General features: G+C 68.4%; 47 protein-coding genes and 3 pseudogenes (1 of these 50 cut by a window edge). 20 read left to right on the forward strand and 30 right to left on the reverse strand.

The annotated features are described in order from the left end of the window. The 4 genes and pseudogenes from DAT35_RS42835 to DAT35_RS42850 form a co-directional block, all read right to left on the reverse strand. Positions 1-505 (reverse strand): annotated as a pseudogene (locus tag DAT35_RS42835) (hypothetical protein); the annotation flags it as partial. Further along, a pseudogene (locus DAT35_RS61355) lies at positions 495-698 on the reverse strand (hypothetical protein); the annotation flags it as partial. The pseudogenes DAT35_RS42835 and DAT35_RS61355, both read right to left, overlap by 11 nt. A 352-nt stretch (positions 699-1,050) precedes the next feature. After that, the gene (locus DAT35_RS42845) at positions 1,051-2,142 is read right to left on the reverse strand and encodes a hypothetical protein (RefSeq protein WP_108075107.1); all 1,092 of its coding nucleotides are present in this window, start codon (positions 2,140-2,142) and stop codon (positions 1,051-1,053) included. A gap of 33 nt (positions 2,143-2,175) precedes the next feature. Further along, positions 2,176-2,643 carry an MAPEG family protein gene (locus DAT35_RS42850; protein WP_158502119.1) on the reverse strand — a complete coding sequence of 156 codons (468 nt, stop codon included), beginning with the start codon at positions 2,641-2,643 and terminating at the stop codon, positions 2,176-2,178. Between the two features lie 161 nt (positions 2,644-2,804). On the opposite strand from DAT35_RS42850, the gene rdgC reads away from it, so the two are divergent. From rdgC to DAT35_RS42865, 3 genes are read left to right on the forward strand one after another with little or no spacing between them, the layout of a single operon-like run. Beyond that, positions 2,805-3,464, forward strand: coding sequence for a recombination-associated protein RdgC (gene rdgC, locus DAT35_RS42855; protein ID WP_108075109.1), 660 nt, complete (start codon positions 2,805-2,807; stop codon positions 3,462-3,464). Then, positions 3,451-4,128: a hypothetical protein gene (locus DAT35_RS42860; protein WP_108075110.1), complete on the forward strand. Its 678-nt coding sequence runs from the start codon at positions 3,451-3,453 to the stop codon at positions 4,126-4,128. The genes rdgC and DAT35_RS42860 overlap by 14 nt, the downstream gene beginning before the upstream one ends. 17 nt (positions 4,129-4,145) lie before the next feature. After that, positions 4,146-5,132, forward strand: coding sequence for a hypothetical protein (locus tag DAT35_RS42865; RefSeq protein ID WP_108075111.1), 987 nt, complete (start codon positions 4,146-4,148; stop codon positions 5,130-5,132). A 74-nt stretch (positions 5,133-5,206) separates the two neighbouring features. Here DAT35_RS42865 and DAT35_RS42870 read toward each other — a convergent pair whose 3' ends face one another. Further along, a complete protein-coding gene (locus DAT35_RS42870; protein ID WP_108075112.1) occupies positions 5,207-7,045 on the reverse strand; it encodes a VWA domain-containing protein in 1,839 nt (612 codons plus the stop codon). Between the two features lie 116 nt (positions 7,046-7,161). On the opposite strand from DAT35_RS42870, the gene DAT35_RS42875 reads away from it, so the two are divergent. Then, positions 7,162-12,216 (forward strand): hypothetical protein, encoded by a 5,055-nt coding sequence (locus DAT35_RS42875; RefSeq protein ID WP_108075113.1) that lies wholly within the window; start codon positions 7,162-7,164, stop codon positions 12,214-12,216. 12 nt (positions 12,217-12,228) lie between these two features. On the opposite strand, the gene DAT35_RS42880 is transcribed toward DAT35_RS42875, so the two are convergent. Beyond that, a complete protein-coding gene (locus DAT35_RS42880; RefSeq protein ID WP_108075285.1) occupies positions 12,229-12,921 on the reverse strand; it encodes an RNA polymerase sigma factor in 693 nt (230 codons plus the stop codon). Between the two features lie 120 nt (positions 12,922-13,041). Here DAT35_RS42880 and DAT35_RS42885 point away from each other — a divergent pair, with 120 nt between their 5' ends. After that, complete coding sequence (locus tag DAT35_RS42885; RefSeq protein WP_108075114.1) at positions 13,042-13,461, forward strand: DoxX family protein; 420 nt, start codon at positions 13,042-13,044, stop codon at positions 13,459-13,461. Here DAT35_RS42885 and DAT35_RS42890 read toward each other — a convergent pair. Next, positions 13,452-13,907 carry a hypothetical protein gene (locus tag DAT35_RS42890; protein ID WP_108075115.1) on the reverse strand — a complete coding sequence of 152 codons (456 nt, stop codon included), beginning with the start codon at positions 13,905-13,907 and terminating at the stop codon, positions 13,452-13,454. The genes DAT35_RS42885 and DAT35_RS42890 overlap by 10 nt on opposite strands. Positions 13,908-14,150: 243 nt before the next feature. Between DAT35_RS42890 and hemG the strand changes: the two genes are divergently transcribed. From hemG to DAT35_RS42915, 5 genes are all read left to right on the forward strand, one after another. After that, the gene (hemG, locus tag DAT35_RS42895; RefSeq protein WP_108075116.1) at positions 14,151-15,425 is read left to right on the forward strand and encodes a protoporphyrinogen oxidase; all 1,275 of its coding nucleotides are present in this window, start codon (positions 14,151-14,153) and stop codon (positions 15,423-15,425) included. Positions 15,426-15,494: 69 nt separating this feature from the next. After that, on the forward strand, positions 15,495-17,066 hold the full coding sequence (locus tag DAT35_RS42900; RefSeq protein WP_108075117.1) for a hypothetical protein: 1,572 nt from the start codon (positions 15,495-15,497) through the stop codon (positions 17,064-17,066). A gap of 16 nt (positions 17,067-17,082) precedes the next feature. Beyond that, positions 17,083-17,886 (forward strand): hypothetical protein, encoded by an 804-nt coding sequence (locus DAT35_RS42905; RefSeq protein WP_146210113.1) that lies wholly within the window; start codon positions 17,083-17,085, stop codon positions 17,884-17,886. Beyond that, positions 17,883-18,641, forward strand: a complete 759-nt coding sequence (locus DAT35_RS42910) for a hypothetical protein (RefSeq protein WP_108075119.1) — start codon at positions 17,883-17,885, stop codon at positions 18,639-18,641. Before DAT35_RS42905 ends, DAT35_RS42910 begins: the two co-directional genes overlap by 4 nt. Before the next feature lie 141 nt (positions 18,642-18,782). Beyond that, a complete protein-coding gene (locus tag DAT35_RS42915; protein WP_146210114.1) occupies positions 18,783-19,790 on the forward strand; it encodes a hypothetical protein in 1,008 nt (335 codons plus the stop codon). Positions 19,791-19,800: 10 nt separating this feature from the next. Here the strand turns inward: DAT35_RS42915 and DAT35_RS42920 are convergent, their stop codons facing one another. The 8 genes from DAT35_RS42920 to DAT35_RS42955 all read right to left on the reverse strand — a co-directional run bounded on the left by DAT35_RS42920 (position 19,801) and on the right by DAT35_RS42955 (position 29,029). After that, positions 19,801-20,388: a hemerythrin domain-containing protein gene (locus DAT35_RS42920; RefSeq protein WP_108075121.1), complete on the reverse strand. Its 588-nt coding sequence runs from the start codon at positions 20,386-20,388 to the stop codon at positions 19,801-19,803. A gap of 2 nt (positions 20,389-20,390) precedes the next feature. After that, positions 20,391-21,749: an oxygen-independent coproporphyrinogen III oxidase gene (hemN, locus tag DAT35_RS42925; protein WP_233262042.1), complete on the reverse strand. Its 1,359-nt coding sequence runs from the start codon at positions 21,747-21,749 to the stop codon at positions 20,391-20,393. Between the two features lie 139 nt (positions 21,750-21,888). After that, entirely contained in the window at positions 21,889-23,301 is a 1,413-nt protein-coding gene (gene ccoG, locus DAT35_RS42930) for a cytochrome c oxidase accessory protein CcoG (protein WP_108075123.1), read from the reverse strand. A 12-nt stretch (positions 23,302-23,313) separates the two neighbouring features. Next, positions 23,314-23,871, reverse strand: a complete 558-nt coding sequence (locus DAT35_RS42935) for a cbb3-type cytochrome c oxidase N-terminal domain-containing protein (RefSeq protein WP_108075124.1) — start codon at positions 23,869-23,871, stop codon at positions 23,314-23,316. Then, positions 23,858-24,070, reverse strand: a complete 213-nt coding sequence (locus DAT35_RS42940; RefSeq protein WP_108075125.1) for a CcoQ/FixQ family Cbb3-type cytochrome c oxidase assembly chaperone — start codon at positions 24,068-24,070, stop codon at positions 23,858-23,860. Before DAT35_RS42940 ends, DAT35_RS42935 begins: the two co-directional genes overlap by 14 nt. Beyond that, positions 24,070-26,415 carry a cytochrome-c oxidase, cbb3-type subunit I gene (ccoN, locus tag DAT35_RS42945; RefSeq protein WP_108075126.1) on the reverse strand — a complete coding sequence of 782 codons (2,346 nt, stop codon included), beginning with the start codon at positions 26,413-26,415 and terminating at the stop codon, positions 24,070-24,072. Before ccoN ends, DAT35_RS42940 begins: the two co-directional genes overlap by 1 nt. A gap of 17 nt (positions 26,416-26,432) precedes the next feature. Further along, the gene (locus DAT35_RS42950; RefSeq protein WP_108075127.1) at positions 26,433-26,618 is read right to left on the reverse strand and encodes a cytochrome oxidase; all 186 of its coding nucleotides are present in this window, start codon (positions 26,616-26,618) and stop codon (positions 26,433-26,435) included. Beyond that, complete coding sequence (locus DAT35_RS42955; RefSeq protein ID WP_108075128.1) at positions 26,615-29,029, reverse strand: heavy metal translocating P-type ATPase metal-binding domain-containing protein; 2,415 nt, start codon at positions 29,027-29,029, stop codon at positions 26,615-26,617. Before DAT35_RS42955 ends, DAT35_RS42950 begins: the two co-directional genes overlap by 4 nt. Before the next feature lie 48 nt (positions 29,030-29,077). Here DAT35_RS42955 and DAT35_RS42960 point away from each other — a divergent pair, with 48 nt between their 5' ends. The 3 genes from DAT35_RS42960 (at position 29,078) to DAT35_RS42970 (ending at position 32,543) form a co-directional block, all read left to right on the forward strand. Further along, the gene (locus tag DAT35_RS42960) at positions 29,078-29,797 is read left to right on the forward strand and encodes a sulfite exporter TauE/SafE family protein (RefSeq protein WP_108075286.1); all 720 of its coding nucleotides are present in this window, start codon (positions 29,078-29,080) and stop codon (positions 29,795-29,797) included. Between the two features lie 436 nt (positions 29,798-30,233). Continuing rightward, entirely contained in the window at positions 30,234-32,090 is a 1,857-nt protein-coding gene (locus tag DAT35_RS42965; protein ID WP_108075129.1) for an invertase recombinase-like protein, read from the forward strand. 39 nt (positions 32,091-32,129) lie between these two features. Next, positions 32,130-32,543, forward strand: coding sequence for an SDR family NAD(P)-dependent oxidoreductase (locus tag DAT35_RS42970; protein WP_255415249.1), 414 nt, complete (start codon positions 32,130-32,132; stop codon positions 32,541-32,543). Positions 32,544-32,632: 89 nt separating this feature from the next. On the opposite strand, the gene DAT35_RS42975 is transcribed toward DAT35_RS42970, so the two are convergent. Beyond that, on the reverse strand, positions 32,633-32,989 hold the full coding sequence (locus DAT35_RS42975) for a hypothetical protein (protein WP_108075130.1): 357 nt from the start codon (positions 32,987-32,989) through the stop codon (positions 32,633-32,635). Between the two features lie 320 nt (positions 32,990-33,309). Then, positions 33,310-33,579 carry a hypothetical protein gene (locus DAT35_RS42980; protein WP_108075131.1) on the reverse strand — a complete coding sequence of 90 codons (270 nt, stop codon included), beginning with the start codon at positions 33,577-33,579 and terminating at the stop codon, positions 33,310-33,312. 118 nt (positions 33,580-33,697) lie between these two features. Between DAT35_RS42980 and DAT35_RS42985 the strand changes: the two genes are divergently transcribed. Both DAT35_RS42985 and DAT35_RS42990 read left to right on the forward strand, forming a co-directional pair. Next, a complete protein-coding gene (locus DAT35_RS42985; RefSeq protein ID WP_108075132.1) occupies positions 33,698-34,489 on the forward strand; it encodes an SIMPL domain-containing protein in 792 nt (263 codons plus the stop codon). A 218-nt stretch (positions 34,490-34,707) separates the two neighbouring features. Then, a complete protein-coding gene (locus tag DAT35_RS42990) occupies positions 34,708-34,890 on the forward strand; it encodes a hypothetical protein (protein WP_108075133.1) in 183 nt (60 codons plus the stop codon). Positions 34,891-34,944: 54 nt separating this feature from the next. Here DAT35_RS42990 and DAT35_RS42995 read toward each other — a convergent pair whose 3' ends face one another. Further along, positions 34,945-35,526, reverse strand: a complete 582-nt coding sequence (locus DAT35_RS42995) for a TetR/AcrR family transcriptional regulator (RefSeq protein WP_108075134.1) — start codon at positions 35,524-35,526, stop codon at positions 34,945-34,947. 113 nt (positions 35,527-35,639) lie between these two features. Here DAT35_RS42995 and DAT35_RS43000 point away from each other — a divergent pair, with 113 nt between their 5' ends. Next, positions 35,640-36,509: an alpha/beta fold hydrolase gene (locus DAT35_RS43000; RefSeq protein ID WP_108075135.1), complete on the forward strand. Its 870-nt coding sequence runs from the start codon at positions 35,640-35,642 to the stop codon at positions 36,507-36,509. A 48-nt stretch (positions 36,510-36,557) separates the two neighbouring features. Here the strand turns inward: DAT35_RS43000 and DAT35_RS43005 are convergent, their stop codons facing one another. From DAT35_RS43005 to solA, 4 genes are all read right to left on the reverse strand, one after another. Then, positions 36,558-36,986: a hypothetical protein gene (locus DAT35_RS43005; protein ID WP_108075136.1), complete on the reverse strand. Its 429-nt coding sequence runs from the start codon at positions 36,984-36,986 to the stop codon at positions 36,558-36,560. A 279-nt stretch (positions 36,987-37,265) separates the two neighbouring features. Next, on the reverse strand, positions 37,266-37,733 hold the full coding sequence (locus DAT35_RS43010) for a lipocalin-like domain-containing protein (RefSeq protein WP_158502120.1): 468 nt from the start codon (positions 37,731-37,733) through the stop codon (positions 37,266-37,268). Positions 37,734-37,774: 41 nt separating this feature from the next. Then, on the reverse strand, positions 37,775-38,614 hold the full coding sequence (locus tag DAT35_RS43015; RefSeq protein WP_108075138.1) for a hypothetical protein: 840 nt from the start codon (positions 38,612-38,614) through the stop codon (positions 37,775-37,777). A 470-nt stretch (positions 38,615-39,084) separates the two neighbouring features. Beyond that, positions 39,085-40,206 carry an N-methyl-L-tryptophan oxidase gene (gene solA, locus DAT35_RS43020; RefSeq protein WP_108075287.1) on the reverse strand — a complete coding sequence of 374 codons (1,122 nt, stop codon included), beginning with the start codon at positions 40,204-40,206 and terminating at the stop codon, positions 39,085-39,087. A gap of 102 nt (positions 40,207-40,308) precedes the next feature. On the opposite strand from solA, the gene DAT35_RS43025 reads away from it, so the two are divergent. Then, a complete protein-coding gene (locus DAT35_RS43025) occupies positions 40,309-40,686 on the forward strand; it encodes a hypothetical protein (RefSeq protein WP_108075139.1) in 378 nt (125 codons plus the stop codon). 113 nt (positions 40,687-40,799) lie between these two features. On the opposite strand, the gene DAT35_RS43030 is transcribed toward DAT35_RS43025, so the two are convergent. The 3 genes from DAT35_RS43030 to DAT35_RS43040 all read right to left on the reverse strand — a co-directional run bounded on the left by DAT35_RS43030 (position 40,800) and on the right by DAT35_RS43040 (position 44,334). Next, a complete protein-coding gene (locus DAT35_RS43030; RefSeq protein WP_108075140.1) occupies positions 40,800-41,624 on the reverse strand; it encodes a hypothetical protein in 825 nt (274 codons plus the stop codon). Next, positions 41,621-41,962, reverse strand: coding sequence for a hypothetical protein (locus DAT35_RS43035; protein WP_108075141.1), 342 nt, complete (start codon positions 41,960-41,962; stop codon positions 41,621-41,623). The genes DAT35_RS43030 and DAT35_RS43035 overlap by 4 nt, the downstream gene beginning before the upstream one ends. A 989-nt stretch (positions 41,963-42,951) precedes the next feature. Continuing rightward, positions 42,952-44,334, reverse strand: a complete 1,383-nt coding sequence (locus tag DAT35_RS43040; RefSeq protein ID WP_158502121.1) for a CotH kinase family protein — start codon at positions 44,332-44,334, stop codon at positions 42,952-42,954. Positions 44,335-44,537: 203 nt separating this feature from the next. On the opposite strand from DAT35_RS43040, the gene DAT35_RS43045 reads away from it, so the two are divergent. After that, on the forward strand, positions 44,538-45,494 hold the full coding sequence (locus tag DAT35_RS43045; protein ID WP_108075288.1) for a TIGR02206 family membrane protein: 957 nt from the start codon (positions 44,538-44,540) through the stop codon (positions 45,492-45,494). 29 nt (positions 45,495-45,523) lie between these two features. Here the strand turns inward: DAT35_RS43045 and DAT35_RS43050 are convergent, their stop codons facing one another. Beyond that, positions 45,524-46,879: an MFS transporter gene (locus tag DAT35_RS43050; protein ID WP_255415250.1), complete on the reverse strand. Its 1,356-nt coding sequence runs from the start codon at positions 46,877-46,879 to the stop codon at positions 45,524-45,526. Between the two features lie 213 nt (positions 46,880-47,092). Between DAT35_RS43050 and DAT35_RS43055 the strand changes: the two genes are divergently transcribed. Then, a complete protein-coding gene (locus DAT35_RS43055) occupies positions 47,093-48,025 on the forward strand; it encodes a glutathione S-transferase family protein (RefSeq protein WP_108075290.1) in 933 nt (310 codons plus the stop codon). A 12-nt stretch (positions 48,026-48,037) separates the two neighbouring features. Here DAT35_RS43055 and DAT35_RS61360 read toward each other — a convergent pair whose 3' ends face one another. The 4 genes and pseudogenes from DAT35_RS61360 to DAT35_RS43070 form a co-directional block, all read right to left on the reverse strand. Next, on the reverse strand, positions 48,038-50,092 hold the full coding sequence (locus DAT35_RS61360; RefSeq protein WP_233262044.1) for a tetratricopeptide repeat protein: 2,055 nt from the start codon (positions 50,090-50,092) through the stop codon (positions 48,038-48,040). A gap of 342 nt (positions 50,093-50,434) precedes the next feature. Beyond that, positions 50,435-51,319 (reverse strand): annotated as a pseudogene (locus tag DAT35_RS62525) (serine/threonine-protein kinase); the annotation flags it as partial. A gap of 126 nt (positions 51,320-51,445) precedes the next feature. Continuing rightward, positions 51,446-52,024 carry a DUF642 domain-containing protein gene (locus tag DAT35_RS43065; RefSeq protein WP_108075144.1) on the reverse strand — a complete coding sequence of 193 codons (579 nt, stop codon included), beginning with the start codon at positions 52,022-52,024 and terminating at the stop codon, positions 51,446-51,448. 101 nt (positions 52,025-52,125) lie between these two features. Beyond that, a complete protein-coding gene (locus tag DAT35_RS43070; RefSeq protein WP_108075145.1) occupies positions 52,126-54,495 on the reverse strand; it encodes an RTX toxin in 2,370 nt (789 codons plus the stop codon). A 331-nt stretch (positions 54,496-54,826) separates the two neighbouring features. Here DAT35_RS43070 and DAT35_RS43075 point away from each other — a divergent pair, with 331 nt between their 5' ends. Then, positions 54,827-57,310, forward strand: the 5' portion of a protein-coding gene (locus tag DAT35_RS43075; RefSeq protein ID WP_158502123.1) for a serine/threonine-protein kinase. The gene runs 852 nt beyond the window's last position; 2,484 of the gene's 3,336 nt are visible here — the first part of the coding sequence; it begins with the start codon at positions 54,827-54,829; its stop codon lies off the right edge, out of view.

The raw sequence follows: 57,310 nt of genomic DNA on the forward strand, positions 1-57,310 counted from the left end.
AGGCCTCCACCAGCCGGGGCATGTCCACGCGCTCCTGCAGGGCGAGGACTTCCCCAGGAGAGGTGCACGAGAGGAAGGGGGCGAGCAGTGCCTCCTTGTCACTGGAGGAGAAGTCGGGCCAGCCCGGAGGCACGGCCTGGCCTCCGCACGAGGGCGGCTCCTGGTGGGCAGGCCTGGCGCTGGCCACCTCGTACGCGGGCACCTCGCCCGAGCTCGCCAGGGCTGCATCCGGGCCCAGTCCGCGGGCGCTGCGGCGGCGGTGCAGCCGCTCCTGCTCGCCCGGCTTGGCGGAGAGGGCGTGTTCGCCCGCCTCCGTGGATGCAAGAGGAGGGGGCGCCTCGAGCGGGGGCGCAGTCGCCGCCGTGTCTCGCAACGTGGAGAGGGTGTGGGAGCCTTCCGCGGGGCTGCCACCCTGTCGCGGCGCCAGCGTGACGCAGCCGGTAGAGAGCAGCACGGCTCCCAGCAGCAGCGCCGCCCACCTGAGTGCCAGGGCCTCAGCGCGCATTGTCCACCCCCAGGCCCAGCGAGGCGTAGGCACCCGGGCGCAGCGTCCCGTCCGGCTTCGGGTGCAGCAGGGTGCCGCCCTCGGCCAGCGCGGACAGCTTGTGGCCGAAGCGCCAGCGCACCTGGCCCGAGTTCAGGTGGCGTGCCCCTGGTTGGCCCAGCCCCAGCGCCCGCCCATTCAGAGCCACCCCCAGAACCGGGGCGCCCAGGTTGAGACCGAAGGCCTCGCCGCCGTCCACCACCAGCATGGGCGTGAGTTGGGCGTAGCGCTCCGCTCCGCCCACCCCGCTGTTCGGCAGCAGCGCCAGCCCGGTGGCCTCCAGGCGCGTCAGGTAGCGCCACGTGGCGAACGAGGCCGGCGGGGGAGACTCGCCGTCGGGCGAGGGAGGCTCCATTGCCCCTCCCAGTGCCGGCCAGAGCCACAACAGCAGCACGGCCAATGGGTGAGCCCTCATCGTGTGCGCCCTCTAAAAGCGCCCCCAGGCGGTGACGCGCAAATATGAGGCAGCGGAGCCTCACGTCCGGCCCGGTCCATGACGCCGTGGCTCAGGCCTCCGTCAGGATACGGTGCCGGTAGAGCTCCAACAGAATGTCTTCGTGCAGGTCCGCCTGCTTCTCCTTGCGCAGGCGCTGGCGGACGGCGGCCACCGGCTCCCGGCCCGTGAACTCCACCAGGAGCGAATACGCCACGCCCGGCAGCGCGACGGCGTCGTACTCGCTGTAGGCCCCCAGCGCCACGCTTCCGTCCGCGAGCCACTTCACGGTGGCCTCGGGATTGAGCTTGAGCACCCCCGGCAGCTCGGGCGCGACCGCGTCCCGGTGGCTCTTCTCCAGCACCTTCAGCTCGATGACTCCATCCAGGCCGAGGATCTTCTCCACCTGCTCCGGCGACAGCACCCGGACGGCGTCGAAGCAGGCCCGGTAGAACTCGGGCTCACGGCCCGCCCACCGGCGCCACAGCGCGGCGTACTCCTTGTCCGGCAGGGGCTTGTCGTCGAGGTCCTCGACGGTCGGCGTCTCCGCCAGGTCCGGCTTGTCCTTCCCGGCCAGGATGTACTCGGGCAGCAACTGGAGCACCGCGTAGCGCGAGAGCTGGATCTCCGCGAGCGCCAGGTACGTCTTGAACGTCATCCAGAGCTTCCGCCCGTCGGCGCCCGCCACGTACTTGCAGAAGAACGTGGAGCACACGGCCTCGCGGTAGGGCCAGATGGTACAGCCACCATGCTCCAGCTCGTAGTACGGACAGCGCATGGAGGCGGCCCGGCCGAAGAACTGGCGCGAGTTGCGGTAGAGCAGGTTGTACCGGGCCGAGGGCCGGACCCACTGGGGCGTCACCCCCATGCGGCTGGCGATCTTCTCGCCCATGCGCCGCCGCCCCTCGCCCAGCTCGTCGCGCGTGTCGGACAGGAGCGCTCCCACCAGATAGTTCGGCAGCTTGGGGTAGTAGGTGCAGCACTTGGTGTCCGGCCGGAAGAGGCGGCTCACTCCGTCCACGGACTCCACGGACCCCGAGGCCGAGGACGGGCACATGGCGCACGAGTCACATGTGGCCTTCGTCTCGGCGGGAATCTCCTTCCGGAAGAAGTCGGGGAGGATGTCCCGGTAGAGGACCGGCAGGCTGTCGAGCATCTGGGGCATGGGCGCGAACTCCGCTCGTGTGTGGGCTCGGGCTCAGGAGACGAGCCGGAGGATGATCATCACGCTCAGGGCCAGCGAGCAGAGCCCGCCGATTCCAAAGCTCAGCGAGCGCCACGGCTGCATGGCCTTGACGTAGGCGATGCTGTGCACCACCCGCGCGGCGGTGAAGGCGATGAGGCAGATCTGCAGACCCAGCGGCGGCGCCCCGGCCAGCACGGCGATGAAACCGAGGATGAGGAAGACCGGGATGTTCTCCAGGTCATTGCGGTGGGCGCGCAGCACGCGCTCCACCTCGGGGTGCTCGGCGTTGACGAGCTGGGCGCCGAAGCGGGCCGCGTCCTCGGCGTTCAACGCCACCTTGAGGCGGGCGCGCGTCCGGGCGGTGGCGATGCCCACCGCCTGCATCTTGATGACGAGGACAATGGCGCACAGGGCATAGAGACGGAAGCCCGGCAGGGACAGCAGGAGATTGGAGGACAGCTCGGGGAAGAGGTTGTTCATGGCGTGGGGAGTGGGCGCTCTGGGGAGGGCCCTTGCTCCCGCCATCTACCAGCAGCACGGGCGTTTGGACAGCGACGCCCCCGGCCGCAAGTCCCCGAACTTCCAGGCATACCAGCAGTGCCTTGACGGCGGGGCCCGGCTTGTCCAATTTGCCCCGCCTCATGCCAGTCCTCAGTGGTGCAGTGACCTTCTCGCGCTTCCGATCCGAACCGGCCGGAGACGCCCCTTCCGATACGAAACGCTGGCTCGCCAAGGGCCTGAAGTCCGGAGCCTTCGAGCCCATCGATCTCAAGAAGACCGAGGACGAGCGCGCGGTGGGCTTCGTGGAGCTGGAGAACCAGGACTCCACGAACTTCGCCACCGGCAGCGTCCTCTATGGCGAGTACGCGCTGTTCGGCTTCCGCGTGGACACCGTCAAGATTCCCGCGGCCGTGCTCAAGGCCGAGCTGGGCAAGTGGGCCACCGCCTTCGAGAAGCAGAACGGCCGGGCGCCCACCCGGGGTGAGAAGGCCGAGAACCGCGCCTCCATCCGCCACATGCTGCGCCAGCGCGCCGTGCCGGTCACCAAGGTGCACGACGTGAGCTGGAACCTGAAGACGAACCAGGTGCAGCTCTGGGCCGCCTCGCGCAAGGTGGTGGACGAGATCCTCCTGGCCATGGAGACGGCCTTCGAGGTGAAGCTCCAGGCGCTGGTGCCCGCGACCCTGGCGGCGAGCGCTGGCATCGCCGACGACGCGCTCCTGCCCACACCGGAGCTCATCGGCATGGAGATTTCCAAGGGAGAGATTCCCAGCAGCGAGGTGACCCATGGGGAAGCGTGAGCAGGCCATGGCCGAGGCGGCCTTCATGCGGCGCGACACCGGTATCGACGGTGCCGCCACCGAGGAGGACACGCGAGACGAGGCCGAAATCGAACGCGACAAAGCGCGCGAGCAGTTGCTGCGCGGCCGGGCCTACCTGGGCCGCGAGTTCCTCACCTGGCTCCTGTGGCGCTCGGAGTCGGGCGACGCGCTGGTGGACTTCGAGGGCACCGGGCTCGTCGTCCTCTACACCGGCCGCTGCATCCTCCGGGGCGTCAACGGCGACGTCACCGAGCTGTCCGCCCGGGGCGCGCTCGCCCCCTACTCGGAGAACGTGAGGCACTCGCTGGATCGCGGCCTGCTCATCCACCAGGCGCGGCTGAAGCTCACCCACGGAGAGAAGGTGTACGAAGTGACGCTGGACGCCGAGTTCCTCGACATCCGCGCGGCGAAGCTGCCGGAGCTGATGGCCGAGGAGGAGGATGACCGGCTGCTGGAGCGGCTCTACCTCACCGAGCAGCTCTCCGCGATGGTGGACACGCTGGTGAAGGCCTTCCTCGAGGTGCGCGCGAGCCGCAACTGGGGCAAGAAGGTCGTCCCGACGATGAAGAGCTGGATGAAGGGCGAGGACGACGACGCCCCCAAAGCCAGCAAGGTGCAGCTGGCGCGCGCCGCCCGCGGCTGAGCTGACTCGAGGCTTCCATGGCCCCCTCCCCTGCCCGCCTCACCTTCTTCTGTGAGCTGGGAGCGGGGCCGCTGGAGGCCCTCTTCGCCCACCCGGCCGTCGTCGAGCACCTCCTGGCGCTGCGAGCCAGCGTCAGCCTCGGGGTGCTCGACCTCGGCCCGGAGCGGGCCGGCGTGGTGCGCCGGTTGAACGAGGCCGGTGTGCCTGTCGTCGCCTGGCTGCTGCTGCCCGAGGCGGAGGGCTACTGGTTCCACCAGGGCAACGCGCCCCAGGCCACGGCCCGCTACGAGGCCTTCCGCGCCTGGACGGCCGCGCAAGGCCTGCGGTGGGACGGCGTGGGCCTGGACATCGAGCCGGACATCCACGACCTGCGGCGTGCGCTGGAGAGCCGGTGGCGCATGCTGCCCGCCCTGCTGCCCCGGCTGAGGCGCGGCGGGGCGCTGCGCGAGGCCCGGGCCGGGTATGGCGCCCTGATGGCCCGCATCCGCGAGGACGGCTACCGGGTGGACAGCTACCAACTCCCCTTCATCGTGGACGAGCGCCGGGCGGGCTCCACCCTGCTCCAGCGCCTCAGCGGCGTGCTGGATGTGCCCGCTGACCGCGAGGTGCTGATGCTCTACACCAGCCTGGTGCGGCCCCACGGACCCGGGATGCTGTGGAGCTACGGGCCGGACGCGCGCTCCGTGGGGGTGGGCGTCACCGGTGGCGGCGTGGACGTGCCGGGCCTCATCGACGTGCCCCCACTGGACTGGGAGGAGCTCGCCCGGGACCTGCGACTGGCGCGGCGGTGGACGGAGGACATCCACGTCTTCAGCCTGGAGGGCTGTGTGCGGCAGGACTTCCTCGCACGGCTCCGGGACTTCGACTGGCTGGGAGCAGTGGAAACACCCCCACCGTCAGCCCGACGCGTGAACTGGCTGCGCCGGGCGGTGGGCCCGGTGCTGCGGCTCGGAACGGAAAGAGGAGCGGCGGGCCACGCGCGGCAGGAACAGGATGAAGCATGAGCCCTTTCCGGGCGCACTCTCCACTTCGATGTGACCGCCCTGCCCGGTGAGCTTGTGCTCGCCCCCCACTGCCGCTACTGGACGAGCCGGCGGATGTCGCCGCAGGCGATGTACGAGCTGCCGTTGCCGGTGGTGATGATCTCGTCCACCACGTACAGCACGTTCTCCTCGCGGATGTCGCGCGGGAAGCGGATGTTGAGGTCGGGGTCGTAGCCATCCGAGACGACGCGGGCGCGCAGCTTGCTGCCCTCTTTGATGCACTGGACGATGACGCCGGTGCCCACGGTGTTGGTGGTGGGCAGGTCCGCCGCCGAGCCCGCCGTCACCTTCGAGGCCGTGGGCTTGGCCTTCTTCACGGGGGCCGCACCGGCCGCACGCGCCGCGCGCTCCTGCCCGGGGAGCACCAGCCGCTTGATGGTGCCCACCACGCGGTAGAAGGAGCCATCCCCCGAGGGCTCCAGCTTGTCCACCACGTACGAGACCCCCTCCTCGCGCGCGCTCCGGGGGAACTGCACGTTGAAACTCGAGTCATAACCCTCCGAGGTGGCGTGGATGCGCAACTTGCCGCCCTCACGCACGCACTGGAGAACGACGCCCGCGCCCGCGCTGGACACCGCCTCCAGGCTGTCCGCCGAACCGCCCGCCGTCCCGCGCAGCGCCAGGTCTCCACGGCTGCGCGTGCCCGCCTGGTAGGACTGGTCCCTCAGCTCCTTGCGGATGACGGAGTCATACTTCCTCGACTCCAGGCGCTGCGCGTAGTGCGCGAGCTGCTCTACCTCCTCGGCGATGTCATAGGAGGCCTTGTCCAGATGGGCGGAGAGATCGGCGATGACCTGGCGCAGCCGCTGCGAGGCCATGGTGAAGTCGCCCTTGTCGGCGAGCTCGACGGCCTGGTCCTTGACGCGGGCGATGCGCAGGCGGTTCGTCTGGGCCAGCACGTTCTTGTCCGCGGACACCGCCGCCGACTCCGAGGCCGCCGCCAGCTGGGCGACGATGGGAACCTCGCCGGAGATCTCCCGGACGGCCCCGTCCACCACCGCCTGAGCGCGATACACCAGCGTGGCCAGCGTCACCGGACCTGCCGCCGCGCCCGCGTCCACGGACAGCTCCGCTGCCAGCTGCCGCTCCTCGGTGGCATACACATCCCCCAACCCCACCGCGACCTCCTGGCCCCGGGACTCGAAGCGGTAGCGGTTGAGCACGCTCGCGACCTTCACCGTGGCCGCCGGCTTGATGGTCACCTCGAGGTTCTGCGCGACGATGGAGCCGAGTCCCTCCATCTCGATGCGGAATACGCCCTCGGCATCCTCGGGCGTCTGGATGTAATAGAAGTGCCCCTCACCGGCGTTGGCCATGCCGATGAGCAGGTCCTCGTTGAAGTTGGAGCCAAAGCCGAGCGTGGTGGTGATGACGCCGGCGTCGGACTTCTGGCGGGCCGTGGAGATGAGCGCCTGGTGATCCGTGATACCCGCGTTCGCCTGGCCGTCCGTGAGCAGCAGCACGCGGTTGATGCGCTCGCTGGCCTTGTTGGCTTCCACGTGCTCGATGCCCTTCAACCAGCCGCCGCTGAGGTTGGTGCACCCGCCCGCGCGCACCTGGGAGAGCACCGAGCCGATGGCCGCCTTGTCCGTGACGCGCGTGGGCTTGAGCACCGAGTGCACCGCGTCGTCATAGGTGACGATGGAGAGCCAGTCCTCGGGCCGCATCCGCTCCACGAGCTGCCGCGAGGCCTGGAGGGCGTGCTTCAGCGGAACGCCCGCCATGGAGCCCGAGCGGTCGATGACGAGGCTGAGGTTGAGCGAGCGCTGGGTGGAGGCCTCTGGAGCCTCCGCCTTGAAGGACACCAGCAGGTCGACCTTGGACGACGTACCGACGGGGAGCACCGGACGGCTGAGCGTATAGGAAGCCTTCATGAACAGGCCCTTTCGTGAAGTACGCGAGGCAGCCTAGTCTCACCCTCTGTCATGCGTCACCTCTGGCCGACCCGCCCTACTACGTTGGCCTGCACGGATAAGGAGATGGGGGCTCCATGATCTGTCTGGCCTGTGCCGAGCTACGCGATGGGAATGGCGACGAGACCTGTCCGAGCTGCGGCGTCAGACTCCTCCCCGCGACGGCGGAGCACCTGGACATGCTCGTCCAGGAGAAGCTGAAGCGGAGGATCGCCGACTGGCACGCCACGCGGCTGCTCGACCAGCGAACCGCGTCCCGGCTCACCGAGTCCCTCGAAGGCGCGCTCGCGGCGAGCGTCGTCGCGGTGCCGCTGCTCGAGGATGCGAGTGCCCTGGAGCAGCGGGCAGATGCGATCGCCGGGAAGCTCGAGGAGCTCGAGGACTGGCGCCCCGGCTGGGGCCAGGCGTTCTTCCGGGCGCTGGAGGACGCGGCCCGGGAGGAGCGCGAGTCCGAGGCGCGGCGCACGCGGAGCCCGGAGGACGACGAGGACGGCATCGGGCTGGCGACGGACTCGGGGCAGGCGCTGTTCAGCCGCGTGGACGCGGGCGCGCTCGGGGGCGGGCTGGATGCCATGGTGGCACTCGATGACTCCGAGGACGGTGCGCGCGGTGTCGCGCCGAAGCTGCAGGAGTACGTCTGGTGGTTTCTCGGCGCGGTGCTGGTGCTCGGCGGCTCTCTCATGGGCGTGCGCGAGGCGTGGCGGGCGCTCGGAGGCGTGCCACGGCAACTGCTCGTCACGGGCGCCCTCTTCGCCTACCACGCGGCCTTCATCGGGCTCGGGGTGTTCCTCGCCCGGCGCTCGGCGTCCGCGGGGAGGGTGCTCGCGAGCATCGGCCTCGCGCTGCTGCCCGTGGTCTTCGTCGCGCTGTCCGCCCTCGTGGGCCTGCACCCGGCGATCGGCTGGCCCGTATCGGCCGGAATCGCCGCCCTCGCCCTGCTCACGCTGAAGCCCACGGGACGCCTGTTGTATGGGGCCTCCACGGTGTCGCTCGGGGTGGCGCTGCTGCCCTCTCTGCTGGCGGGGCTCCCCTTGATGGCGCTGGAGGATGCGCCCTGGCCACGCACCCTCTGTGCCTTCGCGGGTGTGGCGGCGCTCGGAGCTTCCGCGTGGAGGGCCGGGCGTGAAAAGTCGAGCCAGGCCGGGCTCTCCGTCCTCTCCTCCAGCCTCTATGGAGCGGCCGCCCTGGCGGTCTTCTCGGTCGCGAGCGCGCCGGCGGGCTTCGATGCGCTCTCACCGGGCGACCCGCTCTTCGCCGGGATGACGCTCTGGGCGATGGCGCTCGCCGCGGTGCTCGCGGGTGTGGCGGCACGACCGGCGGTGCGCGAGGCACATCCCCAGGCAGCCCCCGCGGTGGAGACGATCGCGCACGCGGTGGTGGCCTGCGGAGCGCTCGCCGGAGCGGTCTCGGCCTTCGCTGTGTCACCTGGAGCGGGCCCGTGGGACGCCGCCAGCGTCGTCTCGGCCTTCACACCAGGGGCCGCGGCGCTGATCTTCTTCATGCACGAACCCCGGCGCCGGGCACTGGCCCATCCGGCGGTGCTCACCCTGGCGCTGACCGGCGTGCTGCTCGCGCGTCTGGAGCGGCCCGCCGAGCCGGGCTGGTGGATGGTGGGGCTCGCCGCCGTGGGAGCGGGCCTGATGGCCGTGGCCCGGGTGAGCAAGCAGGGCCCGCTGCGGCCCTGGCTCCTGACCTGGGGCGTGGTGCTCTCGGTGGCCTCGCTGCCACTGACCTCGTGGGCGACGTCGGCGTGGAGCTCGGAGACGCGATGGCCGGAGGCGGCGGCGGGCGCGCTGGTGGCCCTGGCCGCGCACCTCACGGGCGGCTACCGCTGGAGGGGCCTGCACTACCTGGGAGGCATCGCGCTCTTCTTCGGGACCCAGGGAGCCATCGCCGCCACCGGTGTGGACGCGATGACCTGGACGCTGCTGGCCCTGCTCACGCTGGCGTCGGGTCTCTACGCCGTGACGGGGTTGCTCCAGGAAGCGTGGATGCGACGGACCGGGAAGACGGACGACCTCCTCCCGCTGGATGACCTCTCCCTCGCCGCTGCCACGCTGGGAGTCCTGCTCGCCATTCCCAGGGCGCAGCTCGGCTTCGACGGCGGGGAAGACTTCATGCCGCGCAGCCTCCTCACGGGCGTGCTCGCCGTGGATCTCGCGCTCTGCTGCGCGCCCACCCTCCTCGCCTCGGTGCTCCTGCTACTGCGCGTGAGACGGGAGCGCAGCCGGCTCGTCAGCACCCTGGCCGCATGGGGGCTCGCGCACTCGGCCGTGTTCTTCGTCCTGCAATCGAACGCGAACACGAGCCTGGCCGGCCGAGCCTTGCTCTTCTCGAGCCTGGCGCTCGGCCTCTCCGGCATCGCGGCGCTGCGTGGACGAGGAGACGGAGATTCCGCTCCAGCCCCTCGAGGCCGGCGGCTGCTCGGGTGGCTCCGGTTGCCATTCCCCGAGCAGGGCCGCCCGCTCTACACGGACGGTTTCGCCGCCGTGGCGTTCATGGCGGCCGTGCTCGTCCTCGTGGTCTTCGCGAACTGGATGTCATCCCCCGTGGAGGCCGAGCGTCCGGATGCCGTGCTCGCGGGCGCACTCCTCATCGGGAGCGCGGTGCTGGCGTTCGTGTCCCGAGGCTTCGTCACGTGGCGCCTGCGCGGGTCCGTGGGAACGCTCGCCGCCGCGGGGCTCTTCATCGCCCTCACCGCGGTGCTCAACCGGCTGGGACGTCCGCTGCCGCCCGACGTGGTCGCCCTGCGCCTGCCCTTCATCGGCGTGGGAATCTGGCTGCTGGCACTGGCCACCCGGCGCTTCGGGCCCTGGATCGGACGGCTCCTGGAGAACGAGCCCCATGGCCGGCTGTACCACCTCGTCCCGCACGCTGGCGTTGCCGCGCTGGGCGTGCTGCTCGCGGCCGAGGGCTGGATTGTCGGAGGACCCGTCCTGACCCGCGCGTTGACGGTGGTGCCTCCGCTCATGTTCCTGGGTGCCGCGCTCCTGGCGCTGCTGCTCGCGTTCTCCTTCCGGGCTCCGGGGCTCGCGAGCCTGGGCCTGTTGCTGGGGATTCCGGGGGCCGCGTTGTGGGCCGTCCATCGCACGGTGCTCGGACATGCGCTGGTGGCACTGGTGCCTCCGGGTGGACAGTGGGTGCGCGCGGAGTCCCTCGAGCTGGCCCGGAGCATCGGCTGGCTCGCGTCCGATGCGTGGCTGGCCCCCGGAGAGACCGTCGCCACGCCATGGTACAGGGCCTTCGCCGGCATCGCCGCCGCGGGGCTCGTCTATGCCGGCGCGGGACTGGTGCTGACCCGAGTCCAAGAGAAGTTCAACATCCTCCGAGCCCTCCTGTCCGGTGAGTCCAGCTCCTTCGGCCAACAGCTCACACGGGCCCTGCACCGGTGGTCGGGTATCGCGGCGGGACTCGTCTTCCTGGCGGCGTTCTTCCAGCCCGGGCTGGAGGCCGCCGTGCTCACCCTCGGGTCCGGACTCCTGCTGCTCGCCGGTCGGGCGCGCCCCCAGGGGCGCATGGTTCCGGGATTGGGCCTGCTCCTGGTCATCCACGCGCTGGCGCAGCGCGAGCCCACGGTGGGTGCCTGGCCCGGTCCCGTGCTCGCCCTCGTGGGGCTGTGCGTGGTGGCACTGAGCCCATGGGTGGCCCGCTGGCGGGGAATCGACGAGGGCAAGGCCCGCGCACGAGCCCAGCTGGGCGCCCTCTTCTACGCCCTGAACGCGGCGGTGTACGCCCTGGCGAGTGGCGGCAACACGCACCCGGTGCTCGCCGTTCCCATGCTCCTCCTGAATGTGCTCGATGGCCTCGGGGGAGCCTGGATGCAGTCCAGCGCCCTGCCGGTGACCACGGCGCTCCTCGCGGCCACGCTGTACGTGGGCGCATTCCAGTGGAAGGGCGCGCTCGCGAGGCTGGGCGCCTCATGGGCCACGACGCTGGCGGGAATCGCCGCGGTGACGGGCCTCGCGGTGGCGCTCAAGACGGGCGCGGCTGGCTCCGGGGAGCGGCTGACGTACGCGGCGCTCCTCGCGCTGCTCGGAACGGCGCTGGCGCTCTGCGTGTCGGGAGTCGCGGCGCTCGCGCACACCGCCAACCGGCTGCTCCGCACCCGGCGCGAGGACATCGCCCGGGGGCTCGCATGGGGCAGGGATCTGTGGCTGCTCGCGACGGGAGGACTGCTGGCGCTGGCGGCGGCGCAGATGGCGGTACCGGATGAGCGGGCACTCCCCCTGGCGAACGCGGCCATCGGCCTGGCGGTGGCGGTGTCGCTGCACTGCGCGTGGCGCGAGCGGACCGGCCGGCACGTGTACTTCGTGCAGGTGGCGGTGGTGGGCGTGTACGCGCTCGTGCGAGCCCTGTACGCCCGGGGCCTGCGTCCCGAGCACGATGCCCTCTTCGCCCTGGCACTCGGCTTCGTGCTGGTGGGCGTGACGGTGCTGGCGAAGCGGGCGGGCATTCCCCCGGTGGAACAGGCGACACGGCGGTTCGCGGCGCTGCTGCCCGTGGGCATGGCCCTGGTGCTCCCTGGCGAGGCCTCGGGCGAGGCCGCGCTGCTGGCGGGTGGCTCGGGCCTCCTGTACGCGGCCCTGGGCGCGGTGGAGCACAGCCGGCTGTTCGGCTCGCTCGCGGCCGCCGCCTGCAACGTGGCGCTCCTCATCGGCGCGCTCTCCCTGGACATGGATGGGCTCGAGGTGTACCTGGCGCCGCTCGGCCTGCTGCTGCTGATGCTGGGCCAGCTCTTCACGAGCAGCCTGCCGCGAGCGGCGAGGAACGCGGTGCGCATCGTGGGCGGCCTGCTGTTGTACGTGCCCGCGGCGGCGAAGCTGACGCTGCAGATAGGGCAGGCCTCGGACGGGACGTATGCCTTCGTGTTCGGCGCGGTGAGCCTGCTGGGCGTGGCGGCCGGAATGGCCCTGCACATCCGCGCCTACCTGGCGCTCGGGACGCTCTTCCTCACGCTGGACGTGGCGGCCACGCTCGTCCACGCGGGGTTGAGGGACCACCGCATCGGCTTCATGGTGATGACCCTCACGGGCCTCAGCATCGTGGGCGGCCGCGTGTTCGCCACCCTGCGCCGCAAGGAACTGGACCTGATGGTGCGGCGCGTGAGCGTCGCGCTCAGGGGCTGGGATTGAGCCCTCGCGCCGTCAGTGCATCCCGATACGGGAAAACACGGCGGCCACCACCCGGTCGCAACGCGGAGCCTGGAAGGAGAACACCTCCTCGAGCTGTCCACCGAGCCGGGCATCCAGCGCATCCCGGAGCATCGCCCGGGCCCGGTGGAGCCGCGTCCTCACCACCTCCTCGCTGACGGACAGCACCTCGGCAGTCTCCGCCGTCGACAGCCCGTCCACCTCGCGCAGCATGAGCACCATCCGGTAGGCGGCCGGCAGCGCGTCGATGGTGGACTCCAGCAGTTGCACGAGCTCACGCTCGGAGGTCTCCCGCTCGGGATCGGGCGAGTTGCGTTCCACCCACTTCATGGCTGCCTCCTGCTCCTCGTCCGCACCGCCATCGAGGGCGACCAGCCTGCTCCGCTTCCGCAAGCGCAGCAGCGCCTCATTCACCGCGATGCGGATGAGCCACGTCGAGAACTTCGCCATGCCCTTGAACTGCCCCAGGTGCGTGAACGCGAGGACGTAGGCCTGCTGCATCACGTCCTCGACCTCGGCCTCATCGGACAGCAGCGCGCGGACGGCCCGGTACACCCGCGCGTTATGGCGGCGCATCAGCACCTCGAAGAGCGCCGTCTCTCCCTCACGCACCCGGCGGGCGAGCTCCTCATCGGAGGGCGACCCCATGCCCGCCAGCCTGGCGCCCACCTCTTGCATCGTGTCCATGACCATCAGATGCGGCGGGCAGCAGGGACGTGACAACCCCTCGCGGTGTCACCACCTGCCACCCTCGCGACTCCCATCCCTGGCAGCCCTGGTGCTGCCGACCGATGGGAGGTCATCGACATGGATCGCCGTCTGAACCAATCCTGGTGGGCCCTGAAACTCGCGCTCGGCGTGGTGCCAATCGTCGCGGGGCTCGACAAGTTCTTCAATCTGCTGACGGACTGGCAGCAGTACCTCAGTCCCCTCGTCTCCCGAGTCATTCCCGCCAGCACCTTCATGCACGCAGTGGGAGTCATCGAGATCGTCGCGGGCCTGCTGGTGCTCTCGAGATGGACCCGCGTGGGCGCCTATATCGTCGCGGCATGGCTGGTGGGCATCGCCCTGAACCTGCTCACCACGGGGCACTACTTCGACATCGCGGTGAGGGACCTGGTGATGGCGGTGGGAGCCTTCACCCTCGGACGGCTCTCGGAGGTACGGGCGCCCGCCTCCGAGCAGGAGCGGCAGCGAAGCGAGATGCGGAGGCCCGCTCACGCCTGACGCGCGAAGTCCCCGAGGACGACGCGGGCTCGGCCCTCCATGGGGAGCTCATGCTCCTCCACGGAGGGAAAGCCGAGCTCACGCGCCAGGTCCGCGAGGTACCGCCGCCAGGGGTTGTACGGCATGCTGTTGTCCGAGCAGCACGGCACCACGGCAAAGGGGAGCCGGTGCTTCGCCGCGTACTCGATGATGATGCGCGTCGCCCCGTCCGGGTGCATGCCCACCAGCAGGTCGCACTCGCACGGCTCGTCCAGGGTGAACATACGCTGGGCGTAGCGCACGGGCAGATGCTTGTGGCGCAGGTCGAAGGTGGTGACCGTGCGCCCCAGCCGGGACAGGGCCTCGTTCAAGCGGCCCTGCCCTCCGGCGATGTCGTAGATGCGCGGAGCGGGAAAACGCTCGGTGAGGAACTGGGCGAAGAGGTCGAAACGGCGCTTGTCGGCCATGCCGCCTCTCTACACCAGGTCCGGTGTCTCGGATTCCCAACAGAGACCCTGTCCGCCCGGGTAGTATCAGTCCAGCAGGCAGGCAAGCGGGCTTCCCTGGGGTTCTGGCATTTCGCGGACAGAGATGACGAGGGCCGCCGGGGACAAGTGTTGCTCCTGGTCATCTCGCCCCGAGGGGGATTCCGCGCACCTGCCTCGCGCTGATATCAAGAAGTGAGAAAACCCCCACGGAGAAGCCAACCCATGAGTGTCATCGTCATTGGCGGAGGACTCAGCGGGATGGCGGTCGCCTTCCACATGCAGCAGCGGGGCGTGCCCGTGGTGCTGTTGGAACGGATGCCGCGGTTGGGCGGCAACATCCAGACGTACGTCCGGGATGGCTTCTTCCTGGAGAACGGGCCCAACAGCTTCTTCGATCGCGAGCCCGCCATGCGCGCGCTGGCGCGGGGCCTCGGAGTCGAGGACCTCATCCAGCCCGCGACCGGCGCGGCCCGGAAGCGTTACGTCTACACCCGGGGGCGGCTGCGAGCCTCGACGCGCACCGCGTCCACCATCTTCGGCTCGGAGCTCCTGCCGCTCGGCTCGCGCCTGCTGGGAGAGCTGTTCAGCTTCGGGGGAGAGCGCGAGCCGCTGAGCGTGAGCACCGTCCTGCCGGAGCTGGAGGAGCAGGAGCAGCCCACGCGCACCAGTGAGTCCCGGGCGAACCCGGTGGAGCCCCTCACGGGAGAGCTGTCTTCGTTCCGGGGAGGACTGCAGCGGCTGGTGGACGCGCTCGCCCGGCGCCTGGGGACGAGCGCCCACACGCACGCCCACGTGGAGCGGCTCACCCCGGTGCCGGGCGGAGGCTGGCGCGTGGGGGTGAGAACGAATGGGGAGCACACGGAGCTGGAGGCCTCGCAGGTGGCGGTGTGCACGCCGGCGCACACGGCGGCCCGGATCCTGAGCGAGCTGGACCCTGAGCTGGGAAACCTGCTGGAGGGCATCACCTACGCACCGATGGCGGTGGTGCACATGGGCTTCGCGCCCGAGTCCGTGCCGAGACCGAACGGAGCTGGCTTCCTGGTGCCCTCGAACGAGAAGCGGCGGCTGCTCGGGGCCAGCCACTCCTCCACGCTGTTCCCCTGGCGCGCCGAGGGGGAGCGGGTGCTCTACACGTGCATGGTGGGAGGGACGAGACAGCCGGAGCTGGCCTCGCTGCCGGCGGAGGAGCTCATCGCCCTGGTGAGGGAAGAGCTCGCGGACATCGCCGGAGTGCGCGCCGAGCCCGTGGTCACGGATGTGGTGCGCTGGCCGTGCGCCCTGCCGCTGTACACCGCGGACCATGCGGAGCGGCTGGCCGCCCTCGACCAGGCGGTGGCGCGCTGGCCGGGCCTGCACCTCACCGGCAATGCCTACCGTGGCATCAGCATGGTGGATTGCGTGCGCAACGCCGCCGTCCTCGCGGAGCAACTCACGCGCCATGCGCGGGCCACGTCTCCGGGTGCTTCGATAGGGATTGGCTCGCAGCAGCCGGACTGAGGACGACCCCGGCGCCACCTCGAGCCACCGGTTGCCCCAGCTTCTCCCTCCTGGGTAGAACGGGCCCCCATGTCACCTGAAGCCCCGCGCTCCAGGCGCACCTCACATCCCGAGCAGAGCCACGGCCTGTGCTGCACACTGCTGTGCCTGCTGCTGCTGGCTGGCGGCTGCGCAGGTGTGCCCGGCGAGGAGCAGGAGGAATCGACTCCCGAGGACCTGACGGCACTGGTCGCCCCCCCCCACGCCTCCGCCGACGACCTTTACTTCGAGGTGCTGCGCCTCCACGACAGAGGCTTCATCCCTCCTGGGCACTTCGACTCGCTGCGACGCTCCATCCATGAGCAGACCTGGGGCCTCCCTGAGCAGCAGGCTCGCGAGACGTGCCGCACCCTCCTCCTCTCCTTTCTGAGGCGCACCCTCCGGGAGTCGAGCAGCGGGGAGCGCTCTGGAGAGCTCGCGGCCGAGTTGGAGGTGCGCGGCCACGCTCGGCGGATGTACCAGGCCGGCGTGCGCGAGGCCCAGCAATACGCCGAGGCCACGGTGCTGCTGGCCGGCGTCCTGGGCATACCCACCAGCAAGGGCGAGGCGGTGTTGATGGTGGCGACGGCCGGACGCGGCTTCGTGCTCGTCAAGCTGAAAATGGCACTCAAGCGCGTACCGCTGCTGCTGCGCGAGCTGAGGGGCGCGGAAGAGGTAGTGCAGTGGGCGAGCAAGCATGGGCACCGGGTGCAACACCTGGCGGACGAGGCAGCCTTGCGTGCGGCGGTGAAGGCGGAGGGGGGAGAGCTCACCGAGGCGGCAACCGCCCTGCTGAACAAGTCCGCGGTGCAAGGGGCAGCTACCCGGGAGGTGGCCACGCAGGTAGCGCGGGTGTGGCTCTCCTCGCGCCGGAGCGCGGACGAGGTGGCCGTGCTGGCACGAGCCGCCATGCACTCGAGTCATGAGCGGGCGGCGGAGGTAGAGGCGCTATGGCGGCGCGTGGCTGGGGGAGGCATTCTCGGCGAGAGCGAGTGGACACGGCTCGAACAGGTGGCACAGCAGGTGGACAAGCCGCTGCGGGAAGCGGCCGAGGCGCTGCGAGCCGGCAAGCAGGTGCCATGGCTCGGGCTGCGGGCCATGGAGGGCGGGCGCCGAATGGAGCTGGGCAGCGCCGAGCACCAGGCCCAGTGCTGGCTGGAATACCAGTTGCGCAACTCCGAGCGCTTCAAGGAGTTCTCCTACCAGGTGGATGAGACCTGGCTGCGCAAGTACCGAGCGATCATGGCCAACAAGCCCCAGGGGGACGGCTTTGAGCTGCTGGTGCTGCAGACCCGGGGTTACGAGAAGAACGTGCGGCTCGTCATGCCCCCGCCGGGTACCCTGGGCGATGGCTTCGTCCCGGATGCATTCAAGGAGCAGGTTGAGCACCTGGTGTGGGGGCGGCCCTACAAGTTCGTCGAGGTCAAATCCTGGAACGAGTTGTCGATGACCGGCAACGTCAAGGCCATGATCGATTATATAGACAAATACGGAGGCTACTTGGAGCTGTGGGTCCGCTCTCCCGCGCACTCCTCCGGCCCTACCCATCTTTCGGTTCCATTGAAGAGAGCCATGGAACGTCTCAGGGGCAGAGGCCTGGGCAACTTGGAACTCTATCCCTGACAGACTGGAACATACCATGCCCCGAATCTCACTCGAAACAGTCGTGTCCCTGCCGCCTCGTCCCATTTCACGGCGAGTCGCTCGCGAGTTGCTGCGGCTCGCCTTCGAGGAATTCCAGTGGTTCAAACCCGCCCAGTATGGCTTTGGCAGTAGAAACCCTCCTCCCGAGGGTCCCATCGAATATGACTATATCCTCGAGGCTCTCAGCTCCAAGGGTTCCGCCATCGTCATCGGGCGCACGGACGACTACTTCCTGTTCCTGGGTGTGCCGGAAGAGCCCTATCGGCATATTGGCAAATTCTCATGGGTCGTTCCCGCGAGAAAGGCCGCCAAGGCGAGCTGGCGCGAAGAGCATCAACGGCAGGTGGTGCACTTGATGCAACTGCTCGATTCGCCCTTGGCATACTCCGCCTTGGTCAATGACATCGAGGCCAAGGGGAACAGACTGGTCAAGAAGGAATTCGGCTCGTCGCTGGAGTTCACGGTGAGCAACTACAGCCAGGGCCTGGCGGGGGTGTACTGGCGCAACTTCTATGGAGCGCCCTTCATCCGGCTATTCGGGGAGCGGCTGCGAGCACTCCCGCCCGAGTGCGTCACCTGGCTGGGGGAGGAGCGCGTCCTGGTCCAGCCCTACGGATTGCCCACCGAGGCCGGCAGCGAGGAGGCTCGAACGCAGGAGCGCCGCTTCATCCACCTGCTCGGCCCCGAATGTTTCTACGATTTCGAGCACCACCTCGTGCCCACCCGCGTGCCTGAGCGACTGCCCACCCCGGACGACTGGCCCGTATGGTCCGTGACTCGGCTGAAGGAGGACCCATGAGCAGCCCATCGAGCCGGAATCTCTTCCTGATCGCGGTGCCGTGGCTGCTCATGCTGAGCCACTGCCGCAAATCCGAGCCCAACGTGCCGCCCCCCGTGAACTGCGGCGAGGATTTCGGCTGCCTCATCCGGCGAGCCGAGCACTGCGAACCGGCCTCGGCGCTCATTCGCCAGAAGTTGAGAAAGTACCCGCAGACCGTAGACACCCTGGCTCGCTACGAGGTGGTGGGTGGGGTGCAGATGCAATGCCACGTCCGCCGCACCCAGGTCGAGCCGCCACCTCCCCCACCGCTCGATGCCAAGGCCCAGAAAGAGTTGATGGAGCGACGTATCAGCCAATCCTTCGTGGGTATCCCCCGCACGCCCAAGTACATTCCCGGGGAGCTGCCTGCCCCCTACATGCAGTGCCTGTACCCCCATGAGCAGGTCGCTGCGGTGCTGAAGCGCGTACAGCAGGCGGCCTCGACCCAAGAGGACCTCGACCGTTGCTACCCGGGCAACGGAGGCTGTGAGAACACTCCTCTTCCTGTGCTGGGAATCGGCTGCATGCTGGATGAGTGTGTGCTCGGCCGGTGGAGCTACTCCTGTGATGAGGAACTGGGGAACGGCAAGTTCATCATCCACAAGTGCTACGGAACTCGACTCTCCGACGAGAACCCCCACTGCCCCCTGCTGTGCAAGAACGGTGAACACGAGTTGGACTGCGAAATGCGGCAGCGCAAACAGATACTGGAGCGAGCAGGCTTGTTGCCCTGAACCCACTGCTGCGGAGTCCGGCCATCGTGTTCACCCGGATTCGTGGTGGATACGCCCAGAGCACGCGATATGTCCGCGAACCTCCTGCGTTTCGAGGTGTGCAGAACGCAGCTCACACGCTCACAGGGAGGGTCCGGACATATGGTTGGAGGTTTCTGGCGTCAGGCGATGGTGGTCGTGGCATGCATGCTCATGGGTTGCAACCCGGGGGAATTGACCCCGAACGGCGGCGGGGTGGTCTCGCGGGCAGGCGCGCTGAGTTCGAGGAAAGCGCCCCAGGCGACCGAGGCGCTGCGGTACCCGCACAAGCTCATCATCCCCATCCAGGACTTCTACCCGGAAGGGATTGCCCACGCGGCCGATGGAACCTTCTACATTGGCAGCGCCAACACGGGCATGGTGGTGCGCCAGCGGCCCGGCAGCCTCTGGGCCGAGCCCTTCCTGCCAGCCACCGGGCGCACCGTCGTCGGCATGAAGGTCCAGGACTCCACCCAGACCCTGTGGCTGTGCGAGCTGGACCTGAGCCAGCCCACGCCGGGCGCGCTGAAGGCCTATGACCTGGCGACGCGCAAGCTCCGCGGCTCCTGGCCGATTCCGCAGGAAGGGCTGTGCAACGACCTCACGCTCGATGCCCGGGGGAACGTCTATGTCACCGCCCCGTTCCTGGGAGTCATCCACCGGCTGCGCACCGGAGGCTCGCAATTGGAGACATGGGCCGCGGATCCGCGCTTCATCCCGCCCCCGGGCAACTTCGGCCTCAACGGCATCGCCTGGGACGACGGCGTCGTCTACGTCGTGAAGTACGACAGTGGAGAGCTGTTCCGTGTCGGCCTCAACGCGGACGGCTCGGCGGGAGCCGTCACCCGCATCACCACCGATGCGCCGCTGGGCTTCCCGGACGGCATCCTGACGCTCGCTCCCGGCGTGCTCCTGGTGGTGGACAACGACAACGGCCTGCTCAAGCGCGTGGACCTGTCCGGCGACACGGGCCACGTCACCCTCCTGGCCACCGGGTTGGACAACCCCACCACGGTCGCCCTGCATGATGGGGATGCCTTCGTCGTCCAGTCCCAGTTCGACCACCTCATCGGTATCGACCGGACCCCACCGGACATGCCCTTCGTGGTGAAGCGCGTCTGGCTGCGGTAGCTCCCGGCGCTCACTTTCCGGCCCACGGGAGAGGACGTGGGCCGCCCGCGCGGCGCATGGCGGTGGACGACAGAGGGAAGGCCAGCTCCAGTGCATTCGCCGCCTCAGCCAGCGAGCCGTGCGAGGCCTCGATGCGCGCGAACCGTGCTCGCACCTGCTCCATGACGTCCACCGGGAGCAGCCGCCGCACCATCGGGAAGAAGCGCGCCTCCTCCGCCTCCGTGTGACCCCGGTGCAGCCGCACATAGCGCTCCGCGAGCGCATACAGTTCCTCGGACTCCTTCTCACCCCGAGCCACCGCTCGCGCTGCCTCGCGCAACTCCCCGGCCAGCTCACGCCCCACCTCGTGCTGCGCGGAGAGCCCCGCCAGGACACCCTCGCCCAGGGGCATCCCCCGTGCGGTGATGGCCTGGAAGACCTCGCCCTCCTTCGCGTCATGGCTCCCGTCCACGAAGGTGAGCAGGAAGTGCGCGACGCGCTCGAAGAGCACCGGGAACACGTTCCCTCCTCCGCGCCCGTGCGCCACAGCATGCTCGAGCAGTTCCATGATGCGCTCGATGTGGCGATGCTCATTCACCAGGATGTCGATGGCGTCCATGCTCACACCGTCCGGGAGAAGCGGGGCCGCTCGGCCCGGCGCAGGTAGGCGTCGAACACCATCGCCACGTTGCGCACGAACAGCCGCCCCAACGGAGTCACCTCGAGCTGGCTGCCCTCGCGGCGCACCAACCCGTCCTCTTCCAGCGGCCGCAGCCGCTCCAATTCCAGCGCGAAGTCGCGCGTGCCGTCCTCGCCCAGGTCCACCCAGAAGTTGCACATGAGCTGGGTGATGATGGAGCGGCGGCGCCTATCGTCCTCGGTGAGCTGGATGCCTCGCTCGGTGGCGAAGCGGCCCTCGCGCACGCGCTCGTAGTAGTGCGGCAGGGCGCGGACGTTCTGCGCGTAGGCCCCGCCCACGTCACTGATGCCCGTGGCCCCGAGCGCCACCACGTCCGACGCGGCCTTCACCGTGTAGCCCTGGAAGTTCCGCCCCAGCGAGCGCCGCTCCTGTGCGCGGGACAGCTCGTCCTCGGGGACGGCGAAGTGGTCCATGCCGATGGGCCGGTAGCCCGCCTCCACGAAGGAGGCCCAGGCGGCGCGGAACAGTCCCAGCTTGGTGTGCGCATCCGGCAGGGCCTCGGCCGGCATGCGCTTCTGGTGCTTCAGCACATCCGGAATGAAGGCGAACGAGTACACCGCGAACCGGTCCGGCCGCAGCGCCAGCACCTGCTGCAGCGTGCGCGCCCAGCTCTCCGGAGTCTGGTACGGCAACCCGTAGATGAGATCGAAGTTCACCCCGGAGAAGCCGAGCCCGCGCGCATGCTCCAGCAGGGCCTGGGTCTGCTCGAAGGGCTGGTGGCGGTTCGTCACCAGCTGCACCTTCGTGTCGAAGTCCTGCAACCCCATGGAGACACGGTTGAAGCCGAGTTGCCGCAGCAGGGAGAGCTGCTCCGGAGAGGTGACGGCCGGGTGCACCTCGATGGCCACCTCGGCATCTGGAGACACGGAGAGATGCCGGGTGAGCCCGCTCCACAGCCGCTCGATCTGCGCCTCGGTCAGGAACGTGGGCGTGCCGCCGCCCCAGTGCACCTGGGACACCTTGCGCCTGGGGCCCAGCCGGACCACCACCTGCTCCAGCTCCTGGAGGACACGGTCGATGTAGACGTCCGCGGTGCTCCGGTCCTGGGAGACGACCACGTTACACCCGCAGTACCAGCACAGGCTGCGGCAGAACGGCAGGTGCACGTACAGGGAGAGGGGCTCCTCGGGGCCGACGCGGCCCGCCACATCGAGCCGCTCGGCATAGTGCTCGGTGCCGAAGTCGTGCTTCCACTCGGGGGCGGTGGGGTAGCTGGTGTAACGCGGGCCGGCGACGTCGTACCGCCGCATCAGCTCTTCGGAAGGAGTAGGGATTTCCATGGACGCGACCATTGGAATCCCAGTCATTCCAAGCACCGTGCCAGCCTCGAGCCCTCGGAGCACCCGTGCCGAGGGCATCTCCGGGCGCAAGGGCTGCGCCCGGACGCAAGTGTTGCGCTTCAGACCTCCATCGGCCCGGCTATCGGCCTAGAGTGGGAGGCCCCAGGAATCGGGCCTCCAGCCGCTTCACCTGCCCGGACGCCTGGTCGGTGACTTCAATCTGGAAGACGAAGGGGAAGCGCTGCGTCCGCGCCACGGTGACGAAGAGCGGCAGCCGGAAGCTCTCCAGGGAGCCGAGCTTCACCTCCTGCTGAGCCACCACGACGGAGGCCGGCACCGGGCTGTCCACACGGACCGTGAAGGTGGACTCGACCGGGTTCTTGTTCACCAGGTGCAGCTCGAACTGGTTGCGCACCGTGGTGTCCTCCAGGAAGTAGGGCAGCCCCTGGAAACGCAGCAGGTTGGCCTCGAAAGGCGTACGGCCCACCAGACCCACCGTGAGCGCGACGGCGGAGCTCAGCAACAGACCGCCGTAGAGGAGCAGGCGCGGCCGGAGGACCCTGCGGGGCTGACCCGCCAACCCATTGAGCGAGTCATAGCGGACGAGCCCCTTGGGGCGTCCCAGCTTCTCCATCACCTCGTCACAGGCGTCCACACACTGCGCGCAGGCGATACAGTCCATCTGCAAGCCATTGCGGATGTCGATGCCCGTGGGGCAGGCGATGACACACTTGCGGCAGTCCACACAGTCGCCCTGGCGCGGGGCATCCGGAACGCCCAGCCTCGCCTTCACCAGCCTGCCACGTGGCTCGCCCCGGCCGAGGTCATAGCCAATGATGAGCGAATCCCTGTCCTGCATGGCCGACTGCAGACGCCCGTAGGGACAGAGCACCACGCACAACTGTTCGCGGAACCAGGCGAAGTTGAAGTACAGCGCGCCCGTGACGGCCATGGCCCAGACGAAGGGCACGCCATGCCCACCGGGCCCCTCGCGCACCATGGTGTCCAGGTCCTTCACCGAGATGAAGAGCGCCAGCGCCACGTGCGCCAGCAACCATGACACAGCGAGGAACGCACCGTGCTTCGCCACCGCGCGCAGCACCCGGTCCGGCGTCCACGGCCCGGCGGCCATCCGCAGGCGGCGCTCGCGAGGGCCGTCAATCCATCTCTCGATCCGCCGGTAGACGCCCTCGAGGAACACCGTCTGCGGGCAGGCCCAGCCGCACCACACCCGGCCGAGCCACGCCGTGGCGAAGAGCAGGGAGAAGCCAGCGGTGGTGAGCAGGAAGAGGACGATCCAGAAGTCCTGCGCGTTGAAGGTGCTCCCGAAGAGGTAGAACCGGCGCGCGGCCACGTCCAGGTGGACGGCGGGGTGGCCCCCCACCCGGAGAAACGGCAGCACGACATAGATGGCGATCAGCACCGCGTAGACGATGCGCCGCCAGTGGACGAAGCGGCCGCGCACGTCCGAGGGGTGGATGGCCACGCGCGAGCCATCCGGCCGGATGGAAGAGAGGTGCCCGGTACCCGGCTCCGGAGCTCGAGGTTGCATGTGTCCCCTCCCCTACTGCTCCGGCTCGCCCTGGGGGGCCTTGCCGGGCACATGGGTGTTCTTGAGCGTCAGGACGTAGGCGACGATGGAGCGCACGCGCTCGGCGCCCAGCGTCGGGCCCCAGGCGGGCATTCCCTTGACCACCACGCCCTCGGACACCGTCTTGTGGATGTCCACGGGCTTGCCGCCGTGCAGCCAGAACCCATCCGTGAGGTTGGGACCGATGAGCCCCTCGCCCTTCTGGCCGTGACAGGAGGCGCACTGCTGCGTGAACTGCGCCTTGCCCTGGTCCACGGCCCCCGGGTCCTGCATCAGCGCGAGCAGCGCCTCGTCCGACACGGGCTTGCTGGCGGCGGCCTTGCGAGCGACTTCGGCGGCCTCGGCCTTCTCGGCCTTGTACGTCTCGAGCGAGCCAGGGCCCATGCCGCTCACGTGGTAGTAGAACCAATAGCCAAAACCAAAGACGAGGGTGGTCCAGAGGAGGAACAGCCACCAGTTGGGCAGGTGGTTGTCCATCTCCTCGATGTCGTCATAGACGTGGAGAACACCCGGCTTGTCACTCGAGCTCATGGTCGGTCCTCGCGCCGCGGGAGTCGGAAATCACCGCGCCCGGTTCAGCCAGCGGCAGCCGTGCGAGCGCGTCGTAGTCCTGCCCCCGCCGCACGAACAGCACCCACGCCGTCACGCCGAGGAAGACCGCGAAGAAGAGAAGCAGGGTGAAGAGCGGGAGATGGACCAGGTCCATTCCCTGGTAGAACTGGCGCCACATCAGGGAGTTCCTCCCGCCGTCGAGGCCGTCTTGACACCGCTCGGAGCCGGCGGGACGTCCTGGGGCCCGCGCCCGAGCCGCTGCAGATAGGAGATGAGGGCCACCATCTCCGAGTCCCACGCCACCTGGATGCCCTGACTGGCGAGGTCCGCGGTGATGGTCTCCGCCTGGGCCTTCTGGCGGGACTCGGCCCCGTCGACATCGGCGTTCGTGTAGGGCACGCCGAGTTTCTGCATCAACACCAGCTTCTTGGGCGCCAGCTTGACGTCGATCCGGTTCTCCGCGAGCCATTGATACGGCGGCATGTTGGAACCGGGGCTGGTGGCACGCGGATCCATCAGGTGCGTGTAGTGCCAGAGATGGGGGTACTTGCCACCCACGCGGTGCAGGTCCGGACCCGTGCGCTTGCTGCCCCACTGGAACGGATGGTCGTAGATGAACTCCTCGGCCCGGGACACCTCGCCATAGCGCTGCGACTCGGCGAGGAAGGGACGGATCATCTGCGAATGACAGACGTAGCAGCCCTCGCGCACGTACAGATCCCTGCCTTGCAGCTCCAGCGGCGAGTACGGCTGCTGCGCCTCGCCGTGCGCCGGCACCGCCTGCTTGATGAGGATGGTGGGCAACAACTCCGCCACGCCGCCAATGAGGATGGCGAGCAGGGTGAGGACCGTGAAGGCCAGCGGGCGGCCCTCGATGAGGGCGAACCAGGAGGGCGCACCGGACTCGCGTTTGCGCCGGGCGATGATCCACGCGAACTCGCCCAGGGCCACGATGGCGCCCATGAGGGTGATGGCGCGCACCGGGCCACTCCAGCCCAGGAAGATGCTGACACCGATGATGGCCAGCGCGAACAGGAGCGGCCAGCCCGTGACCACGGCCACCCAGGCGGGCCTGCCCGCCACTCCGGACACCGGAGCCTTCTCCTCGACCACCACCGTGGTTTCACCATCCACCGCCCGACCGGAGCGGGCCGTCTTCCAGAGGTTCCACACCATGAGGAAGAAGCCGAGCAGGTAGAGCGAGCCGCCGAGGAAGCGGACGATGTACATGGGCCGGATGGCGATCAGCGTCTCCACGAAGCTCGGATAGAGCAGCGTCCCGTCCGGGTTGGTGGCACGCCACATGAGGCCCTGATTGATGCCCGAGGCCCACATCGCGACGATGTAGAGCAGGATGCCCACCGTGCTCGTCCAGAAGTGCAGGTCGGCGGCCTTCACCGAGTACAGCTTCGTGCCGTACAGCCTGGGCACCAGCCAGTAGAACATGCCGGCCGCCATGAGGCCGTTCCAGCCCAGGGCGCCACCGTGCACGTGGCCGATGATCCAATCCGTGTAGTGGCCGAGCGCGCTCACCGCCTTGATGGAGAGCAGTGGGCCCTCGAAGGTGGCCATGCCGTAGAAGGTGACGCCGGCGATGAGGAACTTGATGACGGGATCCTCCCGCAGCTTGTGCCAGGCGCCGCGCAGGGTGAGCAGGCCATTGAGCATGCCGCCCCAGGAGGGGGCCCACAGCATGACGCTGAAGATCATTCCCAATGACTGCGCCCAGTCGGGGAGCGCGGTGTAGAGCAGGTGGTGCGGACCGGCCCAGATGTAGATGAAGACCAGGGCCCAGAAGTGGATGATGGAGAGCCGGTACGAGTAGACCGGGCGCTCGGCGGCCTTGGGCAGGAAGTAATACATGATGCCCAGGATGGGCGTGGTCAGGAAGAAGGCGACCGCGTTGTGGCCATACCACCACTGCACCAGCGCATCCTGCACGCCGGCGTAGACGGAGTAGCTCTTCAGCGGACTGAGCGGCAACGCCAGACTGTTGACGATGTGCAGCACCGCCACCGTGATGATCGTGGCGATGTAGAACCAGATGGCGACGTAGAGGTTCTTCTCGTTGCGCTTCGCCAGCGTCCAGAAGAAGTTGATGGCGAACACCACCCAGATGAGCGCGATGGCGATGTCGATGGGCCACTCGAGCTCGGCGTACTCCTTGGAGGTGGTGATGCCGAGCGGCAGCGTCACGGCCGCCGCGACGATGATGGCCTGCCACCCCCAGAAATGGATTTTGGAGAGGAGGTCGGACGCCATCCGCGTCTTCAACAGACGCTGGGTGGAATAGTAGACGCCCGCGAACATCATGTTGCCCACGAACGCGAAGATGACCGCGTTGGTGTGCAGCGGGCGCAGGCGGGAGAAGGTCAGATAGGGAATGCCGAAGTTGAGCTGCCACCAGGCGAGCTGGGCGGCGACGATGCACCCCACCAGCATGCCCACCACGCCGAACAGCAGCGAGGCGGCGATGAACCGCCGGGTGGTGGTGTCGTCGTAGATGATGCGTTGCTGTTGCACGAGATCACCTCGGGAATTCACTGTTGCGGCTTGGATTCGGAGGACTCCGCCGGCGTCGGACGGGCGGTGTCCTCCTCGAGCGGGAAGAGGGCCAGGCGGTCGGAGTGCTCGTAGTCGCGGTGCCGCACGCTGAAGGCGTAGAGCAACACCGAGCCCGCCACGAGCATCAGGCTGACGAAGACCTGCAAGACGATGACATTCATGCGGGCACCTCCTTCAACGCTCGCGGCTCGCCACCGGCCAGGCTCTGGCGGCGGGCGGAGAGGCTCGCGAGGGTGAAGAGGATGAGGGAGAGGGAGCTGAGCGGCATGACCACGGCCGCGCGCAGGGGCGTCATCAGCCCGGCGAGGCTCACCGACACCGTCACCACGTTGTAGGCGAGCGCGAGACCGAGCAACCGGTGCACCACCTGGCGCAGCCGGCGGGAGAGCTCCAGCGCCTCGCGGATGGCCGAGAGGCCCTCGCCCATGAGGAAGAAGTCCGACTTGCCCGGCAGCACCGGCCTGTCGATGGCTGGCGTGCCCGCGCAGAAGGCGCGCTCGAAAGCGAGGCTGTCATTGACGCCGTCACCCAGATAGAGCGTGTCCGACTGGTCGATGCGCGCCACCACCTCGGCCTTGTCCTCGGGCCGCTGGCCCCCGAGCGCGTGCTCCACCGGCACCGCCAGGGCCTCGGCCATGGCACGCACCCGCTCGGGCGCATCGCCTGAGATGAGCCATACCTCGTGTCCGGCCTCGCTCAGCGCTTGGATCTCCCGGCGGGCGTCGGCGCGCACGGACTCGCGCAGGGCGAAGGTGGCCAGCGGCTGACCATTCAGAGTGAGGACGGTCCCCTCCAGCCCTCGGGCACCGGGCGCCGCCCACACTGGGGCCCCCAGCCGCCACGTGCCCTCCTCCCGGAGCAACTCCAGACCTTGTCCGGGATGCTCCGTCACCTGAGCGCCGGAGGAGAAGCGAGCACCCGTACGAGAGAGAGCCGCGGCGAGACATCGGCTCACCGGATGGTTGCTGCGCGCGGCCATGTCGAAGGCCACGTCTCGCACCTCTGGCGCGAGTGCCTCCACGGCCTCGCGGTCCACCAACTCCAGCCGTCCGAGCGTCAACGTGCCCGTCTTGTCGAAGAGCACCTTGCGCACACGGGGCAACCGGTCCAGCAGATCCTGACCGCGCACGAAGAGGCCGAGCCGGCGCAGGCGCGTCTGGGTGAGCTCATAGGCGAGCGGCACGGCGATGCCGATGGCGCAAGGGCACGTCACCACGAGGAGGGCCACGGCCACCTGGAGCGCCTTGTCATGTCCCCGTGGCAGCCAGAGCACGAGCCCCAGCACTGAGACGAACAGCACGGAGAGCACCCAGCGGCGGGACACCGAATTCCAGAAGCGCGCATGGGCGGGCACCCGGCTGGCGGCCGAGGGGGTCTGGCGCAACAGGGCCACCAGCGGCGAGTCCTGGAAGTCCGTCCGGGCCCGCAGGTGGGCGGCGGCTCGGGCCGCGTTGAAGGCACCGGCGGGCACCTCGCCCCCCCGCTCCACCGCGCGCACGTCCGGCTCGCCGGTCACCCAATCCGTGGAGAAGCTGGCGCGCGCATCGAGCAACTCGGCGTCCACGGGCACCAGCTCACCCGGGGCGATGACGAGCACATCGCCCGAACGCAGCTCGGCGGCGCGCACCGTGACGAGCCTGTCCCCCTCCTGCCTGCGGGCGAAGAGTCCCTCCGCGCCATCATCCTCCAGCAGGAAGCGGCGGTTGCGCTCGAGGACGCGCTGCTGCAACCAGCGGCCCACCAGCATCAAGGTGACGAAGGTGTTGAGCGTGTCGAAGTAGGCGAGGTCTCCCCGTCCATCGCGCGCCTTCAGCAGCGAGGTGGAGAAGACGAGCAGGATGCCCAGGGCGATGGGGAGATCCAGATGGAGGACGCCACTGCGCAGCCCGCGCCAGGCGGAGCGGAAGAAGGGCCAACCGCCCACCAGCACCACGCCGGTGGAGAGCCACACACTGAGCTGGCTGAAGAGGGAGAAGACCTCACCATCGGCCGGGGTGAGCCCCACGTAGAAGCTCACCGAGAAGAGCATCACATTCATCGTGATGGCGGCGCAGATGCCAAGCCGGATGGGCAGATCGTGCGAGGCGGACTCGGAGTGCTTGCGGCTGGGGCCGAAGAGGTAGCCGAAGCCCTCGACGGAGCGGAGGAAGCCAGCCACATCGAAAGCTCCCTTGCGCCAGGCGAGCCGCACCTTGCCGAGCGCCGGATTCACGGTGAGCGAGGCCCCACCGGGATGGCGGCAGAACAGCTCGTTCATCAACCAGACGCATGCGGCGCAGTGGATTCCCTGCACATCCAGCTCGAGCGCGCAGACGGAGCCGGTGGAAGCCTCGGCGCGGATGATGAGCGGCTCCAGCCACGCGAAGCCGCGATCGCGTCTGGGCTCGGGAGCCGGGGCCGCCCTGCCATCGGCCAGCGAGTAGTACCGGGTGAGCCCCTGGTCCACGAGGAGACGGTGGACGGCCTCGCAACCCGCGCAGCAGAAGTCCGTCAGCGGCGAGCCCTCGGGAACGGGGCTGCCGCAGTGACGGCACGAGGCCGCGAGGCGCTCGATTGGCGGGGAGACCGGCATCGCTCCGGGCCCCTTGCGAACGGCATGCCCATTGCCATGGAGCGAGGCATGATTCCGGCATTTCCCGATCTCGAAGGCGTGTGGGCGCAGCTCACGGCGGCCCCGGTGGTGGTGGCGGGAGCCGCGGGCGCGCTGATGGTGGGCGTCACCGGCAGCGTGCACTGCCTCCTCATGTGCGGGCCGCTGGCGTGCGCTGGATTGCCAGGAGTGAAGGGCCCGGAGCGATGGCGCGCGGTGCTCGCCTATCAGAGTGCGCGCGTGGGGGCATACGCACTGGTGGGCGGGCTGCTGGGAGCGCTGGGCGGAGGCGTGACGCGAGCCCTGGCGGTGTCGACACGGCCGTATCTGCCGTGGGTGATGGCGGCGGCGCTGGTGGCCTCGGCGCTGGAGTTGGGCAAGCGGCTGCGCCCGCTGCCGGGGCTGTCTCACCTGGCCCGCGCGGTCACCCGGGCGGGCGCAAAGTTTTCGCTTTTGAGCAAAGCGGGCGCAATGGGTGCGGTGACACCGCTGTTGCCGTGTGGCCTGCTCTACGGGGTGTACGCGGCGGCGCTGGCCAGTGGCTCCTTTGGAGGAGGAGTGCTGTTGATGGGAGCCTTCGCCCTGGGAGGGCTGCCCGCGCTGCTGGGAGCCCAGCTCCAGACGGGCTTATGGCAGCGGCAACCGCGCATGGCCGCGTTCGTGCTCAAACGAGCGGTGCCGCTGGTCGCCGCGGCGGTGCTCATCTACCGGGCCGTGGGCGTCAACACGGGCCACCCGAGCTGCCACTGAGCGCCCTGCCCTCTTCCAGGAGCCCAACGGGTTCGAATCCCGTCGGGCCTTGGGGTGTTCTATCTCCACCGGCATCCAGTCAATGACCTTCCACTTCACCGCCATCTTCAACATCATCGAGAGCGTGGAGAGGCAGTTGTTGACCGTCTTCACGCTGCGGCCCTGGAGGGCAGCATTGAGCTGCTGCACGTCCTCGTCGGCAAGGGCATCCAGCCGCTTCGTCCCGAACCGGGGCAGCAGGTGGTTGCGGAAGTGCGACTCCTGCAAGTCATCGGAGCAGCGGAGAGCCAGTGGCTCGCCATCGACACCGCCAGTAGTGGTGGATTCTTTCGAGCCGTGAACCAGATACAGAGCTCACCTCTCGTGGCTCCGGAGTCATAGGCCCTGCGCGGGAAGTGTGGTACGAGAGGACGCTTTTGGTAACCGGAGGCTCGCTTTGACGTTGTTTCGTGTATGTCTGACTTCGCTGCTGGTATTGATGGTCTCCTGCGGCGATTCGAATCCAGCGGAGATTCCTGATACCGGGCAAACCCCGCCGGACGCAGGCACCACGACGCGCGACGCCGGCGACGAGACACCGGACGCGGGCCCCGAGACGCCGGATGCAGGCAATGAAATTCCGGACGCGGGCTCCGAGATGCCGCCAGATGCAGGCCCCGAGACGCCGGATGCAGGCAATGAAATTCCGGACGCGGGCTCCGAGATGCCGCCAGACGCAGGCCCCGAGACGCCGGATGCAGGCGATGAAACTCCGGACGCGGGCCCCGAGATGCCGCCAGACGCGGGTCCCGAGACACCGGATGCAGGCAATGCAACTCCGGACGCGGGCCCCGAGATGCCGCCAGACGCGGGCCCCGAGACACCGGATGCAGGCAATGCAACTCCGGACGCGGGCCCCGAGACACGAGATGCTGGGACGTCAGACGGGGGCTCCGAGACGCCGGACGCCGGCGAACCTTCCCAGGTGAACGTCATCGACAACTGGGGCTTCGAGGAATGGCCCGGTGCGCTTCCGGCGCGGTGGTTCGGGAGCACGTCGAACATCGCCAGCGACGGGGTACAGAAGGAGACGGCGCGTGCCTTCGAAGGCGTGAACGCGGTCCGCCTGTCCAATCCATCGGGCACGCACAAGCGCTTCAGCACCCAGGCGAAGTCGATGCCCGCCGGCCGCTACTCCTGCACCTTCCAGGCTCTGGGCAGCGGCGATATTCGAAACGCCTTCTTCTCCAACGACTACTCCACCTACTCGGCCTACACCACCCTCAATACTCAGACGTGGACTCGGTTGACGTACAACTTCAACCTCGCCAACGACGTCTTCGACACCTTCGAGCTCATCTTCAGCGTCCGGAATACCAGCGGCGAGCACCTGCTCATCGATGACGTGCGCTGCATGCGGGCCCCCGAGCCGTGTGACTCGGTCCGCTGCGAAGTCTGGGAGCGTTGTGTGAATGCCACCGCGACCTGCGAGCCGCTCTCCGGCCGCTGCTACGACGCCGCGGACTGCAGCGAGTGGCAGGCCTGCGATGAGACCCATACGTGTGTGGTGGCTGAGAATCGCTGCGTCCGCCACGCGGATTGCGCGGGGACTCCGGAGACGCCGGTCTGCGATACCGCCACGCATCTCTGCGTCGAAGGCGACCCTTGTGCTGGTGTCACGTGCAGCCACCCCGCGATGAGCTGCAATCCCACGACCGGCCTGTGCGAGCTGGCCGAAGGAGCCTGCTTCACGACCTATGACTGCCACGGTGAGCTGCCAGCCTGCGACGCGGCAACCCGGCGGTGCGTTGCCGCCAGCCACCCTGCGAACATCATCCGCAATGGTGGATTCGAGAACTGGAGCACCCGTTACATCCCCTACTACGGGAACCAGTTCGTCCCTGATTCCTGGTACGGCCTCGACAACGGCCTCACGGACCCGGGCACCGAGATCAAGCCCTCGCGCCTCGCGCTCTACACGACCGCCGTGCACGGCGGCTCGGCGGCGTTGCAATTCGTCGTCCCCATCCAGGCCGCCGAGCGCTTCTCCCTCGAGAAGTTCAACGTAGCGAGCGGCAACTACTCCTGTTCGTATCGGGTGCGCGGCCATGGCACCATTCGCCATCGCAGCTACTCGAGCGGCGGCTGGAGCCCTCAGACGGAGTTCCTCGCCGTCGACAGCAACGAGTGGCAGACGGTGTTCTTCCGCTTCACCGGCAACGTGCGCGACTGGCGCCTGTTCTTCTATCCGAGCCGCAGCGTGGCCGACCGCGACCATCTCCAGGTCGACGACGTCGTCTGCACGAAGGACTAGGGCAAGGAGTTCAGGGCCTGGACCCGCCAGGCCCTCCTCCTGGGCGCCTTCGAAGTCACTCCGATGGCCACGGTGCGCGAGGTGTTCGAGACCAACACCTTCGGCGTGATGGCGATGACGCAGGCCGTGCTCCCCCAGTTCCGCGCGCGCAAGTCGGGAGTGATCGTGAACGTGACCACGAGCGCGGCGCTGGCGCCCATGCCGCTGGTGGCCGTGTACACCGCGAGCAAGACGGCCATCGAAGGGTTCACCGCGTCGCTCGCGTTCGAGCTCGAGGCCTTCCAGGTGCGGGTGAAGCTGGCGGAGCGAATCTTCGCTTCACTCAGGCAACTGACCGCGGTGACAAAGGAGTCCGACGTGGCAGAAGGGGTGTGGCGTGCCGCGAACGACTCGACGGGGAAGCTCCGCTTCCCAGCCGGTCCGGACGCGGTGGCTCTGGCTCAGGCGACGTGACCGCGCTCGTCGATGATGAGGATCGTACGGAGATACGAGACCGCCCTGGGTAACCCGAAAGTAACGAGGCTGGAGTGAGCCTGCCCCCACTACTTGCCGCTGCCAGGACTGGTGGCGTCGAGTTCCACGGCGATGAGCGTCTGTCCCTCGCGCTGGAAGCGGGCGCGAACCTGCGAGCCCTCGGGGAGGGCGCTCGCCTCCACCTTCTTGCCATCCAGCATCACGACCGTGTCCTGACGTACCTCTAAGCTCGAGTCCTTCCGGTTCGGACGCGAGATGGTCACGGAGTTGTCGTTCGCGCTCTTGACCGTGCCGGCGGCATTGTAGGTTGTCTGAGCCTGGGGGGCCTCCGTGCCTGTGGAGGGGGAAGTCGATGGGGCCGGTGGCTGCTCGGCCATGGCAACGGAGCCCAGGGTGACGACGAGCGCGACGAGAAGCTTCCTCATGTGAATTCCTCCCGGTGTGGTTGATGAACTGCTGGGCAACATGGGGAGCCGCGTCGGCCGCGTCCTCGTCCAAAAGGGCTTCAGGTCATGGCTGCCTGGTGGGTAGAGCGGTGGACAGGCGATCCTCAGAGGCGCGTCCTGAGCTACGCCAGCACCCGCCGCCTTCCTCCGCACCTCGGGTAGGAGAAGACGTCGATGTCGAACGTCCTCCTGAGCAACTCGGCGAAAGTCTCCTCGCGGCGTCTTCTCCTTCATCGGCTCCTTGCTGACCGCTGCCTGGGTCGCCACGCTCGCCTTCTCCGCGCCTGCTTGGGGGCTCGCTACGTTCGCCTCCTCCGCACCTGCTTGGGGGACGCCTCACGCGTCCCCGGCTCGACGAAGTCTGGCAGCGACTTCACGAGCCCAGGCACATCCAGCCAGCCGCACCGCTCGTGGATCAACACCCAACCGGTCTCCCTGCTGTGGAGCACCCGGCTCATGGCGTCCGCCAGGGACAACTTCCACTTCTCGCGGGTCCACTGGACGGCCCTGGCCAGGGAGCCGTCCTTGGGCCGGGCCCACACATTGAACTCCGTTGGCTGTTCCGACATCTCGCCCTCCTCGCTACTCTCCAGGCGGCCAATCCAACCGCCCCGCCCATCGTGACATGCCACCTCTTCACGGCGGATGCACCTTGAGGCGGGGCCCGCTGCAAGAGGAGCTTGATCGATGCCGGTCGTGCGTACAGTCCCCCTGCTCGCCCTGTTGATGGGCGGCACCCTGGCCTCCATGGCCCATGCCCAGACCCAGACCCAGACCCGGGTTCCACCGCCGCCCGTCCCCGCGCCCGCGCCGCAGGTGAATCCCCTGGAGCGGACCATCCGAGTGGAGGGCACGGGCGAGGTGAAGGTCGCGCCGGACGAGGCCTTCATCGACCTGGCGATGGAGACGCTGGCGCCCACGGCGAAGGCGGCGTCGGAGGAGAACGCGCGGAAGATGGACAAGGTCGTCGCCGCGCTGATGCAGGCGGGGATTCCGCGCAAGGAAATCGAGACGCGCAACTTCACGGTGTTCCCCGAGTACGAGCCGCAGCCGAGGCCGGACGTGGCGCCGAAGCTGAAGGGCTACCGGGTGAGCAACCAGGTGGAGGTGCACGTGCGCGAGCTGGCGCGGGTGGGGACCCTGCTGGACACGGCGTTGGGGGCGGGGGCGAACCGGGTGGACTCGGTGCGCTTCGGGTTGAGCAAGCCGGAGACCGTGCAGGGCGATGCGCTGCGCAACGCGGTGGAGCGGGCGAGGCAATCGGCGCAGGTGCTGGCGTCGGCGCTGGGCGTGAAGCTGGGGCCGGTGCTGGACGCGAGCACGGTGACGGAGCCGCAGCGTCCCATTCCGGTGGCGGCGCGCTTCGAGTTGGCCCGCGCGAGCGCGGCGGACGTGACGACCCCCATCCAGCCGGAGGAGCAGACGGTGACGGCGCGGGTGACGCTCATCTACGCCATCGAGTCCGGGCAGGGCCGGTAGGAACAGCGAGGGGCGCGCCCTGGAGGCAGTGAGCCCTCCAAGGTCTCTGTTTCAAGCCCTAGCGAGGCGGATCCACGTAGCGGTAGGGGATTGGGCCTGTTGGCTCTGTGGTGGCGTAAGCCTCAACACCACGCGGCCTGGGTTGACTCTTGCGCCGGGGCCAGGCTCACACCTGCCGGGAGCTGGCCAATGGCTCCTTTGGAGGAGGAGTGCTGTTGATGGGAGCCTTTGCCCTGGGAGGGCTCCCCGCACTGCTGGGAGCCCAACTCCAGACGGGCTTATGGCAGCGGCAACCGCGCATGGCCGCGTTCGTGCTCAAACGAGCGGTGCCGCTGGTCGCCGCGGCGGTGCTCATCTACCGGGCCGTGGGCGTCAGCGCGGGCCACCCGAGCTGCCATTGAGCGCCCTGCCCTCTTCAGCGGCTTGAACGCCGCTAAAAAGTGTGAAACTCGAACTTAGAGGCTCTCGACCCGTTGCCGGATGAGCGCCTGCGCCTGCGGCACCTTCAGCTCCCCGAGGAGCAGGTCATCTCCCACCTGCTCGAGGGTGCCGAGGAGATCCCGGGTGGTCTCGTCGAGCCAGCGGTCGGAGCCCTGGGGTCTGAACTCCGCGAGCAGCGTGCGAACGAGCGTGAACGAGGCCCGCCGTCCCTGTCGATACGTCTCGTTTACACTGTGGTCGACGAGCGCGTGCGCGAACAGCGCCCTCCCGGCCGTCGCATCGAGACGCGCATCGTCATCGGTCGGTAGCAGCGCGAGCAGCGTGTGGACGAGCGAGGGGGACTTCGCGCTCGAGGGCGCCTGCCTCAGCGCCGCCTCGACGCGCCGTCCAACACGCCGCGCGAGGAGCCGGATCGCGTGCTGGACGAGCGCGTTCCTTGACGGAAAGAAGTGCTGCACCAGGCCTTTCGAGACCCCCGCCTCCGCCGCGACCGCGCCGTAGCTGACCGCGTCCATCCCATGGGTCGCTATCAGGCGGAGCACCGCGAGGCCGAGGTCGTCCTGCCTCGTCTCGGATTCGTTCGCTCTGGTCGTCACGCTGCTCCTCCTGCACTCCGGGCCGCACGATGCGTCCGCCGATACGATCGTATTGCTTTGATGCTATCAGCGCGATACGATCGTATCGCGATTTCGAAGCGACGAGGCGAAGAATGACGGTCGGTGGTTTCAGGAGCGAGGTCGGACAGGCGCGGTTCGTGTCGGCGTACGCCGAGGGCATGCGGCTCCTTCCCGCGCCGACGCGGGAAGCCGACGTTCAGACTTCGTTCGGGACAGTTCGCGCGTACCAGTTTGGCGAGCTCGACCGGCCCCCCCTCGTGTTGATGCCTGGGAAGGCCTCGAGCACGCCGCTGTGGGCGACGAACCTCGCGACGCTGATGCCACTCAGGCCGGTCATCTGTCTCGACATCTTGGGGGAGCCTGGGCTGTCGGTTCAGACGAGGCCCATCCGCAGCGCGGAGGACCAGGCTCAGTGGCTCGACGAGGCGCTCGGCGTTCTCGGCGTGCCCCGGGCGCACCTGCTCGGCGTTTCCTTCGGCGGCTGGTGCGCCGTGAATCTGGCGATCCGTCGACCTGAGCGGGTCGCGACGCTCATCACGCTCGACCCGGCGAACACCTTCGCAACGATCGGATTGAAGGTCATCCTCTTCTCGCTCGCGACCATGCTGCCGGGCGTCCCCGAGCGCCTCCGCAATTGGTGTCTGAAGTGGATTGCCGGTGGCGCCGAAGCTCCCGAGAACACCCCGGAAGGAAAGCTCATCGCGCTCGGCATGAAGGAGTACGTCTCCAAGCTCCCTGCCCCCGAATATCCGACGGACGCCCAGCTCCGCTCGATCTCCGTCCCGACCCTCGTCCTCATTGCGGGGCGGAGCATCATCCACGACGCTTCCAAGGCAGCGAGGCGGGCGCGGCTCGTACCGAAGGCGGAGGTCGAAGTGTGGCCCGAGGCCTCCCACGCCATCAACGGTGAGTATCCGGAGCGGATTGCCGCGCGCGTCCGAACGTTCCTCGCCGAACGGTAGGCCAGGAGCTGGAGAGCCGGGACTGACCCGCACCTGCTTGGGGACGCCTCACGCGTCCCCGTTGTCCCCATCATGCCGCGTGAGCCGGATGGCCATCCCGTTCTGCACGCTGTCGATATACCAGCCCGCGCAGACGGGACACGGAGTCTCGGAGGAGCGGCTGCCGCGGAGGTAATGGAGCCCGTGGGTGGCGCAATACGCGTTGCAGCCTGCGGGAGAGTAACCCAGCTCGTACTCGGTGACCGCAGCCGAGCCTGGCTCGACGAAGTCTGGCAGCGACTTCACGAGCCCAGGCACATCCAGCCAGCCGCACCGCTCGTGGATCAACACCCAACCGGTCTCCCTGCTGTGGAGCACCCGGCTCATGGCGTCCGCCAGGGACAACTTCCACTTCTCGCGGGTCCACTGGACGGCTCTGGCCAGGGAGCCGTCCTTGGGCCTGGCCCACACGTTGAACTCCGTTGGCTGTTCCGACATCTCGCCCTCCCGCTACTCTCCAGGCGGCCAATCCAACCGCCCCGCCCATCGTGACATGCCACCTCTTCACGGCGGATGCACCTTGAGGCGGGCCCGCTGCAAGAGGAGCGTGCTCAAACGAACGGTGCCGCTGGTCGCTGCGGCGGTGCTCAGGCCGTGGGCGTCAACACGGGCCACCTGAGCTGCCACTGAGCACCCTGCCCTCTTCCAGGAGTCCGACGGGTTCGAATTCCGCCGGGGTCATCCTGAGGAGCCCAGCAATCTCGCGGTCAGACGTGCTCATCGTCCCGAACAATCGGACGGGTCAGATGATGGGGCCACCCGGTGCCATTCCAGTACGACCACGGATTCGCTTCCCCCCATCAGCAGGGGTTGGGTGCTCAAAACCAGCCGGCTCCCTTCCACGGTTGCCTTCCTTCTCTGCACGGTTCCTATCCAGTTCGGGAAGACGCTGCCCTTGATGTGATGGCAGACCGTCTCCGTCTGCTCGTCGGTCTCGTAGGTGCCGAAGTACACGGCGGCCCCGTCCAGCGCGCCCTTCGCCTCCTGCGCTGTGCCCCCCTTCAAGTCTGCGGATTTGAAGGGGGCGCGGTCCCGGCCCATGAGTTGCACCGCCATGTTCCCGTGGCGGTCATACATCAGAATCCCCAGGGGATTCTGCCCGTAGGGGTAGTTCCGGCTGCCATCAGGCAGGAGGCCCTCCACGGATATGAGCTGCCAGGTGCCAACGAGTCTGTCCTTGAGCATGGATTCTTCTCTTGCAGGGGGGATTGTTGCGTGACCATGCATCAGAGCCGGTGTGCTCGCGCATCCATGTGAAATGTGGCCAGGAGTTTGCCCTCGCTATTGTGGGCTGTGACCATGAAATGGTCGGCCCGTTCCCGTACACAGCTCAGATGCAGCGACTCCCCCGGAAGCGATGCGCGATTGCAGGTGAGAACACACTTGGTTATCTGATAGGCGTCGAACCCGGGGAAGTGGCGCAGAAGAGAACACGCGTTCCCACCAAGGATCGACACAGGACACATCGCCCGGATGGCGAAGTGGCCGGCGAAGTCCTCGCGGCGGAACCCGTCCAGGGTGGTGCGCAGCGCCTCACCGGGTTTCATCCATTCTATCCGCATCGGCCGCACGGGCTCCAAGTACGGGCTGTGCTGACCGGGAACCAGAGCAACCGCCGGTGCCGCGTCGGCCCCCTTGAGCTTCACGAACTCCTCTTCGTTGAGGCCAGCGCACTCCACCTCTGTAACTGCGTAGCGCTCACCCCCATCCGTGAAACATGTCACGGTCACCGTATAGAGGGGAAACCGCTTTGACCGCTCGATCCGGTCCACGCGCCCCACGCAGCGGAAGAAGTTCGCGGTGGTGGCCTGGACCGGAAACACCTGAATGTCTGCCTTGGTGGCAAGGTAGTAGTGCTTGGACTTGATCGGATTGGCTGCGGCGCAGGCCAGCACGCCATGGACTGCCATGGTGCGCAACCCCTCGGAGCAGCTCATCAATGTCGTCTCGGCGTAGCGCTGCTGCTCCGGCCTGAACTTGCTGTGTACAACACCATTGTCGACGGCAACATCATACACCTCAACATAGGGCGCGGATTCTCCGATCAGCTCGAAAAGGCTTTCCATCGAATTCACTCTTGTGTTCCAGTGCGTGGCAACTGTTTCTGTTGCGGTGGGGATGAGTGTTCACCAGGAGGAACTCAGAAACTGACCCCAGGAGCCCGTCTCCGCTGGCTCGCCGGGCGGCATCTTGAGGTTGTGTACCGCGCACGCCAGAGAGCAATCTGCTCGTCCTCCCGCTCCGGCTTCTCGCTCGCGGCAACTTCCAACAGGGCGGAGTGCTCCGGCGTCTTCGTCGAGGTGGTGCTCACTCTCCACCTTCAACCAGAACTCGCCTCCCCTCTGAAGAACCACCTGGGGAGTCACCCCTCTGCCCCACCCTCCACGGTGGGGTACTCCGACAAGTGGGCTTGATTTGCTGACGCATGAGGCGGGCCACGCGCGGATGAACGAGCGCGGCTCCTACCTGTCCACGACGGATGCCCTGCCTCCGCGCTCGCGGTGCGGTGACGACGCCGGGTGTTGGAGCGTGGGACTCACGCGAAGCGAGCCAGTGCGAAGCGTGACAGCTCCCAGGGGATAGGGTGGTCCGTGGCCATCCACGCAGCGAGGCGGCCGAGCAGGACGGTGAACTTGAACCCGTGCCCGCTCAAGCCACCAACCACTGTCACCCGGGGCTCTCCCGGCAGCCGGTCCACCACGAAGTCCTCGTCCGGCGTCATCGTGTAGAGACACACCTTCTCGAACACCACGCGAGGCGACAAGCCAGGCAGGTGCTCCGCGCAAGCCTGGCGCAGCGGCTCGCGATCCGACTCGTGCACCTCCCGGTCTACCCGGTGGGGCTCCGTGGGCAGGCCCGGCTGATGCAGCGCCACCTTCACACCGGGCTGCTGCCCGTCGTAGGGAAAGCCATAGAAATACGTGCCGAAGTCGATCCACACAGGAAAGCGCTCAACGCTGAACTCCGCGAGTGGCGCCAAGGGCTCGAAGTGACAGTACACCTGCCGCGTCACCGTGAACGGCAGGGAGACGTGCCCCGCCAGCAGCCGGGCGGTCCAAGGCCCCGCGCAGACCACCACCCGGTCGAACTCGAGCACCTCACCTCCCGCGAGAACGAGGGCGATGCCTCGCGCCCGGGGCTCGAGGGCCTCCACCCTCGCTCCCGCGCGCACCTGGGCACCGTGCGCCAACGCGAGGCGGAGTTGGGCGCGCACACACGCGGAGGCCCGGAGGAAACCCGCCTCGGGCTCGAACACCCCCGACTCCCCGGCCCGCAGTCGGAACCCGGGGAATCTCCGAGCACAGGCGGTGGGATCCAGCTCCTCGAATGGCACCCGGTGGTCTCCGAGCGCCCGGCGGATGGCGGCCATCTCCGGATGCTCGCTGGGACCGAAGAACAGGCCCCCCGTGCGCACGAAGAGCGACTCATCCGCCTCGCGCTCCAGCGCGTCCCAGAGCGGATAGGCCTCGCCCATCAACGACGTGTAGAGACCATCCGTGTACGTCTTGCGGATGATTCGCGAGGAGCCATACGAGCTGCCCTGATCATGGTCAGGCGAGAACTGATCCACGACGGTGACGGAGTGTCCCTCGTAGGCGAGGAACCGGGCCGTCGCGCTGCCCACTCCTCCCGCTCCCAGGATCGCGATGCGTGCCATGCCGGCCATCTAACCGCAATCCGCCGTGCACAGGCAGCTCTCCGTGGGTTCGTGTTGCCCTGGATACCAGACCGCCCTCCCAGCAGGGGCGCGGCAGGGGCCATGGGCCTTTCACGGTTCGGTCAGGTCGTGGGGACAGGAGACGGCGCGTACATCTCCTATGGATTCGAGGTGGACTCGACCCGGTTCGTATTCGCGGTGAAGCTCACGCATGCGTTCTCGCGGATGACCCCGAGTGACCATTCACCCGGCCGCTCGCGAGCGGAGCGCCGGGCCCACCTGTCGGGGGTGCGGCAGCAGGACCAGGCCATCCAGGCGCTCGCGGGGGCCCAGGACGTGCGCTTGCGGTACGACCCGGAGAACCCCGGACGTCACTCCCTCGAGCTGCCCCCACTCCAGCCCGGAGAGCCGCCTCCCATGCTCGACCACTACAAGGTGTACCAGCTGGAGCCCATCGTCTTCCCCCCACCCCGCCGCTGAGCGCATGGCGGGTCTGGCCGCCCCAGGGCCCGCCCTTGCCCAGCCGGGCGCGCCCTGGCTGGCCTCGCGCATGACATGGAAGGCATGTCGCGTGGCGGACAGCCGAGTCCGCATCAGGTGGTGACGAACTCCTCCAGGCGCTTGCGATTGAGGGTCTGGTTCAGGAAGGCGAAGTCATCGCCATAATTGGAGAGCGAGAGGTCGCTCTGCTGGGCGAGCCACCGCGCGAGGTGTTCTTCGTCCTTGAATCGCCGCACCTCGTTGCCGCCGAACCCGTCCCACAGCGAGGCGTAGACGAAGCTCCCATCCGCGTCCTTGTACAGGCCCATGCCGCAGTAGTCGCGGTGGCTGAAGCCGAGCGACGCCCCCGTCTTCAACCTCCGCACCACGCTCCAGGCCAGCTCGGGACCGAAGGGCTCGTCGCTCGGCGCCACGTCACGAAACCAAGCCAGCCGCGAGTCCACCTGCCTCACGGCCCCCTCCAGCTTCTCCAGCTCCCGCAGGCTCTTGACCTCGGCGGCTCCCATCAGGGTCACCGAGGAGCTCCGCGCGCTCAAGTCCACGCGGACGGTGAGCACGCCGTTTCCCGGGTGCTGCTGGAGGAGCTTCTCGGCGAGGGTGGCGAACGGCTCGAACCGGAACTGGAAGAAGCTCTCGGGCTGGCCATCAACCCCCGTGCCATACACGATCGAGTCGAACTGCTCGGTCTCCCCCGTCGCGATGCGAGTCATCTCCAGCGTGCCTTCCGCGCACCGGTTCCGCTGGAGGAATTCTTCCAGCGCCCGAGCTACCTCCTCGCCAGCAGACCCGGTGGGGATGGCGGCACGTTTCCTCGCATCGAGGTGCTCGCGCTGGCCGGTGAGCGCGTTCCGCTCCTCCGTCAGCTCGGCCAGCCTGCGTTGCCGCCAGGCCTCGAATTCAGCACGGACGCTGCTCATCCCTGGAACTCATCCGAGCTCCAGGCCTTCAGCGCCTGATCGCAGTCCTTCTTCTTGTAGACCAAGAAGGACTTCTGCTCGTCGACACTGCACTCGAAGACCCCGCTGTCGCTGCTCTGGCACTCCTTGAAGGTCTTCGCGTCGGCCCGGGTCATCTTCCGGCACTTCACTTCATGATCGGCCGTCGATTCGAAGCCGTACCAGCCGACGATCTTCTCCGGCGGAATCGAGCTCTGGGCAGAGGCCGCCGGGACGAACGAGAGAACGGAGAGCAGCACGGCGGTGCGCCACGCACGGGAGAACGGAGTCGGGCTTTTCATCTTGGAGAAGGAAAGCATAGGGCTCCAGCCAGGACCAGGGAAGCCATGGCCCCCGCGGCTGTCTCAGACGGGGGCCGGACGCACTCCATCCGGGTCGCGCGCGAGTCCGCACCAAGCGCACGCCGCGTGGTCATAAGCGCCAAGGTTAAGAGCGGCGTAATAAGAGGGATGGGTGTCCCGAAGATCGTTTTTTCATTGATCTTTTTTGATGTAGACGTCAAGATTTCCCCTATTTTTTTCATGGTAAAACCGCTCTGGAGTGAGAGATGAAGAAGTTTGCCTTGACGCTATTTGTGTCTTCCGTGCTGGCGGGTTGTGGTGTGAGCCTTCCCGAGGAGGAGATGGAACTCCAAACCAAGCATGCCTTTAGCCTAACAGCGACATGCTCCGCGACGTGCATCTGCAATAATATGACCGGAGGATGCGGATGGGTTTGCACCGGCTCAGGGGTGATCATTCAGGATTGTAGCCAACCAAGTGGTTGCAGCTACGTCGCCAACTCCTTCAGGGCGTGCAGTTGTACGGCGAACGATAACTTTGGCAACTTCGAGCCGAAGGTTGATGCGGATAAAAAGTGCATAAAGATGTTTGCGGCCTGGTAACAGCGTGTCGTTTTAATTCAGACATGAATCATGGTGGTGCTTCGTCGGTATGGTGTTTGAGATGAGCGCTGCCGGTGAATAGGTCAGGGGGAGGTGGCACATGGTCCGCGCCTCCCCCGGAGCTATTGCGGTCGAAGAGGGGGCTGCCCCTCGTGTCGTTCATCAATTTGACGAGCAGGCCGCCGTTCCCTCAAGAGGGAGCGGCGCCGAAGCCACAAGGGGCGAGCCCTCTGCCAGAGGCACCGGCGAGGGCGGAGCCGAAGAAGGAGCAGACGCCACGAGTAGATGGGGCCACGTGAAGGGTGGGCGGCATACGCGACCGCGTCAACCGAGACCGAGGTCCAAGCCTGACAACGTGTCCAGCTGCGGCGTGCGCTCGTACCAGATGGCACCCTCGCGCCCTGCTCAGCTGGCCCAGGCGCGGGGGCCCTCAGCGAGCTGCGAGTCGAGGAAGGCCCAGCGCTGGGTGATCCACTGGCGGATGTACTCCACCTCCTCGTCGAAGGTGGTGAAGTCCGTCCGCTGGGACCACAGGGGAAAACCCCGGTACTGGGCCATCCATCGAGCCTCGTCGCGCCGGGCGCTCGGGCCAATCTCCTGGGCGATGGTGTCGAGACGCGCGTGGAGCAGGACGGGGGAGAGTTCGCCGGAGAGCTCCGCGCGGAGGCGCGCCTTGAGGGGCCCCGCGAAGGTCGGTTCCGCGAGCAGGCGCCGGACCATCTCGTTGTCGGTCCCCGTGTCGAGCGCTGCCGTGGGCCGCAAGCGCTGCGTCTTCCATGTCTGCCCGAACGTTCCATCCAGGTCCCAGGGGATGTAGCGCCAGGGGCCACCCTTCGGGTCGTGGTAGTGAAAGGAATTCTTCACGTCCGAGTCGATGGCCACCAGCAAGGTGATGAAGGCCCACCAGTTCTCGTAGTCGCGCTGGCTGAAGCGCTGGGGTCCCTCGGTGCGGAAGGACTCGTCGCTGGCGGTGGCCACGAAGCGGACGAAGTCGTCGAGATCGTCGAAGGCACCCGGCTCCCCCTCCTCCGGCTTTCCATCCTGCTTCACGTAGCCCACATGCGGATGGGGCTTGGGTCGACCGTCCTTGTCCACCAGGCGGAAGTTGGCGGAGCCGGTGTCCGCCTTGTAGAGGTTGCCGTCCACGCTCGGCCCCTGAGCCGCCATCAGGTGCTTGTTGACGTGATCGGCCACCGTGTAGAGCCCGTGGTAGGCCCCGTCGAGGAAGACCACCGCGCTATAGGTCTTCACCTGGAGGCTCTCGGGCGAGAGCCGGCCCCACAGCTCGAAGCCCAGCCGCGTGCGCAGGTACGAGTTGTCATTGAAAGTATTGACAAGCACCAGCGAGCGCCGGTTCGAGAAGGCCCCACCCAGCTCGGGCTCATTGAACGGATCCTGCTCGGAGAACTTCAGGGTGTAGCTATTCTTTGGAAAGGCCAGGGAGCTACTGCCGCGCAGCTTGCCCTCCGCGGCGTAGGTGTGGCCGCGGTAGATGATGGTGATGGGCACATGGGCGTCTGGGTTGAGCTGCGATGCGCCCTGGATGTGAATGACCGGCAGCCCGTACTCCTCGGTGTAGCGAGCGGGGTCCACTGGCACGTTGCGCGGGTGACTCCAGTTGTCCGCCACGCCGATCTTCACCGCACCGACCTGCTTCTTCTTCCCTTTCAGGGTGATCTCGTACACCCCGGCCTGGTCGAGCCCCGGCGTCCAGAGCAGCGTCGCCGACTTCTTGTCGTAGTGGGCCCCCCGCGGCAGGTGCTCGAGGTGGACGTCGGACCCCTTCAAAGGGCTCCCGTTGGAGCAGGACACCGTCAGTGTGAGCGGCGCCCCCTCCTCGAGCCAATAAGGCCCCCCCGCAGTCGGCGCGCAGGGCGGGCCGGGCCTGTCATCGTCGTCCTCGTCTCCGTCCCGGTCTCCATCCCCCTCCTCCTGCTCCGCAGCCGGGAGCGCATCCGCTCGTGCCTCCTGGCGCCCGAGGGCCTCGACTGATGGCGGGGCAGACCCAGGCCGCCGCTCCCCATGTCTCCACAGCCCAGGATGCACCCCAGGAGGAGAACGCCTGTCATCCCCACGACTCTCATCTGCCCCATGGACTCCCTCTGCCTGACAAAGCGGAAGGGGTAGATGTGGAGGGGAACCCCCGCTCGCAATGCCCCTCGGAGTGCACCCAACCTGTGTTGCCCATACACGGCCCTCCAGGGCAGTCCTCTCCAAGGCCCGGCGGGGCCCGCGCTACACTTCTGTCAGCTTTTGGAGCTCACGCCACGCCACGGCCCTTCGTCCTCTTCGGCCCCGCCCACCTGGGTGCGATGGCCCTCACAGTCCTCACCGCGGTGGGGCTGGTGTGGCTCGTCCGCCGTCATCCTCGGACGGCCATGGGCGTGCGCTTCGGGCTCGCGGGACTGCTGCTGGCACTCACAGTGGCCACCGTCGTCCGTGAGCGGCTCGCGGGCAGACCTTGGAGCGATCTCGCGCCCCTCCACCTGTGCGACATGGCCATCTTCGTGGGCCTCTTCTCCCTCCTCACCCTCTCGCCGCTGGCCTGCGAGGTGCTCTATTTCTGGGCGGGCGCTGGCACCTTTCTCGCGATCATCACCCCGGACATGCCGGTGGGATTTCCGGACCCGCATTTCCTCAGCTACTTCGCACTGCACGGGGCCGTCGTGGTAACCGCCGTCCTCCTGGTCTGGGGACTGGACCGGCCGCCCCGGCCCGGCGCGGTGTGGCGGGTGTTCCTCCTCACCAATGCCTATGCCGCACTCGTGGGAGGGGTGAACCTCGTCTTCGGGACGAACTTCCTCTACCTGTGTGCCAGACCCGCCGCCCCGACTCCGCTCGACTGGTTCGGCCCCTGGCCGGTGTACATCCTCGTGACCGAGGGCGTGGCGCTGGGCCTCTTCACCCTGCTCTCCCTGCCCTTCCGCCGAGCGGGCCGCTCCTCCTGAGTCCTACGCCCGACCCGGGAGGTGCGGCGTCAAGCCATCGCGCGGCCGCCGATGCGAGAGCCCGCGTCAGGCGACAGCCTCCGGTAGAGCGGACCGGCCAGCATCGACACCACGCCCACGGCGATGAAGGGCAGGATGAAGCGCTCGGGCGTCAGGGGCGCCTCGTCACCACCGCGCGCCAGGTTCAGCATCAGGCCGCCGAAGCTGATGCCCAGGCTCACGCCCATCTGCTGCGTCACCACCGACAGGGTGGATGCATTGCTGGTCGTCGACTGGGGGATGTCCGCATAGGCCACGGTGTTGAGCGCGGTGAACTGCATCGACCGCACAAAACCGCCGATCACCAGCGCGACGACGATGAAGGGGATCGGCGTCGTGGCGCGGAAGAGGGCCGGGACGGCGGTCAGCACGGCGGTGACGACGTTGGTGACGATCAGCGTGGAGCGGAAGCCGAACCGCCTGAGCAACGCGGGCGCCACGGGCTTGCAGGCCATTGCCCCCACGGCGGTGCCAATGGTCACGAGCCCCGTCTCGAACGGGCCCCAGCCCAGCCCCACCTGGAACAGCAACGGCATCAGGAACGGCGTCGCGCCCAGCCCCACCCGGAGGAAGGTGCCTCCCATCAAGCTCGCTCGGAAGGTGGCGACACGCAGCAGCCGGAGGTTCAGCACCGGCCGCTCCACCCTTCGCGCATACACGACGTAGGCCGCAATCCCCATCAAGGCGACGCCCGCGATCACGACTTGAACCGACAGCGGAACGAGGCCCATGCCAACGGTCTCCGCCGCCACCATCAGCGCCGTGATGGCGATGGCCGAGAGGGTGAAGCCCTTCCAGTCGAACGGGCCCGGATCCGGCTGGTGCAGCGGGGGCACGAAGCGCATCACCGCGAGCATGCCGAGGATTCCGACCGGCACGTTGATGAAGAAGATCCACGGCCAATCCGCGATGCGCAGGATGAAGCCGGCGAGTGGCGGCCCCAGGAGCGGGCCTACGAGCGCTGGCATGGTGAACCAGCTCATCGCCGACACGAGCCGCTCACGTGGTGCCGAGTTCACCACGATCAGCCGGCCCACCGGTGTCATCAACGCGCCGCCCAATCCCTGGAGGGTGCGGAAGAGGACCATCTGGCCCAGCGACCGAGAGAAGCCACACAGAACGGAGCCGGCCAGGAAGACGGCCATGGCGACCATGAACACGCGCCGGGGCCCGTACTTGTCGGCGATCCAGCCACTCGCCGGTGCGAGCACCGCCAGCGCCAGGAGGTAGGAGGTCAGCGCCAGCTTCAGGTGGACCGGGTCGGTGCCAAACGCCATGGACAACGCGGGCAGCGCGGTCGCCAGCGCCGTGGAGTCGACGAACTCCATGAACAGCGCGCTGGCCACGGCGAGCGACGCCAGCCGGGCACCACGGGCTGACGGAGCGCGTGCCTCGACGGTGAGCAAGGAAGGGGTGGAGACAGGCACAGCCCCAGTTATGTTCCTCTCGCCCGGCAGCCGCCACGGCGTGGGGCCTCGCCATGTTACCCTCGGTGATGGCCGCTGAAAGTTGCACTCGAAGTGCGGCCCGCCCACCACCCATTCCTCTCATTCCCCGTCATGTCCCAACCCATCCTTCATCACTACCCGGGCTCGCCCTTCGCCGAGAAGGCCCGCACCATGCTTGGCTTCAAGGGCCTGCGTTGGACCTCCGTCATCATCCCGGTCATCATGCCCAAGCCGGACGTGACGGCCCTGACGGGCGGCTACCGCAAGACCCCGTTCCTGCAAATCGGCGCGGACATCTACTGTGACACCACATTGATCGCGGACGTGCTGGAGCGGCTCGCGCCCGCCCCCACGTTCTATCCGCCCGAAGCCGCGGGTCTCACGCACATCCAGTCACAGTGGGCGGATTCCACCCTGTTCTGGACCGTGATTGCCTACACCTTCCAACCCGCGGGCCTGCGAAGCCTCTTCGGCAACCTGACACCCGAGCAGCTCAAGGCCTTCATCGCCGACCGCGCGGCCTTCCGCGGCAACGCGCCCCAGATGAGTGTTCAGGACGCCGTGGGTGCGCTGGGCTTGTACCTGGAGCGGCTCGAGGCACAGCTCTCGGACGGCCGGGCCTGGCTGCTCGGCGGCTCCGCGAGCCTCGCCGACTTCTCCGTCTACCATCCGCTGTGGTTCCTCCGGCAGGCGGCCGCGGTCGCGGGCATCCTCGAGCCCCATGCTCGCGTGAAGGCCTGGATGGAGCGCGTCCGGGCGCGCGGGCATGGCACGACCGACGGCATGGAGAGTCAGCAAGCCGTCGAGCACGCGGCCTCTAGCACGCCAGCACCCCTGGACGGCGAGCCCTTCCTCGAGCTGCATGGGCTCACACGAGGCGAGCGCGTGACGATCGCGGCGACCGACTATGGGATGGATGCCGTGGAAGGCGAGTTCGTGCTGTCGCGGCCGAATGAGCTCGCCATCCGGCGTGTCGATCCGCGCGCTGGAGAGGTCGTCGTGCACTTCCCCCGCATTGGCTTCCGGGTCCAGAAGGTGGGGTAGGCACGCGCGGTGTCAGGTTCGTGAGGAATCGGCCGGGGGCGCCAGGGCACTGGCCCTCCAGACCAGACCGCGGTAGCCGAGCCGGTTCGCCTCGTGGCGGATCGACTGGAGCTCCCCCGCCACCTCGACCCCGGCCACCTCGCGCACCAACTCCGCCCGGAGGAGCCGCGCTTCCAGCTCCACGCGCTTCATGCCATCGCGAGCCGCTCGCTCCGCGAGCGCCTGGAGCTGCCGCGCCTCCGCCTCCCGCTCCGAGAGCCCACCGGCTCCTCCCACCAGGAGCGCGCCGGTGAGCTGGACCTCCGCCGAGATGAACACATCCTCGCTGTGGCCCGCGAGCGTCCGGGCCCGCTCCATCGCCTGACGTGCTCCCGGACCATCCCCCAGGGCAATCAGTGCCCGCGCCTTGACCGTATACGAGAGACCTTCCCGGTCCTGGCTCCTCAGGGCCGCATGGGCCGCCAGCGCCGACTCCGCCACCGCGAGCGCCGCCTCGGGCCGCCCTTCCTCCAGGAACAGGTGCGCCAGGCCGAGCTCGGTCTCGGCCACGAAGGCGCCCAGGCCTCGCGCCCGCCGCAGCGCCAGCGCGCGCTCCAATTGTTGGCGCGCCTGCGCCAGCTCCCCGAGGTCGATCATCAACCAGCCCAGCTCGTAGCGGCCCCAGGCCTCGATGTAGCCGTCCTCGAAGATCACCTGGGCCGCATGGCTCCCCTCCTCGAGCAGGCGCCGCGCCTCGTCCAGTTCGCCCCGGAGCCTCCGCACGCTGCCCATCAGCACGGTGCCGCCGTTCATGTCGGAGAGCCGGCCGCGTGCCCGGAACAGCTCCACCGCGCCCCGGGCACGCTGCAGGGCCTGGGTGAGCTCACCCAGGCGGCAACTCAGCCCACCGGCGCACACGAGGGCTTCCGCCTCGAGCGAGCCGCCGCGAATGTCCCGGGCCGCCTGGATGGCGGAGACGAACACGCGCTCGGCCTCGTGCAGCCGGCCCGTGTCGATGAGGGCCATGGCGCGCACGAGCATCGAGCGCGCCGCGCCACCCCGATCCCCTCCCGCCAGGAACAGCCGCTCGGATTCCTCCAACAACCCGACGGCGCGCAGGGGCTCCCCGAGGTTGCGTACGGCATAGGCTCCCACGATGAGCGCGGAGGCGGCGAGCTGGCCCTGGCCCACCCGGCGCGCCCTGTTCACCGCCGCCTCGGCATGCCGCCGCGACGAAATGAAATCGGCCGTCGCGCTCGTGGCCACCGCGGCGACCAGGTCGATCCGCGCATCCTCGCCCAGGGGCGCTGGGAACCGCCTCAGCGACTCCAGGGTGGCCTGGGCCTCCCGGTTCTGCCCCGCGGACACCCGCGCATAGACCAGCGCGGTGCCGTACTCCACGTTGTCGGGGAAGAACTCGAAGAGCGTCCGGTAGGCCTCGATGGCCTGCGTCCACTCGGCCTGGGCCTCATGGTGACGGGCCGAGACCAGGAGTCGCTCCTCGCGTGAGAGGCTCCCGGCCAACTCGAAGGCCCGGCGCGCGGACTCCTTCGCCGCCTCCTCCTGGTACAGGTACTGGAAGGCGGCGGCCAGCGCCGAGTGGGCGGGAGCGAAGGCCGGCTCCTGCTCCACCACGCGCTCGAAGCGCTCGACGGCGGTGGCCGCGTCATGGCCGCGCAGGGCGGCGAGCCCCTCGGCGTAGTGCCGGGCCACCTCGGGTCTCGCGGGCATCGCGCTGCGGACGCCATGGGCCTGCTCGGTGGTCAGCGGCTCCAGTCCCAGCCGCTTGCGCAGCGAGCTCCCCACGCGCGAGACGAGCTCGAGCAACTCCCGCTCCGCGCCCATCTCCGTCACGTGGGCCAACGTCTCGCCCGTGGTGGCCTCCTGCAGGCGCAGGTTCAACCGCACCCGCGCGGTCTCCTCGCGTCCCTGCACGAGGAATCCTCCGGTGAGCACCAGGTCCACGCCCGAGTGCGCGCGCATGCGCCGCAGCGTGCCCGCCGCGAAGCCCTCCTCGTCGGGGAGCGAGAGGTCCCCGCGCATCTGCGCCACGCCTTCCCCGGAGAGCAGGCGCAGCTGCTCGCCCACGGCCAGCTCCGCGGAGAGCAGCTCCGCCAGGGCGGTGGATAACCAGGCCGACTCGGCCCTGGCCATCAGGTTGCGCGGGGCGAGCACCGCCACCACCCGCCGCGCCACCGGATGGGGCACCAGGGGAGTCTCCATGCTGGGGGATGGTGGCGGGGACTTCGAGGGGTGTGGCGCGAAGGAGGGTGAGGCCGGCCTCGTCCGGCTCCGCCGCCTGGCCGACACCAGTGCCGGGGAGAGCGAGGAGGGAGTGGGCTCGGCGCCGCGAAGCATGGCGACCGCCTCGGACGCGGAGGCGAAGCGAGCATCCGGACGGCGCTGCAGACACCGCAGCAGCACGCCCTCCCAGGCGGGGGCCAGCTCCGGCACCAGCTCACGTGGAGAAGGAGGCGACTGCCGCAGACGCAGGAGCGCGGTGGCCATTGGCGTGTCCGCCACGAAGGGCCGCCGTCCCGTCACCATCTCGAAGAGCACCACCCCGAAGGAGTAGAGGTCCGAGGCAGGAGACAGGGGCCGGCCCTCCGCCTGCTCGGGAGACATGTACGCGGGACTGCCGACGAGGTGGCCGTCGCGGGAGGCCGAGCCATCCCCCTCGATGAAGTCACCACGGGCCAGGCCGAAGTCGGTCACCACCGCGCGCACCCCTCCTGGCATCGAGGACAAGGGCACCAGCATCACATTGCCGCTCTTGAAGTCCCGGTGGATGATCTGCGCGGCATGCGCCGCATCGAGCGCCGCCGCCATCTGCTCGGCCAGGCGCAGCACCTGCTCCGGCGGCAGCCTCCCGTGGCGGACGAGCTGCTCGTGAAGCGTCTGTCCCGAAAGCAGCTCCATGGTGAGGAACAAGGTCCTCGACGGCGTGCTCCCCTCCCCTGCTTCGACGGTGTGCTCGCCAATGTCGAACATGCGACAGACATTGGCATGCGTCACCCGGCGGGCCAGCCGCAGCTCGCGCTTGAAGCGCAGGAGCGTCTCCGGCGTGACGGCCAGCTCCGGGCGGATGGTCTTGAGCGCCACCGGCTCGTGGAGCGAAAGATCTTCCGCCGCGTACACCTCGCCCATGCCGCCCCGGGCGATGAAGCGCTCCACCCGGTAGCGTCCGGCCACTACCACACCCTCGGCGAATGCCCGCCTCTCGGAGGGAACCGGGTGTTCATCAGCAGGCGCCGCCGCACCACCTCGCGCCAGGGTGGTGGTGCTCTGCAACGCCTTGGAGAACTTCCGATCCATGGCTCGGCGAAACCCCCGTCACGGAAACGGGCGTTCACACTAGCATGTGACCCCGCTCGGTGACGGGCGCTCACCGAGCCCCGGGTAGGACCGTGGGTTGGACCACGGTCCTGGCGCAGTGGCCGCTCAGGGGCCCGTCACGGAGACGCTGTCGAGCTGGGGACCGCACGACACCCCAGTTGACAGACTCTCGAACTTCAGCACGGTGGTGGAGTCGGTGGCGTTGAACACGAAGGAGTTGGACACCCACCCCACGTAATTCACCCGGAAGTTGTACGAGATGCTGCCCGCGGAGACCTTGACGTAGGTGCCCACACAACCGGACTGAGCGAAGCGCACCGTGTACCCGGTCCCCGGCACCGTGGAGAGCGTCTGGGAGACGCCGCCCGCGTCATAAGCGTTGAGGTCGATGGACGCCTTGCCGGCATTGGCGGACCTGTAGCTGCTGGCCATCACGTCGATGCCCGAGCCCAGGATGGTCCACCCGGTGAGCTGGGTGTTGCCCGCGAAGAGCGACACCCAGTTGCTGAAACCGAGTGGCGAGGCCTCGAAGCCACCATTGGTGACGAGCTCGGTGAGTGGCTGCGCGGCCGTGCCGTTCCCGGCCTCCCGCGCGGTGTCCGTGTCCATCTCCTGGCCGCACCCCACCAGCGCGAGGCCCAGCCCCAGTCCCACGAACGACTTCCCAGAAAGAATGCGCTTCATGCTCTCTCCCTTGCGATTGCGATGTTTCACGTCAATGACTGCCAACGGACTGCCAACGTCTTGCAAACCGGCCCGGGAGCCGGTGTGAGGGGCGGCACGGACTACGGACCCACGGGCGGCGCGAGCACCTGGATGTCACCCGCGGCGGAAGGCAGCTCGTCATCGCCGTAGTTGACGGTGTTGGCGTAGCCGAGCTGGCCGTGGTCGTTGCGGCCCCAGCACCGCGCCTTGCCGGTGCTCAGCAGCGCGCAGGTATGCGAGCCACCCGCCGTCACGTAGTACGCCGAAGCGCCACCCAGGTTCACGATGTCGAAGGTCGGCGTGGGAAGCGTGCTGCTCTTGCCATAGCCGAGCTGGCCATATGCGCCATACCCCCAGCACTTGATGGCGCCGTAGCTCATCAGCGCGCAGGTGTGGTCCGAGCCAGCGGCGACCTGGAGCGCCGTGCCGGTCAGCTCGACGGAGCCGACCGAGGCGGGCGTCTCGTTGTCACCCACGTTGGAGAAGTAGGGGTAGTAGGGAGCGGAGTAGTAGCCCGGATAGCCGAGCTGGCCGTTGTTGTTGTAGCCCCAGCAGACCACCCGGCCGGTGCTCAGCAGGGCACAGGTATGGGCCTTGCCCGCGCTGAGCTGGATGGCCGGCCCGCCCACGTCCACGTCCCCCGCGGTGGAGGGCGTCTCGTTGTCGCCAATCTGCGTGTAGTTCCCGTAGCCGAGCTGGCCGAGCTCGGCCTGGCCCCAGCAGCGCACTTTGCCCGTGGTGAGCAGCGCGCAGGTGTGGAACGCCCCCGCGGTGATGTCCTGCACGAGGCCACCCACCTCCACGTCCCCCGCGCTCCAGACCCACTCGTTGTCACCCACGTCATTGGTGTGGCCATAGCCGAGCTGGCCGTAGGTGTTCGCGCCCCAGCAGCGCACCCTGCCCGTGTTGAGGACGGCGCAGGTGTGCTCGGCACCGGCGGCGAGCTTCACCGCGCGGCCGCCCAGGCCCACGTAGCCCTCGCTGGCGACCGGCTCGCCGTCACCGATGTTGGCGGTGTGGCCGTAGCCGAGCTGGCCGTGGGTGTTGCGGCCCCAGCAGCGCACGAAGCCGCCCTCGAGCAGGGCACAGGTGTGGTTGGCGCCCGTCACCACCTGGTTCGCGTTGCCGATGATGTTGACGTTGCCGGCCGTGTAGGGGTGCTCATTGTCACCGATGTCCAACGTGTGCTCGTAGCCGAGCTGGCCCGAGGAGTTGAGGCCCCAGCACCGGACGTTGGCGTTGTCGAAGAGCACGCACGTGTGGCTCTCGCCGGCGCGGATGGAGATGAGCCCGTTGAGGTTGCCCACGTCATAGGGGTTGTCCGGGAACTGGCCGGGTGTCAGCACGTACTTGAGGGTCGTCTTCCCACCGTCCGCGTCCGTCACCTGGAGCACCAGCTCGCCCTGCAACGCCGGGGAGTAGTTGTGCATCGTGGTGGGGTTGGTCTGGCTGGCGAAGGCGGGAGCGGGGTCGAACGAGCCGTTGGGCGTGAAGCTCCACGCGTAGATCAGCGCCGAGGCCGCGCCGTCATCCGCGACAGTCGCCTCCCAGATGATGTCCCCGGTGCCCACCAGCCGCGTGGCCTTGAGGGACTGGATGACCGGGTTGAAGAGCACGCTCACGTGCGTGTCGATGGCATCGGCCGAGGTGTCCACCGGCAGCACCTTCGTCTTGAAGGTCGTCTTGACGGAGTGGCCGGCCGAGTTGGTGACGAGCACCTCGTGGGTGAACTCGGTCTCGGCCGTCACCGAGGGCGGCACGTACTGGCTGACAAAGGTGCCCGTGGTGCCCAGCAGCTTGATGGTGCCCTGCACCGGATAGAAGGCGCCGCCGCCGCTCGCCGGGGTGATGACGTAGCTGAGTTGCTCTCCCGTGTTGGCCTCCACCAGGAAGTCGATGTTGCCCTGCTTGCCCGGAGGGAACTCGGCGGGGATGGTGATCTTCTTGATGCGTGGCAGGGTGATGATCTCCCCGTCACTCACCGGCGCCAGCACGATGACCACGTTCTCGTTGTCACCCGTGAGCGTCTTGTCCGTGCTGCCCGTGAAGAACAGCTCGTCCTTGAGGCCCGTGGCTCGAGCCTGGAAGGTGAGGCCCTTGTTCCGGGGGAGGAAGGGCACGGTACCCGACCACTTCCCTCCGGCCAGGGTGAGGTCCACCCCCTTGAAGAGCGGAATGCTCGTCGCCGTCTCCAGCACGTCGATGCGGATCCGCGCCACGCTTCTGAAGGAGAAGTTGGCGAGCGACGACACATGTCCGGCCCCACCGGTGCTCCCGCCGGACGCCTGCTCGTCGGCGGCGATGGAGAACGTGGCACTGGTGGTCTCCTCGGCCTGGACGGACTCGGAAGGCTTGCAGCCCTCGAGGCCCGCGAGCGTGCTCATCAGCAGGAAGGGCAGCAGCAGGGCCCCGAGGAGGCTCCTGCGGAATCGGAAAGTCTTTCGAGGCATACACGTCTCCTGTCGCGGCGCGCCACACGAGTGGTGCGCCGGCTGTGGCTGCGGGTGCGGCGGTGGATGGGTCCTCTTCGCGGTGGGCCGACCGGCCCCCCCGCGGTGACCGTGGAGCAAACGACATTCCAGGTGACACGCTCCCGGCCGTGTCTGGAAAAACGCGGGGTTACGCGTTTGAGAGGGAATGGAGTCAGCTTTTTCTGACCGGGTGACGCTCCTCGTCACTCCTCGGCGCTCTCCCCATCAGGCCCGCGCGACGCATACATTCCCGGGTCCGATGTTCTCGTCCAAACCTCCGTGTTCACCGGTCTGGCGTGTGCTGCCGTGCGTGTTGCCGCTGCTCGTGCTGGCCGCCGGGTGTGACCGCGAGAGCCGCGAGAGCCCTCCCCCGGCCGCGACCGCCGGCACCTGGCGCTTCTACCGGGAGCTCCCCCTCGACGAGGTGGGAGGAAACGTGCCGGCCATGCACGTGGACCCGGGAGGAGGGCTCTGGGTGGCGGTGTCTGGAGACTCGACCACCGCCGGGCGCTCGCGCCTCTACCACCGCCCACCGGGTGGCTCCTGGCGCGTGGCCTACGAGGGCCCCTTCGCCACCGAGCTGTCGCTGTCCTCGCGTCGCGCGGGTGAGGTGTACTTCGGCTTCAATCACCCCCTGAATGGCTTCGCGCCCAACCTGCTGCGGGTGACGGCCGAGGGCAGCGAGCCCATGCCCACGCCTCGTGAGCGGCTGGATGACAGCGAGTACCTCCAGGTGGGCAGCTATACCTTGCTACCGGATGGAGACGGCTGGGCCTGTGGCCAGCACGCCCGGATGTGGCGCTGGAGGGACGGGGCATGGGTGCACCAGCCGTCCTTCGCCGAGTGGACACCAGGGGCCGGGGCCAACACCTACTACTGCGGCCAGGTGCGCTTCGACGCTCGGGGCCGGGGATGGGTGGTGGAGTACGCCGGAGGAAGGCTCTGGCGATGGACGGGCGAGCGGTGGGAGCTCCTGCCGCCGCTGGACGGCAACAAGGCGCTCTATTTCTACGCCAGCGGACTGGGAAGCCGTGAGGGCCGCCTCTACCGCTTCGAAGACAACCACTGGCATTCCATCGAAGGTCCCTTCGTCCTGGGCAACATCGTGATGGACGAGGACGGCCGGTGGGGCGCGAGCAGGGGCACCGTCTTCCGCATCGAGCGCGAGCGATGGGTACCGGTGGCCAGCGGACTGCGCTTCGAGCCACGCGCCATCGCCGAGTCCGATGGCGACGTCTGGGTCCTGGCTCACGATGGCATCTACCGCTCCACGGCCCGGCAGGTGCCCACCTTCGCGGAGACGCCTCCCGGCACACTCCCCAAGGGCCTGCTGCACATCGAGGCCGCGGACTTCGACGGGGATGGAGACGAGGACCTGCTCGCGCTCACCCCCGAGGGCGGCGAGGGCACGGGAAACGCCTCGATGGTGGGCTTCCGCAACAACGGCGCCGGCCAATTCGTCCCGCTCGAGAGCGAGCTGCCCCGGCCGATCCAGCTCTGGAACGGACGCTTCGTCCTGGGGGACATCGACGGAGACGGAGACCTGGATCTGGCGGCGGCCACCCAGGCGGGCACGGTCGAGGTGTGGCGCTTCTCCGCCGGGCGCTTCGAGCGCACCTGGGCGATTCCCATGACCAACGCCAGCGTGGCGCTCGTGGACATGGAGGGGGATGGAGACCTGGACCTGCACGTCGTCCAGGAGCGGCACTCCTTCTACATCAATGATGGGGCGGGCCAGTTCACCCTCGGGCCCGAGGCTCCCACTCCAACCAGGACGGAACAGGTGCTGTGGGATGACGCCGACGGGGACGGAGATGCCGATGGCTTCGCCCTGCGCTGGCGCGATCCGCCCCTGCTGCTGCGCCAGGACGAGCCGGGACACTTCCAGGTGCTCCCCCTGCCCCTCGTCGCCGAGGGAGGAGCGTGGACGGACCTCGACCGGGACGGAAGACCCGAGGCGTCCGCCCAACGCCTGCACAACCCCGAGCGAGCCTTTCCCTTCGTCACCTGCCCGCCCACGGCCAGCGGTGGCTGCGAGCCCTGGCCGCACCCCGCGGCCCCCGCGGGGCTGGTGGTGGACCTCAACCTCGACGGCCATCCCGACGTCATCCAGGCGGAGCTTCGTCTGGGAGCCCGGATGACGCAGGGCGGCGAGGTGTACCTCGGAGGCGAGCAGGGCTTCGAGCGCATCACCGACATCACCGGCCCGCTGTCCCAGCCCGCGGTGTTCGACGCCAATGGGGACGGAGCACCCGATGTGTACACACCGGAACGGGGCCTGCTGCTGGCCACGGCGAATGCCGGCCGCGCGGTGCGGGTGGACGTGAGCACCAGCCGCAGTGACAGGCGCGCCGAGGGGGCCTGGGTGCTGTTGCGCCCGGAGTCGGGCGGTCCACCGGTGGCCACGGCCCGCGCCCACGGCGGAAAGGCACGGGTGGGACTCCCGGATCCCACGGCGCGCTACACCCTGGAGGTGCGCTTCCCCACGGGAGAGCGACGCACCCTCACGGGAGTCGGGGCGGGCAGCACCGTGCGCGTGCAGAACGTGGAGGGGCCCGCATATGAGGGACGTCTCGCCGCGCTGTGGATGGCCAACTCGATGCGCCTGGCCAACGTGGCTCGCGAGGGCCTGGCCCTGCTCCTCGGATTCCTCGCGCTGGGGTGGTTGGGGAGACGGCTCCTGCCCGGGCAGCACCGGGTGATGCTTCCTGCGTTCGCCACCAGCTTCCTCCTGCTGCTCGGGCCACTGGTGCGCTGGGATCCTCCCGGCGTCCTCCTGCTCGGGCCCTGCGCG

The organism is Vitiosangium sp. GDMCC 1.1324, assembly GCF_003044305.1.
Taxonomy (GTDB): domain Bacteria; phylum Myxococcota; class Myxococcia; order Myxococcales; family Myxococcaceae; genus Archangium.

Coding starts and splice junctions, on each gene's coding strand:
- DAT35_RS42845 (WP_108075107.1), bottom strand. CDS start 2,142: ATGCCCCAGATGCTCGACAGCCTGCCGGTCCTCTACCGGGACATCCTC.
- DAT35_RS42850 (WP_158502119.1), bottom strand. CDS start 2,643: ATGAACAACCTCTTCCCCGAGCTGTCCTCCAATCTCCTGCTGTCCCTG.
- rdgC (WP_108075109.1), top strand. CDS start 2,805: ATGCCAGTCCTCAGTGGTGCAGTGACCTTCTCGCGCTTCCGATCCGAA.
- DAT35_RS42860 (WP_108075110.1), top strand. CDS start 3,451: ATGGGGAAGCGTGAGCAGGCCATGGCCGAGGCGGCCTTCATGCGGCGC.
- DAT35_RS42865 (WP_108075111.1), top strand. CDS start 4,146: ATGGCCCCCTCCCCTGCCCGCCTCACCTTCTTCTGTGAGCTGGGAGCG.
- DAT35_RS42870 (WP_108075112.1), bottom strand. CDS start 7,045: ATGAAGGCTTCCTATACGCTCAGCCGTCCGGTGCTCCCCGTCGGTACG.
- DAT35_RS42875 (WP_108075113.1), top strand. CDS start 7,162: ATGATCTGTCTGGCCTGTGCCGAGCTACGCGATGGGAATGGCGACGAG.
- DAT35_RS42880 (WP_108075285.1), bottom strand. CDS start 12,921: ATGGACACGATGCAAGAGGTGGGCGCCAGGCTGGCGGGCATGGGGTCG.
- DAT35_RS42885 (WP_108075114.1), top strand. CDS start 13,042: ATGGATCGCCGTCTGAACCAATCCTGGTGGGCCCTGAAACTCGCGCTC.
- DAT35_RS42890 (WP_108075115.1), bottom strand. CDS start 13,907: ATGGCCGACAAGCGCCGTTTCGACCTCTTCGCCCAGTTCCTCACCGAG.
- hemG (WP_108075116.1), top strand. CDS start 14,151: ATGAGTGTCATCGTCATTGGCGGAGGACTCAGCGGGATGGCGGTCGCC.
- DAT35_RS42900 (WP_108075117.1), top strand. CDS start 15,495: ATGTCACCTGAAGCCCCGCGCTCCAGGCGCACCTCACATCCCGAGCAG.
- DAT35_RS42905 (WP_146210113.1), top strand. CDS start 17,083: ATGCCCCGAATCTCACTCGAAACAGTCGTGTCCCTGCCGCCTCGTCCC.
- DAT35_RS42910 (WP_108075119.1), top strand. CDS start 17,883: ATGAGCAGCCCATCGAGCCGGAATCTCTTCCTGATCGCGGTGCCGTGG.
- DAT35_RS42915 (WP_146210114.1), top strand. CDS start 18,783: ATGGTTGGAGGTTTCTGGCGTCAGGCGATGGTGGTCGTGGCATGCATG.
- DAT35_RS42920 (WP_108075121.1), bottom strand. CDS start 20,388: ATGGACGCCATCGACATCCTGGTGAATGAGCATCGCCACATCGAGCGC.
- hemN (WP_233262042.1), bottom strand. CDS start 21,749: ATGGAAATCCCTACTCCTTCCGAAGAGCTGATGCGGCGGTACGACGTC.
- ccoG (WP_108075123.1), bottom strand. CDS start 23,301: ATGCAACCTCGAGCTCCGGAGCCGGGTACCGGGCACCTCTCTTCCATC.
- DAT35_RS42935 (WP_108075124.1), bottom strand. CDS start 23,871: ATGAGCTCGAGTGACAAGCCGGGTGTTCTCCACGTCTATGACGACATC.
- DAT35_RS42940 (WP_108075125.1), bottom strand. CDS start 24,070: ATGTGGCGCCAGTTCTACCAGGGAATGGACCTGGTCCATCTCCCGCTC.
- DAT35_RS42950 (WP_108075127.1), bottom strand. CDS start 26,618: ATGAATGTCATCGTCTTGCAGGTCTTCGTCAGCCTGATGCTCGTGGCG.
- DAT35_RS42955 (WP_108075128.1), bottom strand. CDS start 29,029: ATGCCGGTCTCCCCGCCAATCGAGCGCCTCGCGGCCTCGTGCCGTCAC.
- DAT35_RS42960 (WP_108075286.1), top strand. CDS start 29,078: ATGATTCCGGCATTTCCCGATCTCGAAGGCGTGTGGGCGCAGCTCACG.
- DAT35_RS42975 (WP_108075130.1), bottom strand. CDS start 32,989: ATGAGGAAGCTTCTCGTCGCGCTCGTCGTCACCCTGGGCTCCGTTGCC.
- DAT35_RS42980 (WP_108075131.1), bottom strand. CDS start 33,579: ATGTCGGAACAGCCAACGGAGTTCAATGTGTGGGCCCGGCCCAAGGAC.
- DAT35_RS42985 (WP_108075132.1), top strand. CDS start 33,698: ATGCCGGTCGTGCGTACAGTCCCCCTGCTCGCCCTGTTGATGGGCGGC.
- DAT35_RS42990 (WP_108075133.1), top strand. CDS start 34,708: ATGGGAGCCTTTGCCCTGGGAGGGCTCCCCGCACTGCTGGGAGCCCAA.
- DAT35_RS43000 (WP_108075135.1), top strand. CDS start 35,640: ATGACGGTCGGTGGTTTCAGGAGCGAGGTCGGACAGGCGCGGTTCGTG.
- DAT35_RS43005 (WP_108075136.1), bottom strand. CDS start 36,986: ATGTCGGAACAGCCAACGGAGTTCAACGTGTGGGCCAGGCCCAAGGAC.
- DAT35_RS43010 (WP_158502120.1), bottom strand. CDS start 37,733: ATGCTCAAGGACAGACTCGTTGGCACCTGGCAGCTCATATCCGTGGAG.
- DAT35_RS43015 (WP_108075138.1), bottom strand. CDS start 38,614: ATGGAAAGCCTTTTCGAGCTGATCGGAGAATCCGCGCCCTATGTTGAG.
- solA (WP_108075287.1), bottom strand. CDS start 40,206: ATGGCACGCATCGCGATCCTGGGAGCGGGAGGAGTGGGCAGCGCGACG.
- DAT35_RS43025 (WP_108075139.1), top strand. CDS start 40,309: ATGGGCCTTTCACGGTTCGGTCAGGTCGTGGGGACAGGAGACGGCGCG.
- DAT35_RS43030 (WP_108075140.1), bottom strand. CDS start 41,624: ATGAGCAGCGTCCGTGCTGAATTCGAGGCCTGGCGGCAACGCAGGCTG.
- DAT35_RS43035 (WP_108075141.1), bottom strand. CDS start 41,962: ATGCTTTCCTTCTCCAAGATGAAAAGCCCGACTCCGTTCTCCCGTGCG.
- DAT35_RS43045 (WP_108075288.1), top strand. CDS start 44,538: ATGGCGGGGCAGACCCAGGCCGCCGCTCCCCATGTCTCCACAGCCCAG.
- DAT35_RS43055 (WP_108075290.1), top strand. CDS start 47,093: ATGTCCCAACCCATCCTTCATCACTACCCGGGCTCGCCCTTCGCCGAG.
- DAT35_RS43065 (WP_108075144.1), bottom strand. CDS start 52,024: ATGAAGCGCATTCTTTCTGGGAAGTCGTTCGTGGGACTGGGGCTGGGC.
- DAT35_RS43070 (WP_108075145.1), bottom strand. CDS start 54,495: ATGCCTCGAAAGACTTTCCGATTCCGCAGGAGCCTCCTCGGGGCCCTG.